Source organism: Paenibacillus sp. J22TS3 (genome assembly GCF_018403205.1).
In the GTDB taxonomy this organism is placed as follows: Bacteria; Bacillota; Bacilli; order Paenibacillales; family Paenibacillaceae; genus Fontibacillus; species Fontibacillus tuaregi.
In genome coordinates, this window is sequence record NZ_BOSF01000001.1 from 346,030 (window position 1) to 402,541 (window position 56,512).

Sequence of the window (56,512 nt, forward strand, 5' to 3'; positions counted from 1 at the left end):
CGGATTACGCTTGCCGACAAAACGCACTTCAAGTGTCTTAGCCTTGGCCTGCTGCAGACATTGGGTTGCCAATACGTGCTCAACTTCGCTTGTTCCGATACCAAAAGCGAGTGCACCAAACGCACCATGTGTGGAAGTATGACTGTCACCGCAGACAATCGTCTTGCCCGGGTGGGTCAGACCAAGCTCTGGCCCCATAACGTGGACAACCCCTTGATCGATGGTATCCAGATCAAACAGAGTTACGCCGAAGTCGCGGCAGTTCTGAGACAAGGTATCAATCTGCTGTTTGGAGATTGGGTCGGTAATATTGTAACGGTCTTTGGTTGGAACGTTATGATCCATCGTCGCAAACGTCAGCTCTGGACGGCGTACCTTGCGTCCGCTTAGACGAAGGCCTTCGAAGGCCTGCGGAGAAGTTACTTCATGCACAAGATGAAGATCAATATATAGGATGCTAGGCTTTCCCTCTTCCTGATGAATAACATGATTATCCCAAATTTTCTCATACATAGTTCTCTTCTGACTCATCATAATCACCTCTAATTAGCGAATGTCGCGATCTTTGTGACAAAGGGCCTGGTGTTTAGGAGTGGCTCTTCGTTCGTTGCATTTACTATAGCACTCCATAGAGTATTATCGGAAATACATAAATACAATGAGTTTGATAGGTATGACCTATAACTTGGAGTTTTATAACGAATGAACCTTGCCTTTACGGGCCCCTAACCAGAATTTATTATAAAAAAAGACCACTCTGGCGCTATACCAAAGCAGTCTCTTCCCCTTTAACCTTAGATTATAAAACAAAGTCACTTTCCCTCTTTAACCCTGAGGTTTGTTCCGGCTGAACTCCTCTTGAACAGCCGCAAGCACATCAGCCTCCTGGATCAGCCGTAAACCTGCCAGTGCAAGAGCCTTGGCTCCAATCAGGAGCGCTTCATCTCCTTGACTTGAAGCGGCAGCTTCACGGAATTCGGGAGTGTGTGCGATCAGTTCTTCAGGACCGATTTTGATATAAGCATGGCTCGTCGGAACCACGTGGCTCACATTGCCCGCATCTGTTGAACCTATGCCAGAGCCCTTCTTCGGGGCAACCTCCTCACCCAATACGGCAAGTTCCTTGCCTACAACCTCATCAAGCGGCCGATTAAGGATAAAATCTTTGACCTCATTCTGAAAACGCTCAATCTTCACCGTGCTCCCCGTTGCCAAAGCCGCTGCTTCCGCAATGTTGCGGACCTTCTCAGACACCGCCTCCGTATTCGCCCAGGTGCTTGCCCGGATAAAGAATCGGGCAGAAGCATATTCCGGGATAATATTGGGAGCATCTCCGCCATGGGTAATGATGCCATGAATACGAACCTCAGAAGGCAGCTGCTGACGTAAAGCATTGATGCCCGTAAAGAGTTGAATTACAGCATCAAGGGCATTAACCCCCTGCTCCGGTGCGCCCGAGGCATGTGCTGCTTTCCCATAGAAATGAAAATCCAGAGGGTCTACTGCCAAGGTTGGCGAGGTCAGAGAGGTTGTGCCGGAAGGATGAATCATCAGCGCGGCATCGATTCCCTCGAACAAGCCGTGTTTGACAAAGCTGCCTTTGGCGCTTCCGTTCGGTCCACCTTCTTCAGCCGGAGTGCCGAATACATACACTTCCCCGCCAGTCTCTTCGATGACTTGAGCCAGCCCAACCGCCGCAGCGGTGCTCAGCGTGCCGATGATATTGTGCCCACAAGCGTGGCCAAGCCCCGGAAGGGCGTCGTACTCAGCCAAATAAGCGATATTCGGACCAGGTTTGGAGGAGGCTCTGCGGGCCACAAACCCAGTCTCATGATCGGCCACATTCCGTGTCACTTCAAAGCCGGCTTTCTCCAATATGTTAGTTAAAGCACTGGATGCAAAGATCTCCTGGTTGCCAATCTCGGGGTTAGCATGAATCTGGTGGCTTGTTTCAATATATAGAGCTCGGTGATCATCAATATTTTGCAAAATTTTCTTCTTAAGGGTCTCCACAATCGCTCCCATGTATATTCCTCCCTGATCTTTATAAGAATTAGTCTCGGAAAATTGTTATTTTCCAGCTCTCTTTCCGTCCTCCACCAGCTTGTTTAAGGTGGCCTGTAGTTCTTCGGCGGATAGATCCACCACCACATTGGCCCCTTTAGAATCTTTCTTAACCTCATCTTCCACATCAGCCTCATGATAGAGATCAACAATAGTTTTGAAGGTGGCATTATCTTTGTCCTTCGCTTGTGCCGCGAACACATTAATATACGGCTTCGATTGCTCGCTCTTAGGATCGTCTTGGAAAATAGCGCCATCCAGCTTCAATCCTGCGTCCGTCGCCACGCCACTGTTGATTACAGATGCTGCCACATCATCCAGTACCCGCGGAGTCTGCTGAGCAGTTACAGGAACGATCTCAATCTTTTTCGGATTGCTCTCAATCTGTTCGGGGGTTACGAACAATCCCACATCCTTGGGCAGGGTAATCAGTCCGGCCGCTTGAAGCACTTTCAAGGCCCGCCCTTGATTGGAAGGATCATCCGGAATCGCAATTTTCGCCCCGTCCGGTATTTCCGGCACATTTGCGTATTTTTTGGAATAAAGGGCCATTGGAGCAATGACCGTTGCGCCAACTGGAACGATATCCTGGTTGTTCTCGGCATTAAACTTGCTGAGGAACGCCAGATGCTGGAACGCGTTCAGATCCACCTCGCCATTAGCCAGGGCCTGATTGGGCAGAATATAATCCGAGAAAGAGATCAACTCAATTTCGATGTTCTTCTCCTTCGCTTTCTTCTTCAGGGTCTGCCAGAATGGATCCTCCGAACCGGACACTCCGATCTTGACATGAATCGTATTCTTGGCTTGAACAGCACTTGAACTATTAGCCGAACTGCAGGCGGACAGAATAAACAACATCACAACTACAACCAAACTTAACTGAAATCTTTTCTTCATATTAAGTTCCTCTCCCCAATCCCATTTCTATGAATAGTTAAACCGGATCTTAGCGGCGCAAGAACTTGCGGGACAGATAGTTCCCCGCATACTGTGCGGCCTGTACAAGAACAATCAGGATAATGATTGTGACAACCATAACCGAAGTATTAAAACGCTGATATCCGTAGGTCATAGCCAGCGAGCCCAAGCCGCCACCGCCTACCATGCCGGCCACCGCTGAGAAATCAATAAGTGCAATGGAGATAAAAGTGAGCCCCAGGATTAGCGGACCTAACGACTCCCGGATCAGCACCCCAAATATAATTTGAAGAGGTGAGGCTCCTAGTGCCTTCGCAGCTTCAATCATCCCTGGATCAATCGAGACCAGGTTGTTCTCTACCACTCTGCCAATAGCAAAAGCGGCAATGATCGTCATGGGGAAAATGGCCGCCCATGTACCAATGGTTGACCCTATTACAAACCGGGTCAGCGGACTTATCGTAACCAGAAAAATAATAAACGGCACCGGCCGGACCACATTAATAACAAAATTAAGCAGGACAAACAGTATCCTATTCTCGTACAGACTCCCCTTCCTGGTCAGGAACAATAGTAGTCCCAAAGCCAATCCTAGTATGGAAGCAAATATCAAGGTGACAGCCACCATTAATACCGTTTCGCCTAGAGCATCCACCACTTTTGGCCAAAACGCGCCCCAATCAATGGTCACTTCCATCCACCTCCAGAGCTTCCACAACTGATCTTAGTTCCTCTACCACCTGATGGATCTTAGAGTCCTCGCCAATGAACTCAACGATGAGGCTTCCAAATAATGACCCTTGCAGCTCATTAATGCTGCCGTACACAATGTTGAAATCCAAATCGTACTTACGGGATATTCTGGACAGCACAGGCTCACTTGTAATGCCATCTTTGAAAATCAGCCGATACAACCTGCCCGGATGCTTCTGTCTGACTTTCTCCAGCAGAGATGATGGCAGCTGGTCCTGGATTACAGAACGAATAAAGTTCTTGGTGGTCGCCTCTTGGGGATTGGCGAATATATCAAAGATCGGGCCTTCCTCAATGACTCTACCCCTCTCCATAACCGCCACCCTGTGGCAAATGCTGCGGATGACATTCATCTCGTGGGTGATCAAAAGAATCGTAATGCCGTACTCTTCATTCACTTTTTTCAGAAGCTTCAGAATTTCCCCCGTTGTCTCGGGGTCCAGAGCTGAAGTCGCCTCATCACAGATCAGGATATCCGGTGAGGTAGCCAGCGCTCTGGCAATGCCTACCCTCTGCTTCTGACCTCCTGACAGCTGTTCGGGATAGTACTCCGCCTTGTCCTCAAGTCCAACGAAACGAAGCAGCTCTTTGACCCTCGCGTCCACCTGCTCCTTCGGCGTCTTGGCCAGCTTGAGCGGATACGCAAGATTGCCATAGACCGTGCGTGAATTGAAGAGGTTAAAAGTCTGAAATACCATACCAATCCGCCTTCTCATATCCTGCAGCTCTTTAGGCGAGACCGTTGTTATGTCCCGGTTATGTACAATAATTCTGCCGCTTGTAGGGCGTTCCAGCAGATTCACCAGTCTGAGCAGAGTGCTTTTCCCTGCCCCGCTAAAACCAATAACGCCAAAGATCTCGCCCTGTCCTACCGATAAAGATACATTCTCAACCGCATAAAACGGTTTACGGTTTAACGTAAACACCTTGCTGACTTCTTCAAATTGGATCAAATAATCGTTCCCCCTTATGGTGCAAATTAAACTAATCAGGTAAATATACTTGGTATTTAAGTTACACATTAGGTCACATTCACCTTGAAGTCAATTCATAGGAAAATAGATATTTTCTATTAAATCGCGTAGTTTATCAGGAAAATCTATGTAACCGTTTAGAACTAAACCTATATAAGGTATAATACTCATAGGTATTGCTTATAACTTAATCATAAATGAGGGATAACATGGAATTCAGACAGCTACAATATACCCTGCAAATTGCGGAAGAGCGGAATTTCTCGCGTGCTGCAGACAAGCTCCACATCGCCCAGCCTTCGCTCAGCCAACAGCTGTCCAAGCTGGAGAAAGAGCTGGGTGTCCTGCTTTTTCAGCGGAATACCAGTACGGTTGAGCTTACCCATGCCGGAGAGAGCTTTATTGCTCACGCCCGAAAAATTGTTGATGCCGTCGAACAGCTCCGTCAGGAAATGGATGACATCTCACAGCTCCGTAAAGGGCGGGTCGTTGTCGGCAGTATGCCAATCACCGGTTCACACCTGCTTCCCTATGTACTGCCCGCCTTCAAGGAGGCTTATCCGGATATTCAAATTTCCCTGCTTGAGGACACCTCCCTTAATTTGGAGAAGCTGACGGCTGGAGGAGGAACCGATCTAAGCCTGCTTTCTCTGCCGCTTCAGGAGGATTCGCTTACTTACGAGCCGATCGGGGAAGAGCGGATTGATCTTGCTGTACCGCCGAATCATCCGCTTGCCTCTCTGGCCTCCCTTGACAGCAGCCGCCAAATGGAGCTATTGAAGGACGAATCTTTTATCGTGCTCAAAAAAGGACAGGGGCTCCGCACGCTAACGATTGACATGTGCCGTCAAGCCGGTTTTGAACCGAATGTGGTGTTTGAGAGCAACAATATTGAGACCATCCAATCCCTGGTCGCCGCAGGCATGGGAATTACGTTTGTGCCCCGGTTCATTGCCCGCGCCAAGCGCAGCGAGTTGATTCCAGTCTATATTCCAATTGACAACCCGGTACCGAGCCGGACCCTCGTGATCGCTTACCGGAGGGGACGCTACCTGTCCAAGGCAGCGGAAGCGTTCATTGAGACCTTCAAGCAAGTGCTGGACGAAAGAATGACCCCCGGCGACTAGCACCGGGAGTCATTCATAAAGCTGTATTCAAGGCAGCCGCCAGGCTCCCCTTTTAACTTACAACTACAGTTCATATAAACCCGGCCGCCGGTCTTCAAATACAGGAATTCGGCTCCGAACCTCATCCACAAGGGCAAAGTCAATTCCGGCTGTAACAATCTCTTCGCCTTCACTACCTTCGGCAATGATCTCCCCCCAAGGATCAATGATCATGGAGTGGCCGAAGAAAGCATCCTTGCCGCTGACACCGACCCGGTTGCAGGCAATGACATACATCTGGTTCTCAATCGCTCTGGCCGTGAGCAGCGTGCGCCAGTGATGAAGTCTGGGATGCGGCCATTCCGCAGGCACGAACAGTGCCTTGGCGCCCCCAAGCGCCAGGGATCTGGCCAACTCCGGAAACCGGATATCGTAACAGATGGAAGCCCCTGCCGCCACACCTTCCAGATCAAAGATCACCCTTTGATCTCCTGCTGCCAGGTACTTTTCCTCCTCCATCAGACGAAACAGGTGGATTTTGGAGTACTCACCAGACTGCTCGCCCTCCCGGTTGTAGGTATACATCGTGTTCCGGACTTCACTGCCGGTCTTCTGGGCAACAGATCCTCCGATAATATTCACTTGATGTCTGCGTGCAAAACCTGACAGCCATTCCCGGCTCTCCAGGCCCTGCAGATCGGCCAGTTCATCAATCTGGGTTAGAGCGTAACCCGAATTCCACATCTCAGGCAGCACCAGAACGTCCGGCTTCGTCTCGGCCTGCATGGCTTGCTCCATCCACTGCTCCAGCCGGTACCTATTCACCTTGGGTTCCCCAAGGACGATATCAGATTGAATTAAAGCTATATTAAGCTTAACCGCTTGCATCTCCTCTGCGGACATCTGAATCCCCCTTTCCTTGTTGTATTTAATCATAGCCTTATCTGCTTAGGAAAAGCAACGGGGCTTAGTGAATTCATTCTATACAGCTGGGTTAAATCGTGTTAAATTAAATGGAATAAACTAAGGACCAAAATGTGTGCGAAACTTCTAATCTGTACGCAAGAGTGAAAGTGGTGACTACTGTGAACAATCCTAAACCTTCCATTACAATACAACCTGCGGATGTGATGGGCCGCCTGCCCAAGCAGTTCTTCGCAACCCTTGTGCAAAATGTGAACCGTGAGATAGCCGGTGGACATGACGTGATCAATCTTGGCCAGGGCAATCCAGACCGCCCCACACCGGATCATATCGTCAAAGCCGCACAGGAAGCCGTGGCCAAGCCGCTGTATCATAAATACTCCCCCTTTACAGGCCATTCCTTCCTAAAAGAAGCTGTAGCCCAGCGCTATCTGGAGGATTATGGGGTCACGGTTGACCCGGAGAAAGAAGTGGCCATTCTGTTCGGCGGCAAAACAGGGCTTGTGCAAATCAGCCAGATCCTTCTCAACCCGGGCGATTTGTGCCTGGTGCCTGATCCGGGATACCCGGATTATTGGTCGGGCGTGGCGCTTGCCGGAGCCGAAATGTCCTTTCTTCCACTGCGGGAGGAGAATAACTTTCTTCCCGATTATAGCTCTGTCTCCAGTCAAGATAAGCAGCGGGCCAAGCTGATGTTCCTGAACTACCCGAACAACCCAACCTCGGCAACCGCGCCCCTCTCCTTCTATGAGGATACGGTGCGTTTCGCCGCGGAGAACAATATCGTAGTTGCCAGTGACTTTGCCTATGGGGCGATCGGATTTGATGGACACCGTCCGGTCAGCTTCCTGGAGACCCCAGGTGCCAAGGAAGTTGGCATTGAATACTACACTTTGTCCAAAACCTATAATATGGCAGGATGGCGGGTGGCTTTTGCGCTGGGTAACGAGAAGATCATTTCCCTCATTAACCAGCTCCAGGATCATATCTATGTCAGCCTCTTTGGCGCAGTTCAGGAGGCGGCCAAGGTGGCGCTGACGTCAAGCCAACAGCCTGTCGCCGACCTGGTGGCTGTCTACGAGTCACGGCGCAACGCTCTCTTTGCTGCGCTGGAGGAGATCGGCTGGCAGGCCCGCAAACCGGGCGGCTCCTTCTTCGCCTGGCTGCCTGTGCCGAAAGGCTATGACTCCGCCGGCTTTGCGGAGCTGCTGCTTGAGAAGGCCAAGGTGGCTGTGGCGCCGGGCATTGGATTCGGCAAGCACGGCGAAGGGTTTGTCCGGGTTGGACTGCTCAGCAGTGAAGACCGGCTGCAGGAAGCCGTTCACCGGATAGGCAGACTATCGCTGTTCTAAGCGATTTCACCTTTGCAATGCCACTTTTCCCATGTTATTCTTAACGATAATAGATCAAACGTGATGACGGGACCAGTACGAAAGACCAAGCGGCGCTGTCAGAGAGTAAATTCCTGTTGGCTGTGAGAATTTACCGCCGCTCTATCGGAATCCTATCCCCGAACGGCCGGCACGAACATGCCGGACAGCCGCCCCTGTTACGGGCTGTAAGTTGGGTGAACCTCAGTTCACCAATAAAGGTGGTACCGCGGAAGTCAGAACTTTCGTCCTTTGCGCTGCAAAGGCGGAAGTTTTTTTATTTATAACCATACGAGAGCAAACCGCTGATCTGGCCCATATCGAACTAAACTTTGTAGGAGTGAAATGTCATGCAACAACGTGTCGTCGTAAAAATAGGCAGCAGCTCGCTGACCTCCCCCGAAGGCGGCCTTAACCGGGATGCCGTTCATTTCTTCGCTTCGGAGCTTTCCGGGCTGCGTGAATCCGGCTTTCAGGTACTTCTGGTCACCTCCGGTGCTGTAGCCGCCGGCTTCCGGGAAATCGGTTATCCCGAACGGCCGAAGCTGCTTCACGAGAAGCAGGCTGCCGCTGCCATCGGTCAGGCTCTCCTGATGCAGTCCTACCGGGAGGCTTTTCAAATCCATGGAGTCCAGGCTGCCCAGGTTCTGCTTACCCGAACAGACTTCTTGAACCGCAAACGGATGGGTAATGCCAGCATGGCCGTGGAAGAGCTCCTGAAGCAAGGCGTGATTCCTATCATTAATGAGAATGATACCGTATCCGTCGATGAGCTCAAGTTCGGTGACAACGATACACTCTCTGCCCTTGTGGCGAACCTGCTTAAGGCCGATCATCTGATCATCCTGACTGATACGGAAGGGCTGTACACCAATGACCCCCGGATTGACCCGTCAGCTACACGGATTGAGAAAGTTAGTGAATTTACGGACGAATTGTACAAAATTGCGGGCGGCTCCGGTTCCAAGGTCGGAACCGGGGGCATGCGGTCCAAGATTGATGCAGCCAAAATTGCCACCCGCGGCGGCGTGCCTGTATTTATCGGCAAGGGCGGCCTGCCCGGCGAGCTGCTTCGGGCCGTTCAAGGAGACGGGCGCGGCACTTACTTCGAGACACGGGCCTCTTCCCTCCCGATGAAGAAGCAGTGGCTCGGCTTCCTCTCCACCCCGCATGGCACCCTGATTGTTGATGAAGGCGCCGAGACGGCTTTGATCCATGGAGGGCGGAGTCTGCTGCCGGTAGGTGTTAAAACTGCAGAAGGTGCTTTCCACAATGGGGATGTGGTGGAGGTCGTGAATGAACAGCAGGAAGTGCTCGGACGCGGCATCGTTAATTATGATAAAGATCATCTCCAGGAAGTGCTTGGCCTCCCCAGCCACGAAGTGATGAAGAAGATGGATGGAATTCACCGGCTTGAGGTCATTCACCGGGATGAATGGATATCGCTCAAATAATTTGAAGGAGGCAATAAGGATGAGTGAAGTAAAAACCAAAGCGGAGCTGGCCGGATCGGCAGCTGTGATTCTGAATCAATTGACAACAGAGCAGAAGAACGAAGCTCTGCTCACTGTAGCCGAAGCGCTGATTACTGGAGCTTCCGCCATTATTGAAGCGAACCATGAAGATCTTGAGCGGGGCAGGAAGAATGGCACGCCTGAATCCCTGCTCGACCGCCTTGCATTGGATAATGGCCGGATTGCCGGGATCGCCGAAGGACTGCGCCAGATCGTACACCTTCCTGACCCTGTTGGGGAAACACTGGAGACCCTGGAGAGGCCCAACGGACTTCGCATCGTTAAGAAACGGGTGCCTCTTGGAGTTATCGGAATTATCTATGAAGCTAGACCAAATGTTACTGTGGACGCCGTAGGTCTCTGCCTGAAGACAGGCAATTCCGTCGTGCTGCGCGGCGGTTCAGCGGCCCTCTCCTCCAACCGCAAAATTGTGGAGCTTATTCATCTTGCGCTGTCTGGCACGTCCATTCCACCGGAGGCTGTACAGCTGATTGAAGACGCGGACCGCTCTTCCGTTGATGAGATGCTGAAGCTGAATGGTTATCTGGACGTGGTCATCCCGCGGGGCGGCAGCTCCTTGATCCAAAATGTTGTTCAGAACGCCACGGTTCCTGTCATTGAGACAGGAGCGGGCATCTGCCATACGTATCTGGATGCCACCGCAGACCCGCAAATGTCCAAGGAAATCTCCCTGAACGCCAAAGTCCAGCGTCCTTCCGTCTGCAATTCGATGGAGACTCTCCTCGTTCATGAGTCCTTCGCATCGGTTTACTTAAGCGAGCTTGCCGAAGCCTTTAAGGAGGCCAAGGTCGAGCTGCGCGGATGCCCGCTCACCCTGCAGCTTGTGCCTTGGGCCAAAGCTGCCACCGAGCAGGACTACGCAACCGAATATAATGACTACGTTCTGAACGTGAAGGTGGTTCCTCATCTTGATGACGCCCTGGCGCATATTGCCAAATTCGGAACCAAACACTCGGAATGCATTGTAACGGACAACGACGAGAATGCGGTTCGTTTCTTAAATGAAGTGGATGCTGCTGCCGTATACCATAATGCTTCAACCCGGTTTACCGACGGATTCGAATTCGGCTTCGGCGCCGAAATCGGCATCAGCACCCAGAAGCTGCACGCCCGCGGACCCATGGGCCTGCCTGCCCTCACATCCAGCAAATATATCATCCATGGCAGCGGTCAAATACGGCAATAAAGGAGGACAACCCACGTGACAGAAATGACTTCAAATACAGCCCTCACAAGCTCTAAGCTGAATATATGTTTTTACGGCGCGGGCTCAATGGCCGAAGCTATCGTCCGCGGCCTGATCAACAAATCGGTGGCCCGGCCTGAGCAAATTTCGATGCTTAACCGCAGCGACAAAGGGCGGCTTGATTTCTTAAATACAACTTATGGGGTTCAAGTTACATCGGATCAACAGGAGAAACAGGTAAGGCTCCAGCATGCCGATATCCTGGTGCTGGCGATGAAACCCAAGGATGCTGCTGAAGCGCTTAAAGCTCTTGGACCGCTTCTTCATGAGGATCAGCTCATTATCTCGGTCATTGCCGGTCTGTCCATCAAGACGATTCAGTCCCTGCTTGGCCGCAAGCAGCCCATTGCACGGACCATGCCGAACACGTCCAGCTCGATTGGACTTGGCGCGACCGGGATTTCCTTCTCCTCCGAAGCGGGAACTGAACTGCGCGAGCAGGTCATCTCGATCTTTGAGGCTGTGGGCATAGTCAGCGTAATCCCCGAGGAGCAAATGGACATTCTTACCGGGATTTCCGGCAGCGGCCCCGCTTACATCTACTATATGATGGAGGCGATGATCGCCGCGGGAACCGAGGGCGGACTCACCCCTGAGCAGGCCCGCGAGCTTACCGTTCAGACGGTGCTTGGCGCGGCAAGCATGATGCTTCAGACCGGCGAAGATCCTGCACTGCTGCGCAAAGCCATCACCTCACCGAATGGCTCGACCCAGGCTGCTCTTGAAATTTTTGCGGCCGCAGGCTTCACGGATATTGTCAAAGCCGCCGTCCACCGCTGCGCGGAGCGCTCGCAGGAAATGGGCGCGGCTGTAGAGGAGGCGCTGTCATGAGCTTTTGCACAGCAACGTATAGGATTCATGATGCCAAAGCAGATTTCCGCAAAAAAGCCGAATCCATTGCCGTCGGCATGACCGTTGGCAGCTGGACCGAGCTGCCGCAAATCCAGCAGGAGAATATGCGCAAGCATCTGGGCCATGTTGTTCGGATTGAGGAGCATGAAGACGCTCTGTACGGCCGTTATGCCGATGTTACCATTGCTTATCCGGATATCAACTTCAGCCGCGACCTTCCTGCCCTGCTGATTACCGCGTTCGGCAAAATCTCCATGGACGGACAGATCAAGCTGCTCGATCTGGATTTCTCCAAGGAATTCTTGTCCGGCTTCCCCGGACCAAAATTCGGGATCGAGGGAATCCGCCAATTGCTGGGCGCACCTGAACGCCCGCTGCTGATGAGTATCTTCAAATCCGTTGTCGGTTACGACTTGGACGGCTTGAAGCAGCAGTTCCTGGCCCAGGCTTTGGGGGGAGTGGACTTGATCAAGGACGATGAAATCCTGTTTGAGAATCCACTTACCCCGATTCAGCTCCGGGCGGCGGAATGCCGCAAGGCCGCCGAGGAGGCGGAACGCACAACAGGCAAGAAGCTGCTGTACGCCGTAAACCTGACCGGACCTACCTCACAGCTGCGCAGCCAAGCCTTGAAGGCGATAGATTCGGGAGCAACCGCCCTGCTCTTCAGTCCATTGGCTTATGGGCTTGATGTTCTGCAGGAGCTGAGCAGCGATCCGGACATCAACGTGCCCATCGCGGCACACCCCTCCCTTGCGGGAGCTTTCTACCCGTCCGCGAATTACGGGATCTCCGCCTCCCTGCTGCTGGGCAAGCTGATGCGCACGGCCGGGGCTGATCTGGTCCTGTTCCCTTCCCCTTATGGCTCAGTTGTGATGCCAAGGGAAGAGAATCTGGCCATCCGCCAGGAATTGGTGCGGACCGATCTTCCTCTGCGGACCAGCTTCCCTGTGCCTTCAGCTGGAATTCACCCCGGCCTTGTGCCTCAGCTGCTAGCCGATTTCGGCAGCGATGTGGTAGTGAATGCCGGCGGCGGAATCCATGGGCACCCAGGCGGCGCATCTGCTGGAGGGCATGCCTTCCTCCAGGCCATAGAAGCCAGCCTTCAAGGCATTCCGCTTGAGGAGGCCGCACATACGAATCCGGAGCTGCAAGCCGCTCTGAACATCTGGGGAGGACCGAAATGAGTCACAGCTTGAAACCCGTCGTATTCTGCGACTTTGACGGAACCATCACCGTCAGCGACAATATCGTTGCCATCATGAAACATTTCAAGCCGGAAGGCTATGAACCTATCATGGAACGGATTCTGTCCGGTGAGGTTTCCATTCATGAAGGTGTTGGCGCTATGTTTGCCCTAATGCCTTCAACCAGCCGGCAGGAGATCACCGACTTTGTGTTAGGCCAAGCCGGAATTAGGGAAGGCTTCGCTGAATTTTTGCAGCATTTGCGGGATAGAGACATCCCATTCTATGTCACCAGCGGAGGCATCGATTTTTTTGTAGAGCCCCTGCTCGCTCCTTTCAACATTCCATCCGATCACATTTTCTGCAATGGCTCGGATTTCAGTGGGAGCAACATCCGAATCACCTGGCCTCATCCATGCGATGAACACTGTGCCAATGACTGCGGCATGTGCAAGACCACAGTGATGCGAAGCTTCCCAGCGGACCAATACGAACGGATTCTGATCGGTGACAGTCTTACGGACTTCGAGGCCGCCAAACTGGCGGACCGGATCTATTCCCGTTCCCATCTGACGGAGAAATGTATTGAATTAGGCGTTCCTCATACACCATTTGAGACCTTTGTCCAAATTACAGAAGATTTTATTCGCAGGGAAGGAGCAAACCCATCATGAGCTTTACCAATATTCCATTGGAACAGAAGCTTGGTGTGCTGGATGAGCTGCGCAAGGTCAAGGAGCAGTTCGCCGCCCGGGGCTGGTTCCCCGGAACGAGCGGCAACCTGTCCATCCGCATTGGCGACTTCACCCCAGAGGCGTTTTATTTCGCGGTAACCTCAAGCGGGAAGGACAAATCGGTGCATACACCGGAGGATTTCCTGTTTGTCGACGCCCAGGGCCGACCTTGTGAGATAACCCAGTTGAAACCAAGTGCGGAGACCTTGATCCATGCGGAGATCTACCGCCTAACTGGCTGCGGGGCGATTTTCCACGTGCATACAATCTTCAACAATATTATAAGTGAAGTTTATGGAGACCAAGGCGCAATTCCCGCTCAGGGCATCGAGTTGATCAAAGGCCTTGGCATATGGGAGGAGAATGCCCGGATCGACATTCCGGTTGTCCCTAACTATGCCGAAATCCCAAGGATCGCCGAGCTTATCCCGGGAGCACTGAAACCGGAGATTCCAGGCATTGTGCTGCGCAACCATGGAATTTACGCATGGGGCAAGAATGCTTTTGAAGCCAAACGCCACTTGGAATCGTTTGAGTTCATTTTTGAACATATTTATCACACCCTGGCCCTCCGAAAGTCATAGGACCTTCAGCGAATGGGATTTTATGTATAGTTATGTTACGATAGCAGAACAAGGAAAGAGGAGGCACAACGGTGCCCCCTCTTTTTTAACCTTCACATCCAGCAGAAAGGAATGAATCCTGATGAACTTCTTCCATCCCTTCACTCTGCTCGTTCTGCTTCTTTTTACCGGTGTAATTATATATATTCTCAGAGCCTCATTGTCCAAGAAAAAATAAAGTCGCCTGGGAGCATACCCACAAAATGCCCATTAAGATAATTCCAATCATATCGTAGTGAATCCGGGTATTCCGGCGGAAGACAATATGGGCCATGATCTCAAGCCCAAGCAGGATAAAGTAGATAGGCCACCATGCCTTGGCCGCTGCAAGCCCATGCATTCCCCTATATTCCGCGTATAAAATGACGATTCCCAGAATCAACAGCGACACGCCCATGGATACTGATCCTACCCGCCAGTGCCGGGCTCCCGTTCGGACCATCTCCCGGGAACCCGGCTTTTGCATACAAGCGTTCTGACTAGAATCGGTCATCATCCAAATTCCTTCTTTCCATCTGAAATGCTGAAGGTTTCTTCTTACCTCCGGCAAGCAGCCGAATCCCCCCGCCGATAAGTACTACAGAGACAATGAACGGCCGCAAGTACTTCTCAATGCGGTAATTAATACGAAGCTCAGGAAAGTGTACATCCAGGTAAGGAACAATCAGGTTCATGCTGATATAGTAGATACCGAGCGCAAGCAGAAGCAGTCCGAGCAAGTGCTTATGGCTGCCGATCCGGTCAACCAGCGGCTTGTCGATCAAAGGCTCTCTGCCATAACGGCTGATCGTTTGAAGTCCGTCGAAGAAGCTGTAGAACCAGATGAGCGGCAGCAGGAACAAGAACAAGGAGAGCCGCATGACATCAATTATATAAAAGGTGCCGAGGAAAAGAACCATAAGCTGCACCCCTCTTTTTAGCAGTCCGAGATACATGTGGCCCGCTCCCGGAATCATGGACAGCAGGGTCGCAAGCACTTTGCTGCGGCGGCCGCTCTCTCTGCCCATTTCCCATTCGTCAAATAGCGTCCGGTCTTGAACCAAGTCACCGGCCTGCTTGCGGTGGATGCACTGTACAGCATCGAACATACAGTACAGCCATATTACTGGCAGAACGCCCAGGAACAGCAGGAACACCGAATCATGCGTAATCCCCGCCAGGAAGATGAGCATGGTGATTGTGCCAAAGAAGGCTACTAGAAACGACAATCCTCTTTGCATCAAGCCCATATGCAAATGACCCAGTCCCGGTAAGAACGATAGTAAGATTGTGAAGAACCGGTCAGATTCAAGGCGGCGGTTGGAGACTGGCGGGGGCCCGTAGACACTCTCATAACCTTCACCCGGGTAATCTTTTAACAGAACAATAAACAAATCAAACATGCTGAGACCCCAGACCAGGGCGGCAAACACGATGCCTGCGATAAATATGTCCCCACTGTTGCTGACCAGAGCCAACATGAAGCCTCCCAGCAGCGACCCGAAGAACAGCAGCATATAAATGACACAGCGGGCCTTTTTTCCCCAATAATAGTGCCCAAGTCCAGGCAAGAAATTCATAAAAAAAGCGGTAATCCGATTGCGGTAGACTGGCATGATATCCTTCCTTTCCATTCTTTATTCCGATCTCTTATTCCATTGATCCAACCAGCCTGTCGCTTGGTCCAGCCATTTCTCGCTGAGCGGTTTGTCATGGTGAGTCCATACCTTCCCAGTGCTGCTGGATAAATGATCAAACACTCCCGAGGTCAGCATTAGAAATGTAATGGAGGCGGCTGCGGCGTAATGGGTAACCGGATGTTTGAGCCAGTTCCATTTACTGCTTAGTAATTTGCTTTGACCGCCAACAGCCTTAGATTTCTGCGGCAGCTGTTTCATTACCTGATCACTGAAAGCGTCCGGGTCTTCTAGAGCAGGAAGACGTTGTTCGAGCTTTTCAAAAGCGTTCATGTACTCCAGCAAAAAGGCTCCATCTTCTAACAAAAGCCGGTCTATCTCATTCTGCTCCTCAGGCTTAAGCTCACCCTGTATGTACTGTTTCAACATTTCCTGATGCTCGCGCTTCCTCTCACTCATAACCACTCCTCCTCCTTCCAGTGTGTTCTCATCCACTGTCTTGCCCTATATAATCTGGATTCCACCGTTTTGATGGCGATACCTTCTTCTTCGGCAATTTGTTCATAGCTCTTCTCATTCAAATAAAAGGCGGTAACTATCGCCTGGTGTGAATCCGGCAGCTCGCGTATTTTTCCTGCTACAATCCGCGTCTTCTCTTTTCGAACGAGGGAACTCAGCGTATCCTCCTCCTGAGACGGCAGCTGCTTCAGCAGCTCTTCGCTTTCCCACTCATCCTCCTTGCGCCTGGCCCTTCTTCGCTTGAAATCGATGGCTTTGTTCACACAGATTCGGGTAATCCATGTCTTGAATCCCTGGTCACGGTATTCGGGGAGAGATTTATAGACTTGGAGGAAGGTCTCCTGGGCCGCATCCTCCGCCTCCTTGGCATCATGAAGAACCGAGTAGGCCATTCTGTATATATAAGGCCCGTATTCATTCACAAGCTGTCTGAATGCTTCCGTATTTCCGTTTCGTATCTCGCTGATCAGCTGCTCTTCTCCAATAACTCTCCCCTCCTTCCTTCAAATAGACGCACCCAACTAGGGTTACCCCTGCATTTCTGTCATAAGAATTATAAATTAGTTTATATAAAATAACTCATGATGCTTACCCTTTAGGGGCGCTGCGATGCCGAGTGTTCTTTAAGGCCGCTGTTGTCTCCGAAATGCTTGAACTAGATATCCAGGTAGGGGCATTTCAGTTACAAAGGCGGACGCTCCGCTTCTTCAGAATCACTCGGGATCGAAGCTAAGATCGGTTAATTCTAAAGTTCATTTTATATAGATGAAAAATTAAAAAAAAGACAGCCCCTGATGAATTCAGAGGCCATCTCTTTCGAATTATATCATGTGAATGCTCAATTTTAGAATTGAATCTTTATTGTACCACCAAATGTACCTGACCAGGTAAGTTGATAGGCTCCATAAGGAAGATTGGAGACTACCCCTCCATCAAGAGAAATGACTTCAACTGAACCTGACAGTGTTGGTCTAAAATGCTGGGTGAATACGGCCACGCCTGTGTTCACATTCTTAAGAACCAGATCACCGCCATGGAGATTGGCGATCTTGCCTGAGGTGTACAGATTCCCTTGGCCCGTGGCCGTATTGGAAAGTGTAGCAGCCGCAGCTACCATAGGGATCATGGCAAATACAAGCACACAAAGCAGCATAATGAAAGAAACTTTCTTGTTCAGCTTCACATAAATTCATCCTTTCGACTAATAAATTAGGGTTAGTCGTGACAAAGAGGAAGTGAACGCCGGCCAGCTATTCAGTGCTTGTACCCTAATCAAAAAATACCATATCTTCTATTACATAACAATATTACTTTTAAAAAAAATTTTGCATTTAAACAAAAAAGCTGACCCACCGGCACTATGTCCAGCAGATCAGCTTATTCTTGCTATTATGAATTATTTGTTCCCCCGGAATCGCTGGGTGTATGCCTTAACATCCTGGGCATTCTTCACGCGGTTCCTGCTCCATTCCAGGAGAATCCGGTCAATATACCGGAAATGTACTTTACCGGCGAATACCGCTTCCTTCAAAGCAAGACGGATGAGCTCATCCGGATACCCGTCTTGATCCAGCCAGCCGGAGATGGTCTCGCATTCCATCGGCGAGAGCGGTCTGGCAAACTCCTTCTCGAACACAACAAACAAATTGCGCTGTTGGTCCTCAAGGGCCCCTGTCTCCTCTTCCACGGCATTCCGTTCTTTCTGCCGCTGAGCTGCCGTATCCTCGGCCAGACATACGCTTAGCTTGTGGTACATCCCCGTCAAATTATAGCGCTCTGCGCGCACTCCTTGAGGGTCAGTGACTTCATCAATGCTCAGCCACCCTTCCTTCATCAGCCTGCGCATGGCGCTGGCTACTACAGAAGGTGTCGCACCCATACGCTGTTCAATTTCCTCCATTGTCGGGAAATCCTTCATCTCCAGCTGCCGGAAAGCCAGCAGCTGGATGAGCAGCATCGCTTCCGTATCGCTAAGTTTCAGCTTCTGGTAATGTGCCAGCAGAGCATAGGGAACACTGGCTGAGCCCTTCTCGAGTCCATAAGCGATTCCGTTAGCCCAAACTTTCCAACCTTCGCCCATCCCCATTAAACTATCACCTCTTCAATCAGGAACAACGTAAGGCTGTGTGAATTCATTATGGATATAACCGGTAGAGAGTCCGTGGGAAAGGAATGGTCTCACGAACATGATCCAAACCACAGATCCAGGCCACGGTGCGCTCAAGTCCAAGCCCGAAGCCGGAATGCGGAACCGTTCCGTATTTGCGCAGATCAAGATACCACTGATAGGTCTCCGCCGACAATCCGTGTTCTTCAAAGCGCTGCTGCATCAGCTCTGGATCATCAATCCGCTGCGAACCGCCGATAATCTCTCCGTAACCTTCAGGCGCGATCATATCCGCGCACAGCACCACATCCGGACGGTTCGGATCCGGCTTCATGTAGAATGCTTTAATGTCTTTAGGGTAGTGAGTGATGAAGACCGGCTTGTCGTAACGCTCAGCAATCGCTGTCTCATGTGGAGCCCCGAAATCCTCTCCCCAAGGAATATCAAATTCCTTCGTGTGCAGGAACTCAATCGCCTCATCATAAGTAATCCGCGGGAACGGAGCTTTGATGTTCTCCAGCTTGGACACATCGCGGCCAACCGCTTCGAGTTCAGGACGGCAGTTCTTAACCACAGACTGCACAACATGAGTAATAAAATTCTCTTGAACCTTCAGGCTTTCCTCATGATCGGTGAATGCCATCTCCGGTTCAATCATCCAGAATTCAATCAGATGCCGGCGGGTTTTGGATTTCTCCGCACGGAACGTTGGACCGAAGGAATATACCTTCCCGAGCGCCATCGCAGCGGCTTCCATATATAACTGACCGCTTTGAGTCAGGTAAGCATCCTCGTCAAAATATTTGGTATGGAACAGATTCGTAGTTCCCTCAGCAGAGGTAGGAGTCAGAATTGGCGGGTCCACCAACGTAAATCCGTTCTCATCAAAGAACTGCTGAACCGCACGGATGATCTCTGCGCGGATTACCATAATTGCGCGCTGCTTCGAAGAACGCAGCCACAAATGACGGTGATCCATCAGGAAGTCCACACCGTGCTCCTTCGGAGTTATCGGGTAGTTCTCCGTAATATGAATGACCTCGATGTCTGACACGGTCATTTCATATCCCGACGCACTGCGCGGTTCCTCACGGATTACCCCTTCCACATAGAGAGAGCTTTCCTGGGTCAGGCTTTTCGCCTTATCCCAGATCTCTTCGGACACCTCGCTCTTAACCACGACGCCTTGAATGTAGCCGGTACCGTCGCGAAGCTGCAGGAACTGAATTTTACCGCTGGAGCGCTTGTTGTTAACCCAAGCTCCGATTCTTACTGTCTCTCCGACATGTTCGCCTACGTGACGAATCACTGTTTTGACCGCCATGTTATCTCTCTCCTCTGACGCTTTTAATTTTGCCCTTTCGCTTCCTGAACGATCCGATTCGTATCGCGGGCGATCACAAGCTCTTCATTCGTTGGAACGACCAGGACTTCAACCTTGGAGTTGCTTGAAGAAATGCGGCGCGGTTCACCGGAACGGATCTTGTTCAGTTCAGGGTCAAGCTCTACACCTAGATAGGTTAAGTTCTCACATACTTTTTGCCGTACAATCGCAGAATTTTCCCCAACTCCCGCTGTAAATACGATAACATCCACACCGTTCATGGCAGCCGCATAAGAACCGATATACTTGCGCAGACGATATTCATACATCTCAAACGCCAGAGTGGCATTAGGCTCACCAGCCTCCATACCATCCGTAATATCACGCATATCACTGCTCACCCCTGAAATTGCGAGCAGACCGCTGTGCTTGTTCAGCATGGAGTTGACTTCACTGATGGACAGCTCTTCCTTGTTCATGACAAAGGTAACCACAGCCGGGTCCAAATCACCGCTGCGCGTGCCCATCATCAACCCTTCAAGCGGTGTGAGACCCATGGAGGTATCTACGGAAATTCCGCCTTGAACCGCGGTCAGACTTGCTCCATTTCCGATGTGACAAGTGATGATCTTCAGATCTTCAATCGGCCGGTTCAGGAATGAAGCAGCTGCCTTGCTTACAAATTGGTGGGATGTACCGTGAGCACCGTAACGGCGCACATGATGCTTCTTGTACAGCACTCTTGGAATCGGGTACAGGTATACTTTCTCCTCCATTGTCTGATGGAAGGCTGTATCAAATGCAACCACCTGTGGAACGCCCGGCATGTTCTTCTCGGCCGCATTGATCCCCATGATTGCCGGAGGATTATGAAGCGGAGCAAGGTCGAACAGGCGGCGGATTTCCGCTTTTGCCTCAGGTGTCACCAGGGCTGAACCTTTAAAGGTCTCACCGCCATGAACCACCCGGTGACCAACAGCCTGAATCTCATCTACGGAATTCAGAACACCGTGCTCTTTGTCTGTCAGCTTCTCCAGCACCTTGCGAATCGCTGTGGTGTGCTCAAGAATTTCGCTGACTTCGGTCACTTCTTCCTTATCAGTCGGTTTGTGGGTAAGGATGGAAGAATCCATACCAATGCGCTCAACCAATCCTTTGGCCAGCACACTTTCATTTTCCATATCATACAGTTGGTATTTTAAAGAGGAACTACCCGCGTTAATTACGAGAACTTTCATATCCGGTCACCATCCTTATCGTATTTGAAAAAGCCTTCGCCCGTTTTAACTCCCAGATTACCGGCACGGACCATTTTCTTCAGTACGATGGAAGGGCGGTATTTCAGCTCGCCGAACTCACGGAACATACGCTCAAGCGCGGCCAGCACGGAATCCAGACCGAAACGGTCGGCCATTTCCAGCGGCCCGTATTGGAACTGATAGCCTACACGCATGGAATCATCGATATCTTCAGCAGAAGCCACACCTTCGCCCAGAACATGCAGAGCTTCGTTAATCAAGATGCAAATAATACGGGAAGTGACAAAGCCAGGAGACTCATAAACCATAATCCCCCGCTTCTCTACTACTTCCTCCACGAAACGCTTGGTGTTGTTAAAGGTGTCATCAGAAGTCTTCAGACCACGGATAATTTCTACAAGATCGATCCGGGATACCGGATAAATGAAGTGCATGCCGATGACGCGCTCCGGATACATCGTGCTTCCGGCAATCTCCGTCAGGCTTAGAGTGGAAGTATTGCTCGCCAGAATAATGTTGCTTGGGCACACCTGATCCAGCTGGGTGAATACCTCTTTCTTCGCATTCAAATCTTCCGAAATCGTCTCAATGACCATGTCACAGGTTCCGAGTTCGGCAAAATGCGTTACTTTTGTAATTCTGGAAAGAATCAATTTCTTCTCAGCTTGGGTGATCGCCCATTTCTCCAGCTGTTTATCTAAGCTTGTCTCAATCATGCTGTAAGCATGGTTCAGCTTGTCCGGGGTCTCTTCTACCAGCAGAACATCCAATCCCTTGGCTGCAAGCATTTCGCAAATACCTTGGCCCATAGTTCCGCCGCCGATAACGCCTATTTTTTTAAAATACATGGTGTCTCGTCTCCATCCTTTGGATTAATCTCTCTACATCTTATTATACCCTTGATGTCGAATAATACATCTTTTTATACCCAACATATAATAATATCTTAGCACGAATAAAAAGTAAAAAAAAATTACCAACCTGAAAAAATCAGGCTGGTAATAGGGCGCTGTCACGAAATTGACAACGAAATTCATCTCCTGAGAGACGCTCCTCACTCATAAGAATGTCAAGAGATTTGTCGAATACTGCCGCATGTTCAATTAATGCCGCTTTGGTTCTTGCCGCAAGCTCATCAAGAATGCTGCTGTTCTCCTTCATGAGCACTTCTTTGGTCACCATGTCCATATTCACAATTCCCAAACTGGTAAGGCCCGAAGTCATCATGGTGTGTACAAGCTTGAGCGCCTGCTCAAAGTCATTGCTTGAGCCTGTGCTTCTTCCGCCGTAATAGATCTCTTCCGCAGCAGCTCCAGCCAAGGCAACCATAATCCGCCCTTCCAAATAAGATTTCGTGTAAAGATACTGCTCCTCCTGTGGATTATGACGGACGTAACCAAGCGCTTGTCCCCGTGGGCTTAAAGCCACTTGATTTACACTGCCCGGCGCCACAATTTCCGCAAGAATGGCATGACCAAGCTCATGCACAGCAACTCTGCGCTTCTCCTCATAAGTGGACTGGCGGTCGTTCTTCTCGCCGAGCATTACTTTATCTACTCCCATAGAAAGGTGGCGCTGTTCAATCACGGACAGATTCTCACGCATGGCATAGATGGCCCCTTCATTCATCACACTTTCGAGCTGGGCACCCGAGAAGCCATACGTCTCGTCAGCTACTTTGTCCAGGCTAACATTGGCATGCAGCGGCTTGTTCTTGGCGTGAAGCTCCAAAATGTGCTTGCGGCCTTTCTTGTCAGGCAGATCAACCTGAATATGACGGTCGAAACGGCCAGGACGAAGCAGCGCGCTATCCAGCATCTCTTTCCGGTTGGTTGCGGCGATTAGAAGAATCCGCGGCGTATCCGAGTTATAGATTCCGTCCATCTCGGTCAGGAGCTGATTCAGCGTCTGATCATACTCGCGCTGTTGGCCGCCTTCACGCTTGCCACCAATCACATCAATCTCATCAATAAATATAATCGCGTTCTCTTTCTTCTCTTGAGCCGCGCGGGTCCGTGCCTCCTTAAACAGGTCACGAATGCGTCCGGCACCCACGCCGACGTACATTTCCACGAACTCCGAGCCTGAAGCCGCCACGAATACAGATTTCGTATAATGCGCTGCCGCTTTGGCCATCAGCGTCTTACCGGTCCCTGGAGGTCCAGTCAGCAGAATCCCTTTAAGCGGGCGAATGCCGAATTTTTGAATTTCCTCATGTCTGACCATGAAATCAAGCGCCTCGCGAAGCTCCTGCTTTGCACTGTCCTGCCCGCCGATTTCTTCAAAGGTCAGCTTAGCTGGTCCCGCCTTCTTGCGCTTCTTCTCCTGGGAGGCACCTACTGTGATGCCGCCTCTCATCTGAACCACAGCATAGAGAGAACCGACCATGGCTAATCCAATGATAACCGGGATAATATTAAGACCGATGTAAGCCATAAACACGAGCAGCACAAGCACAAATCCGATGACGATTTCTTTAATATACTTAGACATTATTCCATACCCCCAGTTGGCCCGGTACCCTTGGAAGAACAATAAACTTGCTGGCTTTGCCGTCGGTTAATGTTACATAAATATTATCACTATCCATCGCGCTGTTCACGGTAAGATTCGGGCTGCCTTCCTTCAGCTTCTCCAGCGTTGCTGGAATTTCCGTATACTTTTTATTATCCATCGCTTCAGCTACCGGGAAGAGCGCCTTCGACCACCATTCGTCCAGCGTCTTGCTTGAATGATCAACCACCGTTAATTTCAGCTTCCGGCTTCCGAGCAGGGACTTACCATCAACAGTTAAGTGCTGAACCAAACCACTTAAATCCGTTTTGGGATCCAAATCGAGTTTCAAATCCACCTGCTTTTGGGTAATATCAAACTGAACATTCTTCACACCATCATACTGGGTGACCAATTTCTTAAGCGGAGCTTGTACCGCAAACTGGCTATACGCGAACCAGCCACCAAACAGGACAACCGCAGATATAGCGACAGTAGTAACCAAAGGAACGATACGCAGCTTCTTCAATAGAAGATCCTCCTTATAAAAAATCAACGGATTTCTCCGTCTTTTTGTATACTCAATTATATATCTCAAAAGTACAAGTATTAGTATATCACAGAATATATACTTTTTCTAAGCGAATGTCTGAAAATCTTTGAAATTGTTGGGATATTTCTCACAACGTTCAATAAATAGCCGCAAACCAAACAAGACCTTCCATTCTCATGATGGAAGGTCTTGTTTATTAGAACCTAGGTTTAGAGCTTTATTTTAAAATATACCAATAGCAACCCTCTTAACGATTAGGCAGGGTAAACGTATCCTGTAGAGCCTGCCCATCCGAGAATTTATAGAATCTGTAGTTATAATGATCCTTCTCTTTGTAGAACAATTGATATACATATTCCTTTGCCGTGTCATCCGGGTCTTTGTCATAGATTCCAGGCACGAGCCTAACAATAGTTGCATCTGGCAGCTCAGCTTTCACCTTATTGCGCACCTGCTCCAGAGTAACTCCGTTCTTGGCCAGCTCCTGATGATCCACTTTGCCGTCAACCACCCAAACCACGATATCCTGATTAGAAGTGCTCTTGCCCTCGATGACCCAGCATACGGTATCCCAGACCGACTTGCTTGCATGCTCTACCGAGGCCAGTCCCGCCTGCTGCTTCGCCACAATAATTGCCGCATCCTTCTCTGCCCAGTAATCACTCATGGTATATACATAATAACGCTGTATCCCGAACAGAACTACAAGCACAATGAGAATGGAGAGCAGAATCCATTTCGTCTTTTTCTTCAAGCCTTCACTTCCTTTCTGGCCAGAAGTCTCCGCTTAACGGGAGAGCAGTCCTTCAAAACATGCTTGAGCTTCCCGGCGAATCCGCTCTTCATCCATTGTGATGCAGCTTCCATTCTTCACGACTTGCGCCCCGTTCACCCACACGTGCTTAACATCCTTCGGCCCTGCAGAGTAGACCATGTGGGAAATGAAATCTGTATATGGAACAAAATGCGCTTGATCTGTATCCAAAGCAATGAAATCTGCTTTCATGCCAGCGGCAAGACGGCCAGTGTTCTGAAGATAGACGGACTGTGCGCCATAAATGGTGCCCATCTTGAGCGCCTCATCCGCAGGCACCGCAGTCGGATCACCTGATACGCCTTTATGAATCAACGCGGCGAGCCTCACCTCTTCAAACATATCCAAGTTATTATTGCTGGCTGCTCCATCGGTACCCAAAGAAACGACCACACCAGCCTTCTGAAGATCCATTACACGCGCTACACCGCTTGCCAGCTTAAGATTGCTTCCCGGGTTATGGGAGACGGCCACCTTGTTTCTGGCCAGGATTTCAATCTCTTCGTCGGTAAGATGAACGCCATGGGCTACAATGGATGGACGGGAGAAAAATCCAAGTTTCTCCAAATGGATGGCAGGACGTGTCCCATAATCGTTGATGTTCTGCTGAACTTCCGCAGCCGTCTCCGACATATGCGTATGCAGCGGCAGGTCCAGATCATGTGCCGCCTGGACAAACTTCTCAATAAATGCCGGAGGACATGTGTAAGGGGAGTGCGGCGACATCATGGTAGTGATTCTGCCATCGGCCTGTCCATGCCAGTCTTTGGCGAACTGTACCGCCTCCTCCAGCTTCATCTGCTGCACGTCTTCTGGACACAGCCCTATAGCTCCGCGCATGAGCACCGCGCGCATTCCGGATTCCTGCACCACCTTGGCCACCTGGTCCATGTGGTCGTACATGTCCAGGAAGGTCGTGGTTCCGCCTTTGAGCATCTCCAATACAGACAGGGATGTTCCCCAGTATACATCGTTAGATGTAAACTTGGCCTCCATAGGCCACATCTTCTCTTGAAGCCACGTTTGGAGTTCCATATCATCACCATAACCCCTCAGCAGGGACATTGCCGCATGGCCATGGGTGTTGATCAATCCTGGAGAAAAAAGCAGGCCGCTTCCGTCAAAAGCTTCTGTCTCCTCTTCACCTTCCGGGCAACTCTCTCCAACATATTTAATTACATCATCCTCGATCAGCATATATCCCTTGATCACGGATTGCCCCGGCTCCAATACCACAAAGGTTCCGTTCTTGATCAACCATTTACGACTCATTCCACTCGTCTTCCTTTCCATCCTCCAAATAATAAGCCAAGCTGAGCAGATCGGTAGTGAAATCCGCCGCATGCAGACGTACCCCGGCAGGCACCTTCAGAATAGTCGGGGCGAAGTTAAGTATGGCTTCTATTCCGGCGCTGATCAGCTGATCAGCAACCCGCTGCGCCTCAATATCGGGTACTGTAATAATCCCAATCCGGATATTCAGCCTCTTGACCGTCTCTCCCAATTCCTCAATCGGCTGCACTGTCAATGAGTTGATTTTTTGGCCAATCTTGTGCTCGGAAGCATCAAAGAGGGCCACAATCTTCATGTTATCTTTCAAATACGTATTGTAGTTCGACAAGGCTTGGCCCAGATTACCTGCCCCAACAAGGGCCACGTTAATCTGCTGATCCAAATTCAGGATTTGGCGGATCTTCTCAATCAGATATGAAACATCATAGCCGATTCCCTTACGGCCAAAGTCACCGAAATATGCCAAATCCTTGCGGATTTGTGCCGGATTCAGATCCAGCTTTTGTCCAAGCTCCTGTGAAGAAACGGTCGCAACCTCCCGCAGGCTAAGCTCATTCAGAAAGCGCAGATATACAGGCAATCTGCGCACAACCGCGTCCGATATTTTCTCCGATTTCATCTCTATTTCCCCCTAAATCTAATGAGTCCGGTCAATCGCCGGTGCCTAGCCATTCTGATATTCGGGACACCATTTGCTGTGTGGGCATATGCTCCATCTTTGGCCCCGGCAAAGAATACAGGAAGTACTTCCCATAGTAGGACTCAAGAATCCGCGTATCATAAACAATCACAATTCCGCGGTCCTGTGAGGAGCGGACCAGCCGTCCGAAGCCCTGCTTGAACCGGATCACCGCCTGCGGAACGGACAGCTTCATGAACGGATTCTTCTTCTGCCGCTGAAGCCGCTCACTCTTTGCCTCCACCAGCGGATGATTCGGCGGCTGGAAGGGCAGCCGGACGATCGCCAGGCTTGTCAGCGCATCTCCCGGGATATCCACCCCTTCCCAGAAGCTGCTTGTTCCCAGCAGTACGGAGGCCTGCTGACCTTGGAATCTGCGGGTTAGCTTGGTGCGATTGCCGCTGTCCACGCCTTGTCCGATCACAGTAATGCCTTGCGCGCCAAGCGCCTCCTTCAACGGATCGTAGACCTGGCGCAGCATCCGGTACGAGGTAAACAGGACCAACATACGGCCCTGTGTCGCTACCGCCGCATCAGCGAGCGAGCTCACCAATGTGCTGACAAAGTAGTCATCACCAACACTCCCCTTAACACTAGGGAAGTCTCTTGGAATGACAAGCAGTGCCTGCTCCCGGTATTTAAACGGGGAAGGAAGCATGGAAGTAAGCAGCCGATGCTGATCCGAAGCTTCCTGAAGTCCCAGCTGTTCAATCATGTACTGGAATGATTTGTCCACGGACAGCGTTGCCGAGGTCATAATAACACTTTTCTTTTTGTCAAAGAAATATTCCTTCAGCTGTTGGCTAACTTCAACTGGCACCGCGTAAATCTGCAGAGAACGGCTGCGGTAATGTCCGTTGCCTTCGATCCAATACACGGTCTCTTCGTTGTCCAGCTTCATGAATGAGCGGATATTGTCCCGCTCGGCCACCAAGTCCTTAAATAGACCGCTGATGTCCGTAAGCAAGCTCTCTGACCCATAGCTGTCATCATCATCCTTCAGCTCATTCATCATCCGCTCACCCTTGCGGATGACGCCCCCCATCGTCAGATAGATTTGATTCTCAAGCTCGCTCAGCTCTTCCCAGTTCTTCGGCTTGTTATTCGGCAGGAGCCTAAGCACGAACTGGCCGGGTTCACCGGGAGCTGCATCACTTCGTTCAGGCATCAAGCTGAACAGCTGGTCGCTGAGACGGTCCCAGTTCTCTTTGATCTCCAGCAGTTCCGGATACAAGTTATCAATCACGTTAACCCATTCCAGTGCTTTCTCCGAACCGCTGCTTTGAAGCTGGATGCGGAGATTAGGAAGCTGCCCTGTACGGCTGTCTTTATACAGCCGGGTAAGGGTATGAAGAACGGTGAAATACTTCATATTCATACCAAGGTGCTTGCCAGCCACATCTTCCAGATGATGTGCCTCATCAATCACCAGCCGCTCGTAGGATGGCAGCAGCTGATGCCCGGCCTTCACATCCGTAAACAGTTTGGAATGATTGGTGATCACCACGTCGGCCACTCCAGCTTCATGTTTGGCCTTGTGATAGTAGCATTTACGGAACCAAGGGCAGGAACGGCCCAGACATGAGTCTGATTCACTGGCAACTGTCTCCCAGAAGTCCGCCCCCCGGTTGCCTTGATTCAGCTCTTCATCGTCGCCGATTTCGGTCTGGGTAAGCCAGACGATCATCTGAGCCGCGATCAAGACGTCTTCCTTGGGCGATACAAAGTCTCTTTTATTTATTTTATGTTCAAATTTACGCAGACACAAATAATGCTGTCTGCCCTTGAAGATCGCTGCACGGAATGGAAACGGTACAACCTCGGACAATAACGGAATATCCCGCTCACGTAATTGCTCCTGAAGATTTATGGTATGCGTGCTGACCATAACTTTCTCTTCGGCCTTCACACTATGATAAATCGCAGGAAGCAGGTATCCAAGGGATTTCCCCGTTCCAGTGCCAGCTTCCACAAGCAAATGCTTGTCCTCGTCGAACGCCCGCATTACCTCGTCCAGCATCATATTCTGCGCTTCTCGCTCTTCGAACTGCGGGAGCTTCGCCTTCAGATTCGCACGGACCTGACTCAGGAACTGTTCAAAGGAAACGTCTTCGAGCGGATTGTCCGCCTCCTCGCTCCTCGCCGGCTTGATGTCGATCCAGTCCTCGGTCTTCAAGGCAAACTGCCGGTAGTAGGAATAACCGTCCGCCATGGGCGCGGCAGCTTCCTTCTCCCTCTCCTGCAGTGCAGCATCAAAGAACCACCCCAGATCGCTGTCTTCTCCTGCGAACAGGTCAGAGAGACGCTGCAGCGACAGAAGAGGCAGCTCTTCGATCTCCTCCAGACATTTCAGGAAGATCAGTGCGGTCGCCAGCGCGTCCGAATCGGCCTGGTGTGGTCTATCATGCGTAACCCCGAACTCGCCGGATACAAATCCAAGCTGGTAGGAGGTAAGTGAAGGGAACATAATTTTCAGAAAATCCATTGTATCCAGAATTCGTCCCGTAAATGGCAAATAACCTGTTTTATCCAAAGCGCTCTGTAAGAAATTAAAGTCAAAAGCAACATTATGTCCAACCAGGATTACATCGTCCAGAAGGGGAACCATCTCCATCATAACCTCATCGAGGTCCGGCGCGTCCTTCACATCCTCCTCCGTTATTCCCGTTAACTGAGTAATGAACGGCGGAATCGGAACTCCCGGCTTCACATATGACGAATACACCTGAGTTATCGTTGAATCGTGATCTATAATGGCAAGCCCAACTTGAATAATCTCATCAGAGGACTGGTTACCTGTCGTTTCAAAATCGAGAACGGCATATTTCATTGTATACTCATTACCTTTCGTTCCAGTCTCCTTAACAGCATAACAAAAAAAGCCCGATTTGAAAATTAATCATGCAAACAAATATTCGCACAAGATCATCTTGGCATCACAAAAAAACGATGCGCTTTCCCGAAGGGATTACGCATCGTCTCACAATTGTGCACCCATCTACATTAAGGCCGCAAGTTGACTTCCGAACTGCAGGGAACCTTGCTTTTGCTTGCATACTTCAAGATTGGAGAGCGGCTCGGTAAATGTAGGATCAATATGATGGGCAAGTAAAAAATAATCCCGCGCTCTCTCCATCTGGTTCAGCTTGGCTTCAATGCAGCCCAGAGCATTGTAGATAATCGAGCGCAGCCGTTTGTTCTCCGTAAGGGGCAGCACCCATTGAAAGTGGCGCCCGGCCTCCCTGACTTCATTCATATACAAATAAGACATGGCTAAATAAATCCGGGCAAGAAGGCTGTCTTTGAACTCCTCTGTGGTGAGCTTGAACTGTTCGACTGCATGAGAATACATCATCAGCTTGTAATAGCCCTGCCCTTTGATAAATGAGCCTGACTTCATCTCAGGAAGCTCAGCCGACTCCATGGAATCTGGCAATCCCCAGCTTTTGCGCACATCACTCATTTTCTCTTCAAAAGAAAGCCATTCTTCAATAATGCCATCACTCATGTGCTTGAGCATCTGCCACTTTTTGCTGAGCTCCTGCTTCTGAGTTCCTTTTGCGACCGGGTACACCTGGGCAATTTCCTCTAACATATCATTCATTTCCGCAAAAACATGCTGAAACATCATCTGCATCCCACCTTACACGAAAATGAAATCAAGCGGCGGCCTATGTTCATTTTTTGTCCGGGAGCCTGATTTCATTCTTGCAAGCACCATTTAAATAATGGTTTGCTTCGTGTTATCGGATTGTAGCATGCACCTCATGCCGGGCGGTTTCCACCGGCCGGTTGTTCTCATCAACAAACACAACCGTAGGTTTATGTGTCAGGAGCTCCTCCTGGGACATTTGAGCATAAGAAATAATAATTACCGTGTCGCCCGGCTGAACCAGTCTGGCCGCAGCACCGTTAAGACAGATCACCCCGCTGCCGCGCGGACCGGGGATCACGTAGGTTTCCAATCTTGCGCCGTTGTTATTATTTACAATCTGCACTTTTTCATTCTCAAGAAGATCAGCCCGCTCCATCAGGCTCTCATCAATGGTGATGCTGCCCACATAGTTCAGATTCGCTTCTGTTACTGTTGCGCGGTGGATCTTGGATTTCATCATCGTTCTATACATGGATAACCACTCCTTCAGGTGAGAGCAGAATATTGTCAATCAGACGGGTCTTGCCAAATTTTACAGCCAAAGCAATAATAATCTCGCCTTTGATCTGGGTGGCTGGCACAGATTCGTCCACAGGGGTCAGTGCCGGGAATTGAAGAATATCCACATAATCGATCTCGGCGAGTGGCTTATAGTTGATGTTTTCCGTAATTTTTGCACGGATCTCGGAAAGTGAAACAGATCTGTCGCTGCGGATGCGTGCCTCCGCCTCACGGAGCGACTTGGACAGGATAAGGGCCTGCTCCCGCTCTTCAGCTCCAAGATAAACATTTCGGGAGCTTAAAGCCAATCCATCAGATTCCCGGATAATCGGACAAGGAATAATCTCGACGTCAAAATTCAGATCATCGACCATTTGCCGGATCACAGCAACCTGCTGGGCATCCTTCAGGCCGAAATAGGTCCGGGTTGGGTTGATCATATGCAGCAGCTTGCCAACGACCGTTGTGACACCGTCGAAATGTCCCGGGCGGGAAGCACCGCATAGACCGCTTGTAAGCTCGGACACTACAATCTTTGTTTTGGTCGGATTAGGATACATTTCCTGCACGCTCGGCAGGAATACTACATCAACCCCTTCACGCTTCGCCAGGGCCAGATCCCTTTCTTCATCCCTTGGATAACGATCCAGGTCTTCTCCCGGGCCGAATTGGATCGGGTTCACAAATATACTAAGCACAACTAGATCATTATGTTCACGTGCCTGCTTCAGCAGGCTGGCATGACCATCGTGCAGGAACCCCATCGTTGGCACAAAGCCCACCGATAGCTCCCTGCCTTCCTTAGCCGCGCTGAAGCGCTCCTTTTTTAAGTACGTTCTTAGCTCATCCACCTGATGAATCACCATCATGACCGGGTATCCACCTTTCTTTTTCCGTACAATGACTCCACTACATGGTCATCCGCTTGGAATACGTGCTTCTCGGCCGGAAATTGCCCCGATTTGACCTCCTGAACATACTGCCCAATTCCCCGGCGAATTTCAGCGCCAATATCTGCAAAAGTCTTCACGAACCGCTTCTCACGATAGTCAGAGTCATATTTAAGCACATCATGATACACAAGCACCTGTCCGTCGCAGCCTCTTCCCGCGCCAATGCCGATCGTAGGAATGGAAAGCTGTCTGGAGATTTCTGCCGCTACTTCCTCCGTAACCAACTCCAGCACCACGCCAAAAGCCCCGGCACGCTCCAGCGCCTTGGCATCTTCGAGCAATCTGCGTGCATCCTGTTCATCCTTGCCCTGAACACGATATCCGCCAATCTGGTTGACCGATTGCGGGGTCAGTCCGATATGTCCAAGCACCGGCACACCGGATTTCACAATGCTCTCCACAGCCAGACAGATCTCCACGCCACCCTCCATCTTCACAGCATGGGCGTGGCCTTCCTGCATAATTCGTCTTACATTCTTCAGGGTCTCGTCGATACCGCCGTGATAAGTCATAAACGGCATATCCGTCACAATGAACGTATGCTCAGCCCCCCGTCTTACCGCACGGGAATGATACACCATGTCATCAAGAGTAACTGGAACCGTCGAGTCATAGCCAAGCACCACGTTGCCCAGGGAATCTCCCACGAGCAGCATATCCACACCCGCTTCTTCCGCCAGTTTGGCGGAAGGGTAATCGTAGGCGGTGATCATGGTGAGCTTCTCGCCGTCCTGTTTCATTTTTTTCATTTTTACAATGTTAAGCACGGACCTTCATCTCCTTTGGGTTTCCCAAAATTAGAAGCTTTGCGCGCACAACAAAAAGAACCTTTCAGCTGTGCACCAAAAAGTCCGAAAAGTCCATAGATCTTAAGAAGAGTCACTTGCGTTCGTCCCTTCTGTCTCGGTCCCTTCGGCTCAGAGCAGAATCCAACGTAACCTTAGATTCACTTGCTTGTTGTACTTCCTTAGAGTGCAGTTTGGATGACTCCAATACCACCTCGTATGGACAGTATAACAGATAACGTCAATTTTTTCATCCGCCAAGTTGTACATCGCCTGAGAATATCAAGGTTTTCCTGCCATCCTGGTCCAGAATCAGCGCTCCGCTCATATCAATCCCGGTGGCATATCCGGTTACAGGTCCTTGAGGCGTGTTCAGCGTAACCTCCTGGTTGATCGTTACAGATAGAGCTTCCCATAAATGGGCAATGGGTCCGAAGCCCTCCTCCAAATAAAGCTTGTACAGCTTCTCGAGCTCTGACATCACCGCCCCGATGAGCGACTCACGATCTATCGGCTGTCCGCTCTCCAGCCGCAGGGAAGAGACCTTGTCCCGCAGTTCCTCCGGGTAATCCTCTGCCGTCATGTTGGCATCGATGCCAATCCCGGCGATGCAGTACCGGATTCGTTCGTCTTCTGCGACGGATTCCAGCAGGATGCCGCATATTTTGCGTCCATGCACAAGGAGGTCGTTCGGCCATTTAATGCCGGAGTCCACGCCGGTCACTGACCGGATCGCTCTGCATACCGCCACAGCCGTAAGCAGCGTAAGCTGGGGGGCACAGGATAGCGGGAGGCCTGGTCTCAGGAGCAGGCTCATCCAGATGCCCTTGCCAGGCGGGGAGAACCACTTGCGCCCGAACCGTCCACGGCCCACAGTCTGTTCCTCCGCTATGACCAGGGTGCCTTCCTGTGCCCCTTCTTCAGCAAGCCTGCGCACATCCTCTTGAGTGGACGTGGTAACATCCAACACTTTGAGCTGCCTGCCCAGGACATCAGTCCGCATGGTGCCCATCAATGTGACCGCATTGAGACGACTTGGTTTCTGCACCAGCCGGTAGCCTCTTCTGGATATGGCATCGAATTCATATCCGGCCTCCCGCAGCTTGTTGATCTGCTTCCAGACCGCAGCACGGCTGATTGATAAACGCCGGCTGATTTCTTCCCCGGACAGGTACTCCCCCGGGTTCTCCATAAATATATCAAGCACCGTGTTAGGCTTCATCTTCGTTCACCATCCGTTTCACTTCTTCAATCAGTTCAGCATGCTCGTTGGCGACATCACCCACGGCTGCGGCAAGCAGCAGTTTTTTCATTAAAGTGCTGAGCCACGGCCCTCCCGGTCTCCCGGCCGCCTTCAGAACATCCGTACCGGAGAGCGCAAGCTCTTTGACCTGATGCAGCGGCACACTCGTATGCCACCTGCGAATTTGCTCAAGATCCCCCGTCATATTCGGATTTGTCTGCTGCTCCGATCCCGGAACAACTAATCGGTCAGCCTCTGAAGCCTGGGTTAAGGCCGCGGACCTGTCGATCCATAAACCGGCAATCTCCTTGCCGTAAGCGAGCTGCAGCGCAATCCAGCTTCGGCGCATGAATTCTATGCTCTCAGCAGTATCAAGGTGCCTTGAATGGTGTACAATCGACGACCACTCCCGGTCGAAGCGGACCAGTCCGGCTGCAGCACCGGCATCCCGGTTGGAGAACGTCCAGAGTTTCAACAAATCCAGAACCTCATCTTCGGGGACATGAAGCGCCTGTATTAGGAGTGACAGTCTTAACCATAAGGGTTCTGCAGGCAGGGAGGAGAGATGCTTAAGCCGCTTCTCATCCAGATGAGTCAGATCGGCCGGAATCTTGGCCTGCTCAAGCAGCCTGCTCCGTCTCAGAAGCTCGAGCCCCCGGATGGGGTCTGGCCCGGCAAGCATTTTCTCCAGTTCGGTACGGATTCTTTCGCTCGCTATGTATTCCATCTTGTCCCGGCTTCGCATTATGGCTCTCCAGGTGCTGGGAACGAGTCTGAAGCCGAAGACGGAAGCGAACCGGACCGCCCGGATCATCCGCAGCGCATCTTCGTCAAACCGCTTGTCCGCGTCTCCCACACAGCGGATCACCTTAAGCTCAATATCCCTACGTCCTTGGAAAGGGTCCGTTAAGTTTCCTTCCAGATCCATGGCCATGGCGTTCATGGTGAAGTCCCTTCGTTCCAAATCCTCCCGGATTGCGTCAACGAACTGCACGGACACGGGACGCCGGTGATCCTCATACTCGGTCTCCTTGCGAAAGGTTGTGACCTCGAATGCCTGCTTGCCGATAAGTACAGTCACGGTCCCGTGCTTAAGCCCCGTCGGCACGCTCCGGTCAAACAGCTGGATGACGTCCTCAGGCCTGGCTGACGTGGCAATATCCATGTCGTGGACCGGCCTGCCCATGATCTCGTCACGGACACATCCGCCCACCCAATAAGCCTCATAACCCGCCTGGGTTAATTTCGTTAACACCTGCACACCAGCGGACATCATTGCAGGCTCCACCTGTGTCCACATCTTCATAGCTTCAACCCTCTCCTCGCAAACAAGACTCCGGGGAGAGGAAGCTCCTCTCACCCGGAGTTCATTAGCTGCATACCGGCTTTAAGCTTGGAACTTGCCTCCCAAGCACCCGGTAGTAGATTTGCTCATATTCATCCGTGATACGGTCGCTGCTGAACTGGCATCTTGCCCGGTCCAGACAAGCCTTAGACATTTCGCCAGCCATCTTTTCGTCGGTCAGCAGCTTGACGGCATAATCAGCCATCGCTTTTGTATCCCCGGTCGGAGCCAGAAATCCGGTGACTCCATGCGCCACCAGTTCAGGAATTCCCCCTGCTTGTGAACCAATCGTTGGCACGCCGCAGGCCATGGCCTCCAGAGCAACCAGCCCGAAGCTCTCTTTCTCTGAAGGCAGCAGCAGGACATCAGCCATTGAAATGATCTGGGCGATCTGATCCTGTTTACCGAGGAAATGCACACGGTCCTCCAGACCAAGCTCCTTGATCTTGCACTGAACCTTCGGCAGGTCCGGACCCTCGCCCACAAACAGCAGGCGCGCCGGAATTTGTGCACTCACCTGTGAGAAGATATCAACCACATCATGCACACGTTTAACCGGCCGGAAATTCGAGATATGCATCAAAATCTTCTCATTCGGAAAAGCAAAATCACTGCGCAGCGAATCTATGTCACGCGGATAGTAAATCCGTTTATCTACAAAGTTATAGGTTAAATCAATATCGCGGGTGATCTCCAGAACCTCCCGTGTTTCTCTCATCAGGTCCTCAGATACCGAAGTCACCGCATCACTCTCGTTAATTGCCAGTCTGATGAGGTCCTTAAGCGACTCATCCTGGGCTAATACCGTAATATCTGTTCCGTGCAGCGTGGTCACTACTTTAAGGCTGTCTCCGACCATCTGTTTGGCCAGGAAGGCGCATACCGCATGGGGTACAGCATAATGAACATGGAGAATATCCAGCTTCTCCCGCTTGGCAACCTGGGCCATTTTGGTCGCAAGCGACAAGTCATAAGGCGGATACCGGAATACGTAATAATCGTTCACTTCTACTTCATGATAGAATATATTTTTCTGAAAAGCTCCGAGCCGGAACGGGACACTATGGGATATAAAATGAACCTCATGGCCCTTCTCAGCAAGCAGCTTGCCAAGTTCGGTAGCCACAACCCCTGATCCGCCAAGTGTCGGGTAACAGGTGATGCCGATTTTGAGAGATTGGCTCATGTCAGGGGCACCTTCTTTCTTATAGAATGATAACCATCGATTTGTCACTTCCATACATCGTATGATTCATTGGGTTAAAATAGATGAACTTTATATGGGGTCTTGACCGCGAACCCTTCCGCATAAGGAATCAGCTTCCGTTGTCCAAGCAGCGCGTCCCTCGCTTTTACCCGCTCCACATAACCCTGCGTCAGCGGAGTCGCGACCCCATCCTTGGCAGGTGTGAATTGGGATTCATAACACATCAGAGATTTCATCTTGATCTCATAGTGATCACTCACATCCACAATAAGATCCGGTGTTCTCCAGTCATTAATGAAATAGAAATACAAGTCCTCCACCAGCACCGCGGGCTTGTCCGGCATCCAATTTCGAAGCTTGGCATTAAACACCGCTTCTTCTACAAGCTTGCTGCATGCAACATGATCAGGGTGCCGATCCTCCCAATAGGGGGCGAATACAACCCGGGGAGCATATTCCCGGATCACCGAGGTGACCGCAGCCACATGCTCTGGTGTCATATAAAGGCCGCGATCGGGCAGGCCAAGATTGGTGCGGACCTCAAGCCCAAGCACGTTGGACGCCTTGTCCGCCTCCTGCTTACGCAGTTCCACATTCCCGTTGGATGACAATTCGGCTTCAGTCAGATCACAGATCCCAACTTTGTAGCCTGCCTGAACGTGTTTGGCGATGGTTGCGGCCATGCCAATCTCCGCATCGTCCGCATGAGCCCCAAAGATAAGGATATCGAGCCCCTTACTCATTTATCTAACCTTGGGCGGTGTAGTTCAACCAGCTCACGCCAGCTCAAATCTCCGCGGTCCATAGCTCGTACCATAATTTCTGCGGAAGCTACATTGGTCGCAACAGGAATGCCGTGAACGTCACACAGGCGAAGAAGCGCGCTAATATCCGGTTCATGAGGCTGCGCCATCAGCGGATCACGCAGGAAAATGACCAGATCCATTTGATTCTGGGCAATCAAAGCTCCAATCTGCTGGTCTCCACCAAGCGGTCCGGACAGGAAGCGGTGAATCTTCAGCTTGGTATTCTCCATAATACGCTGGCCTGTTGTGCCGGTGGAGTACAAGGTCTTCCCATGAAACACATGTTCATATGCAATAACAAAGTTAACGATCTCTTCTTTTTTACGGTCGTGGGCAATAAAAGCAATGTTCAGCATGTCTGAGACTCCCCCTGCTAATCGATAAAATGTTCAAAGCCGTATACAAGTCCTTTATACTCCATAACCTTCTTCACAGCCAGATTCACGCCGGGCATATAGCCTGCACGTTCGTAAGAATCATGACGGATCTTCAAGGTCTGGCCAAATCCTCCGAAAATAACCTCCTGCTGGGCGAACACACCCGGCAGGCGCACGCTGTGAATGCGGAAGCCATTGTAATAACCGCCCCTTGCCCCCTCAATAGTCTCTTCCTCTTTCGGGTTGCCTTGACGGAATTCTTCCCTGTTCTGGGCAATTAATTCAGCGGTCTTCACTGCGGTTCCGGATGGGGCATCCAGCTTCTGATCCCCATGATACTCAATAATCTCCAGATGAGGGAAGTGCTTGGCAGCCTGGGCAGCGAATTTCATCATCAGGATGGCCCCAATGGAGAAATTCGGGGCGATCAGTCCGCCAACGCCTTTGCTCTGGCACAGCTTGTCCAGATCCTCAATTTGTTCCGGAGTAAAGCCCGTCGTCCCGACCACAGGCGATACCCCAAGGCGGATCGCAAGCTCCGTATTGGAATAAGCAAATTGAGGAGTTGTAAAGTCAACCAGCACCTGAGCTTTACTCTCCACCAAGGCCAGCTCAAGATCGGATTGAACTTTAATCCCGCAAGCAGGGAGCCCGACCAGCTCACCTGCATCTGTCCCTTCACCTGAACGGTTGATGGCGGCTGCCAATTCTAGATCGGCATCCTCCAAAACCATCTTTACGACTTCCTTTCCCATTCGGCCGGCTGCGCCAGCCACCGCCACTCTAATCTTCGTCGTCATATTCATGCTCCTCACTGTCCACTAGGATGATGATTGGTTGATCTTGGATTCGATACGTAATTCCCATTCTTTTAATGATTGAACCGAAGGATCACCTTCGAGCAGATTGATTGCCTCCCTCAAAGCAGAGAGGGCAAGCGGATGTTCACCAAGTTCGCTATACGCTGCTGCAAGTCCTGTAAAGGCTTGGGAAGACAAGGGATCCTTCATCACGGCCTGCTCAAGCAGAATGGCGGCTTCTCTTATTCCGCTCATCTCCACATTAGGGGCTTCCAGTATCCGGAGTGCCCTCTGGGTCATCTCCATTCCCTGCAAACGTTCCATATGCAGGTTATATTCATCCATGCCGGGAGTAAGCTTCACAGCCTGCTCCGCATGATAAAGTGCCTTATCAAGTCTGCCGCTACGAGCGCAGGTCACCGAGCAGCGGTAATGAATATCCGCATCAAGAGGGCTGAAATTCAGCGCATGATCGAACCATCTTATGGCCTGTTCAAAATCATTCTCCAAGATGCTTTTATAGGCTTCAGCCAGACAGTCTTCCGCTTTCATCATAGGGCTTCCCCCTTCTCTTAGGCTGCTGTTCTTACAGCATATGATAGAAGGGCTCAGTCGGTGTCTATTTTCGTCCAGCGGTCCGCGTCTCTGGTATTGAATTTATGCATCACCTTGTTATGGGCCTCTGTCAGATCAATTCCAAGCGAATTGGCAAAGCAGGCCGTAATAAACAAAATATCCCCCAGTTCCAGCTCAATCGAGTTCTCTGCTTCGGTTGCTTTCTTGGGCTTCTCACCATAAGTATGATTCACTTCTCTAGCCAGCTCGCCAACCTCCTCGCTCATCCTGGCAAGCAATGCAAGCGGGCTGAAATAGCCTTCCTTGAACTGGGATATGTAACGATCCACTTCGCGTTGAATCTCGGCGAGGGATTTCTCTTCCATTTAAATAATGCCCCCCTTCGGGTCTGAAGGTTTTACCCCTATGTTATCCTAAAGAAGTTTTGAAAACAAATCCTTTTTTAATCCTTACCTAAAAAGGTATACTAAACATTGGAGCTTACAGACTCCACTATTATCCAACAAGCGAGGGATTGCATGCTTACCACCAGACTGGCCCGTTTAACCAAAACCATCCTACCGATCCTGCTCGGTACGGCCATTTATGCCTTTGGGCTGCTTTATTTTATCATCCCTAATAAACTGATGGAGGGTGGAGTGACAGGGATTACGATCCTGCTCAAATACGCCTTCTCGATTTCACCTTCCCTATCCACCCTGGTCTTGAACATTCCGCTGTTCCTGTTAGGCTGGAAAGTGCTGGGGAGCCGGCAAATTGTATATAGCGGGATCGGAATCGGATCGCTTACCTTCTTTCTTTGGCTGTTTGAGCAACTGATCCGCAAAGGCTGGATCATCCCGTTCCAGACCGAGCATGATTACATATTAATTGCACTGTATGCCGGCGTCACACTCGGCGCTGGTCTTGGACTTGTGTTCCGGTTTGGCGGGACAACAGGCGGTTCGGATATTATTGCACGAATCTGCAACCGCAAATATGGCTGGAGTATGGGCCAGGTCATTTTGGCGTTAGATGTGATTATCATCGGGGCTTCCCTGCTGTATATCAAGAAAGAACAGATTTTATATACACTGGTCGCCGTCTTCATCGCCTCCAAAGTTATTGATTTTATTCAGGAGGGCGCTTATTCAGCCAAAGCCTTTACCATTATCAGCGATTACGCCCCTGATATTGCGGACCTAATTACAAAGGAAATGGAACGCGGGGTTACTTTGATTCCAGCCGTGGGAGCTTACTCTAAGCAAGCCAAGCATATGGCCTATTGTGTTGTAGGAAGGCAGGAAATCCGGAGATTGACCCAAATTGCCAAATCGGTGGATCCTCGGGCTTTTATTATTATCAATGATGTGCACGATGTGCATGGAGAAGGATTTAAAGAAGATGTGAATTAAGATTTATTTAAAATGAACTTATGAAGGTTACCCTTCAGGGGCGCTGCGAGGCCGAGTGTTCTTTAAGGCCCCTGTTGTCTCCGAAATCCTTGAACTAGATATCCAAGTAGGGGCATTTCGGAGACAAAGGCGGACGCTCCGCTTCTTCAGAATCACTCGTCTCTCCGCTGTGATCGGTAAATTCTAAAGTTCATTTTATATAGTCAAAAAAAGGAAGAACCGTCCGTTATTACGTGCGGTTCTTCCTCTTACTATAATTAAAATCTCCATCCGCCTCTGTCTTTGCTGCCAGAGACCGGTCTGACCTCCTGATATGCATTATAATGCCGCATTCCGGTATAGGTTAGTGCCAGGGCAATCCAGCCGCCGATCAGCAGACTCCACTTCCAGGGATTCGAGCTGCCGGCAAGAGGCAGCAGAACCGGCTCGGATCTTTTTTTGCCAAACAGATCATGGATCACACCCTCCCCGCTGTCAAGAACGCTCTTCAGCTCTGAGGCATCCAAATCTTTCTTCATACTCACGCTCTCCAAATAGGATAACCACGAGTCTGCCTTCGCAATGATCGAATTATCCAGCTGAATGGCCGCCGCTGGCCGGATCGTCTCATAATGGGACTTAAGCGTGTGAACAGCATTCTGCAAACTCTTGGCATCCGCATCACTGCGGGCTTTGGCAAGCTGGCTGAGATCGTCAGTAAACAGCTTATAGTACTGGTGCCACAGCGGCTGCTGCTTGTGAATCAGACTGTCAACCGCCAGGCGGAGACGGGAAGAAGTATTCCTCCACTCTTCTGGTGAAGATTGGCTGCGAACCAAGGCCTCTCTTGTATCCATAACCGTCTCAGACAGCGCGTGAATCCCCTCCACTGAGGACAAGCCTTTGAAAGATATGGTCTCCACCAACCGCACAATCCGATCCATCTCCACTTGGGCCTTCTCCCCGTTCCCATCCTGCATATAACGGTACAGCGCCTCCGACGCGCTATCCAGCTCATTCAGCTGCGCGGTGTGCTTGGCATCATGATGGGCACGAACCGTCTGCAGCGGAAGCAGCAGCATAATCAGCACAATACATCCTGTACTCAAGCACATCCATCCCCACCGGTTTACACTCACGGACATCCCCTCCTGTAATCCATACATATGAAGGGCTGTCCTGAGCTAGAACAAATCAGATGAACCTAAGATCTTCTTGCTTGACGCAAAGCAAACCAGCCCGCTGCCACGCTAAGTAATGTAAGCAGGACGGTGAAATTCCGGACAGCAGGCAGGTCATCCATAAGCTGGACAGGCAGCCAAGGGAACACCTCGTATGTATAGTCCACCATGTCGTTAAGGAGGGTCCACAAGCCAGCGCCTAATAGAATTACGGTTCCAAATTTAAAAAAGCGGACGTAGAGCAAGGCTTCAACGGCCATTGCTGTATGCGAAGCCACCAGCATCCAATCCTGCCAGCCGATCACATTCCCCTGATAAGCCCCGGCAAAAATGATGCTGACCGCCCATACGCCATATTTTACACTGGTCACCACGGCTAGTGCTTCCAGAATCACTCGCACGCCGCGGTAGTTCGCAAGCAGCTTGGGCCACATGAGGAAAGTTAAGGACAAGGTAAAAAACAGGCTCGCTGTTGGACTGTCCGGTACAAAGATCACCTGCCAGAGCGGATTGTTGGCAATCGTGTACTCGATCTGATTCCCATACCAGTAATACCCATAAATCGTGCCCAGCAAATTAAAAACAAACAAAAGCCACAAAAATCCCCGGCTGGTCAGGAATTCCCTGCTCCACCAATAAGATATGCTCATGAAGATTCCCCCTCTGTCTTATCTGAATATAACGGTTTGTCCTGGGAATATCCAGCAAAAAGCCTGATCGCATATGCGATCAGGCTTCACAGGTTCATTTCAGCTTACTTGGCTTCCGACTTTTGCTTGGAGAGCCATTCGGCCAAGTGGTCAATATCTTGATCACTTAAGCCTGCGCCTTTAGCCGTATCATACATTTTCGGCATGTTGCCCTCAGGCCCTTGTTTACCTTCTTTGATAATGGTCAGAATGGCTGCCTTATCAAGCTTATCCCCTACACCGCGAAGCGACGGGCCGCTTGCTCCCTTAAGATCAGCCGCATGACAGGAAATACAAGTCGCCTTCTTGAAGGATTCCATCCCTGGATCATCCTTATCCACAATGGCTACTTCCTTAGCCTTGACGGCGTTGGATGGAGCAGGAAGTCCCTTCTCCCTTGCCTCCCTTGCTTTCTCAATCCGGCGCTCTTCCTCCGGTTTGATTCCTGTCGCTGCAAGTTCATGCTTATAGTGTGTCCAGGCGAAGTTGGTCAGGTAGACCATCGCAGCCAAGGACAACAGCATCAGAGAGGATGCGATCGGTCTGCGGTAGAAACGGCGCTCCTTACCCCGGTCGAGGAATGGGGCCAGCAGCAAACCGCCAAAAGCAACACCTGGAACACCAAGTGTTCCAAGAACAATGTAATCTCCTGAAGCGTATGGATACTTCAGATATTGATATAAGAACAAGAAATACCAGTCCGGCATCGGTATAACCGAAGCGGTTGGGTTAGCCGGGAATCCCAGTGGGGCAGGCTCAGAAATGGTAAGTACCAGGAAGCCTACAAGGACCACTACACCAACCATCCACTCTTTTAATAGGAAGTTTGGAATAAATGCTTCCGACTTCCCCGGGTAAGCCGTGTAATCGGGAGGAGTAATAAATCCGTTCCCTTTACGTACCCTTGAATCGCCGACAAATACGACTTTTTCGTTCGATTTGCCTCCGTGACCCATATATATGCCTCCCTTCTCTTAAGAATATCTTATAGCGGTCCGGAAATTCCCTGTCTGCGGATCATAATGAAATGTCCTACCAGAAGGATGAGCAACACGGCCGGAAGGAAGAACACATGAATGGCGAAGAATCGCGTCAGCGTCTGCGCACCTACAATCGTACCGCCTTGCAGCAGTTCTTTGATAATGGGTCCAAGGACAGGAACTGAGTTCGCAATTTCCAGTGTAACTTTGGTTGCAAAATAGGATTTGTTATCCCATGGAAGCAGGTAACCTGTAAGGCCAAGGCCGATCATAACAAAAAAGATCAGCATTCCCACAACCCAGTTCATCTCGCGAGGCGCCTTATAGGAACCTGTAAAGAATACGCGCAAGGTATGTAAGAACATCATAACAATAACCAGACTTGCTCCCCAGTGGTGCATCCCGCGGACAATTTGTCCAAATGCCACCTTAGTCTGAAGAAACTCAACGCTTGCATATGCGTTAATAATATCTGGCACATAATACATCGTCAGGAACATTCCCGACAGAATCTGGATGACTGTTATAAAGAACGTCAAACCGCCGAAACAGTATACAAATGCGGAAAAATGGTGAGCCGGGTTCACGTGTTCAGGCACCTCGTGGTCCGCCACATCTCTCCAAATCGGCGTGATATCAAGACGTTCGTCAACCCAGTTGTAGACACTCTTCAACATCTGACTCTACGCCTCCTTATTTAACTCGAGTATTAGGAACGATATCGCCTAGGTAAACCCAATCCTTCTCAATCTTAACCTTGTACTCATCCAGCGGCTTAGGCGCAACGGCAAGGTTCTTGCCTTCCTTGTTATATTGGGCGCCGTGACAAGGGCAGTGATACTCATTAGGGAACGCCTTATCGTTATTCCAGCCAACCGTACATCCCAAGTGCTTACAGATCGGTGAAAGCGCATAAATATTTCCGCTCTCGTCTTTGCGGATCCAAGCTGTTAGCGAAGCTGTGCTTGCATACCAGCCATCCTGCTGCTGCAGCTCGAAAGAAAATTCCTGCGGTTCCGCTGTTACCTTGCTAAGTTCCACTACTTTTACAAAGTTCCCTTCTGTCTTCTTGTGCAGAACTGGATCCACAGCGAAGCGAAGCATCGGCAGAACTACTCCCCCCGCCATATAGGCGGTAGCTCCTCCCAGCGTATAAGTGAGAAACTGTCTGCGAGACATTTCCTTTTTCCGATTGGGTGGTCTGTGCGATGATTCATGCTGGTCGTGCTGATTGCTCATACTGTCTTCAACCCCCTTTTCCGAACCAATTCTCTCCATTTCAATGATTAAAATCACACGAATTACTAGGACATTATTATAATATATTAGGCTTCCTAGAGCGTCAAGAATTTACAGGGTATGTTCGTTAACAGTATGGTCACAATCTTGTTAAATTGTCGATTTTTCGTCACATTTAAACCTGTTTATCCGGGAACCACATCGCTTGAATTTCCCGCATCACAGACGTGGAAGATGACTCCTCCGTTGAACCGGGAAATCGGCCCGGAGTAACTACTAAATCGCTTTCATAGAGCATCGAGGAATCCAGCTCCACATCCGCAGAGATCACAATTACATATTTGAAACCTGCGGACTTGACATTAGCGCATACTTCGTTTATCTGCTGCACGATCTCCTGTCTGCCGTACTGGAACGCAGGGTACGTAACCACCCTTCCTTTGAACGGAATTTCCACCCAGTCCATGACATCTCTTAGACGCTCCAGTGCATATACCGTTTCATGAGGCGGCTCCTTCCCGCTGAGGCCGGTTACTGGAATCAGACAAGTGTCCAAATATGGCTTAAGCTCCTCCCACTGCTCCGGGTGAATTTCGCTGAATTTCATTATGTACATCCCCTTTCTTTGAATCTTATTATACATGCAAAGGCGACTGGGGATATCCTGCGATATAAAAAATAGAAGAAATGCGCAAGGCATTTCTTCTATTGTTCCAAGGTTCTTAATTCTTCAGTTAGGAGGCGGAACGCTTCCTCATCGCCTTTCGCCAAGGCTGAATCAATTTCACTATGAAGTTTCTCTGTCCGATATTTCTTTAATGCTTCGTCCCACACCATTTCAGCTGCCAGACCCAGCATAACTTCGTAAGTCACTTTCATTTGATCCATAGGATGCACCTCCAGCCAATGTTAAGAGCTCCTATACTCCCGTCCTTTCAGCACATAACTATCTGTAGTCAGCTTCATTCTCTGCAGATCCGCCTCGGTCAATTCGCGGACTACTCTAGCAGGTGAACCAAGCGAGAGAGTATAGGGTGGAATTTTGCGGTTCTCCGGAATTAGCGAGCCGGCTCCTATTAAAGCATATTCGCCGATCTCGGCTCCGTTTAGACAAATTGCCCCCATCCCGATTAATGTGCCTTTACCTATCGTACAGCCATGAACGATCGCTGCGTGTCCGACAGATACATCATCGCTTATAATCAGGGGCTGCCCAGTGTTCACATGGGCGATTACACCATCCTGCAGATTGCTGCGCTCCCCAATGATGATTGGTGCCAAATCACCTCTTAGCACCGCATTGAACCATATGCTTGAATCCTTGCCAATCCGGACATCACCGGCGAGCTTCGCCCCCTCAGCCACATATACAGAAGGATCCACAAAAGGGGTCTTCCCCATATAAGAAATATACATTCGCCTGCCACACTCCTCTTCCTGGAATGAACTTGAATTGGAGTGATCTTAGCAAGCCTTTCCATCCTTGTCAAACCTGACGAGCATTTTTACCTTCTAGACCTTTTTGCAGCTCATGCACCGCCAATTTACCAAATGCCGTAACCCTGGCATACCGTTCACGCTCTTCATTCTCACCGATGGAGATCATGCCGAAATGAAGCATCATCTTGAGTATTCGCTCTTCGAAGATGGAAGCTGGCGTATCATAATAATACGGCTTGATCAGTCTATCCATGCTTGTCCTCAGCGAGCTTACGGTAACCCACTCCTTGGAGCAGCGGCAAATCCAGTACACCAGAGAAAGCAAATTAGGAATTGCTGCTTTGTATGTTTTTAACCAAAAGCGTATCAAATGTATCAGGGGTTCCCTTTTTTCCTCCAAAACACTTAATTCGCCTAGCGATGCCAATCTCAGCTGGTAATTCCTCTCTTCAATGAACCTTCGTGAATAAGCATAATCATAGAGAAAGGATAAGCGGTCAGGGTAGGACTTAAACGTCCTTCCGTAACCAAATCTCCAGCCTCCCTTGCCAACAAGAGGCTCACTCACATGTAAGGTGTCCATCAATTGCGTTTGATTTCTACGGTACATGATACCTTCCTGGTTCAAAGGGATCTCGTTCTTTGACACATAGAATAGAAAGAGGTATAAATCTTCAGCAGCCAAGGTATGCTCTTCCCGGACGGCCACAGGCTCACCAGCAGGATTCACTTCCGATTCAAGTCTTTGTCCTACCACCTCGCGGAACCGGTTCTTCAGATCCTCCGGCACCTCGAACAGAAATTTAGTATTCTGTGAGGAACCGTTGAACAGCCAGCCGCTCTGCCTGAACCTTGCGATCACATCTCTGGGATTCTCTTTCTCTTTGGCATCATCGGTGAAACGGGAGTTCTGGGCGCAAGCGACTAATTCTTCCAGACTGTAATGCTGACGGGAATCAAAGAGCAGTGAATTCAAGAAGCGAAAGTCCTCGACACTCAGCTGGTTCACATAGTCGCGGGCAAATTCTTTCCGGCCCACCTGATGTAATATGGATTGAATCAGCTCATTCTTGGAATTCCCGTTACAGCTGCATTGATAGTGATTGGCAATTTTGCTAAGCTGTCCGATATCCGCAAATGTAAGCATTTCCGCCAGATTCATAGTTTCATCCCTCACCGTTTTACTACCATTATGGGAAGGTTTACAGCTTTTATTCGGACTTTAACAAAAAAAATAACCCGCATCGCGGATTATTTGTTCGAATATAAAAAATCTCCTGAATCATTTCACACTCTTGCATCTATTTGTAATTCTTAAGTTCAACTTCTATAGTACCTACTCCTGTAAATGCTTCAGACAGTTGTAAAGTCTCGGCTCCCAAGCTTGCTCATTCTTCTCCAGGATGGTTAACGAGAGATTCCCAATTCTCTCCGTGAACTTGTCCTGATAAAGAGCCCTGTATAGCTGGGCCAGCAGCCCTCCATGGGACACCACAAGCACATTCTTGTTCGAATAGCGTTCGCCAAGCTCAGTCAGAAATGCAAGCGCTCTTGCTTGAACTTCCTGATCCTTCTCCTGCCCGAGATCCTTGAGTTTCCAATCCAATCCCCACAGCGTCTCCCGTTCGGCTGCCGTTAATCCTTCGACCTGTCCAAAAGCCCGCTCCATTAAGCGGGAATCGGGATCATATACAGGAATGTCTAAAGAAGCAGCAATAATCTCTCCGGTCTCTTGAGCCCGCAGCAGTCCGCTTGTGATCACAAAATCCCAGGAGTAAGGCTCATTCTTCAAGCGTTCAGCCAGCAGCGCCGCCTGCTTCCTGCCCTCCTCGTTAAGCGGGATATCGCTCTGTCCCTGAATTTTCCCTAATGCATTCCAGTCCGTTAAGCCGTGACGAATCAATCCAACCAGCATGAAGTAAAAGCCTCCTTAAGTCTAACAGCTCTGAGTGTAGATAAGTTGAATTATTCATTTACAAGGTAAGACCGTCAAGTGAAATGTTCCTTCCGATTGTTTCAGATTCAATTTCACACTCTGGCCTTTTCGTAATTCTTAAGATCAACTTATATAAATGAAAATGAATAAAAGCGGCAGAACCCCGCTCTGCTTATGGCAGATGCAGCGTTTGCCGCTGAGAACATTTACCTGCGAATTCGTCTTAAGCCCCTCCATGAGAACAAGGCCAGCCCCATGCCAAGAATCGACAACAGCATCCAATACTCCGGATAGGCCGGACTCATCTTCACGATGAGCGGATCAATGATACCGCGCGATACATCCGGCAGATTATAGGAATTATCTGCATTAACCACCGTATCCGTACCGGCAATGGCAATAGGCAGAAGCCCGGAGTTATGGCTGGCCGCTTCATTGATATCAGGTCCGCCTGGCATCATGAAATAAATCAGACTGCTTATAAACACAGCCATAAACCCAGCAATCCACAAGGCAAAGCGGCGGTTCAAGATACGGGAAGCCTTGCGGGCTTCAGGCTCCGATGGAGCAAGCCAAGGGGACTCGGCGTAAATGCGGTCCATCACATTACGGTTAACCCTCTCCCCAACGCTATGATCAACCTCAATATTCATCTTATGTACTATGTCCCGAGCCTCAGTCCATACTTCATATTCAGCTGCACACGTATCACAACCCAGCACGTGCCACTCCAGGCTTTTACGCCGGGGGTCGTCCTCGGACATGTCCCACATGATATCCATATACTCCTGGGCTTCTTGACAATTCATCTGCTTTTCATCCCTTCAGCATGCTCATAAACTGGTTCATAATAGTAGGGCTCAAGCTGATTCTTCACACTGCTTCTGGCACGGAAGAGCAGGGACTTGACCGCACTGACGCTTTGTCCTAGAATGGTCGAGATCTCCTGATAATCCAATTGGTCATACTCCCTTAGAATCAACGCCGAGCGCTGCTTCTCCGGCAGATTGTTGATCGCCTCCCTCACCATGCCAACCCGCTCATTCCGCAGGATGGCTTGTTCCGGCACAATCTCCGGAGACGCAACGGGCACATACCCGGTCTCATCTAAGGATACGTTACCTGTCTTCTGCTTGCGAAGCTCGCTAAGCACCGTATTCCGGGCAATGGTATACAGCCACGTAGAGAAGGAAGCATCCACTTCGCGAAATGAGTGCAGGCTCCTGAAAGCTTTGTAGAACGTCTCCGAGCACAAATCTTCAGCAAGCAGCTCCAGCTGAGCACTCTTTAACATATGATATATAAATGCCATAATTTTACGTTGATATCTGCGCATGAGTTCTGAATACAGCTCTGTGTTGCCTTCTTTAATCTCTCGAATCATCTGGGAATCCGTCATTAGAATGCGATCCTCCTCGCCCATCCATGTGCATCTTCCCCGTTCGATTCTGCCTATTATTACCGAACAGGATACAAAAAGTTTCGGTGAAACCGAAAAATTTATTAAAAATGATGAAAGAAATATCAATAATTGGGTGTTCACTGCGAACCCTGCAATATTATACCATAGAAGGATGCATTACAAAAATTTCTTACCCCTAACCATAATTAACCATAAAAATAGGAGAAGGACTCTTTCCGAAGAAAAAGTCCTTCTCCTATAAGGTATGCCCGGATGTTTCAATATTCCTCTGCAATCCAGTATAAAAAACTAAACCCTGTGCCACAGCCCTTAGGCTTGGCCCGTCAGCCTTTCTTTAGTGCTTGTCTCATTGCCGCTCAATCGCTTGAGAAACGTAGCCCGCCAGTTCACCGAAAGTTCCTCAACCTCCAGAATCCTCTGAGCTGCTTCCATGTTATGTTTGTCATGATGCATAATCTGGTTCGCATAAGCGACCGTTATTCCTTTAGGATGCGGGAATCTTCTGTATAACCCCTTGCTCCTTGAAACGGCTCCTTCTTCAAGCACCCGGAAGTAAAAGCCAGTGTAACACGATTTCTGCATCAGCATCGGCATTTCCGGCAGGCCATATTTGGCCGATAACTTAAAGCAAGGCTGTCTTGGCTGGCTTATTTGAACAACAGCCTCTCCGAGTTTAAAAATGTCCCCAATACACACGTCTGACTCCAGCAGCCCCTGGATAGTGAGATTCTCACCAAATGCTCCATAAACCAAGCTCCTCTGCAGCTGTTTCTCCCAATACCGGTAATGTTCAAATGGATACACACATACCGCCTTTTCCTTGCCGCCATGATGCTTCAGATCCGCTTGGCCATCGCCCTCAAGGTTCAAATAGTTAAGATACAGGGGTTTATCCGTCGGCTGCTTGTTAATGCCGCTGGAGATCACTTTATCCTGGTACATCATATTCTGCGGCATCCCGGTATTAATAGACAAAATTTCCGCGTACCCCTTCATAGACCTCACCCCGTCTCCATATGATGCTGATAAGATCGGTACTCCCAATCTTTTTGCATTGCATCCAGCAGAGAGTACAGCAATATAACACTCCGGTTAAGCAGCTTATGCTTTCCTGTTAATTGATGGGGCTGCTGAATATACATGTCCTCCACCAGCTCGTGGGAACAGTATTTCATGATCTGATGGACGCTGTCTTCACTGAATTCCAGATGGAACTGCAGGCCGACCACATGATCCTCATAGACATAAGCCTGATTAGCACAAGCTCTGCTGTATGCCATATGAACCGCTTGTTCAGGTAGTTGAAATGTTTCCCCATGCCAATGAAATGGAATGAATTCCTCCGGGAAGCTCCTGAAATAATCCGACAATCGGGCCATTTCTGTCAGGCGAACGGGATGCCATCCAATTTCTTTGTCAGCGTTAAGCTCAACCTTTCCGCCGATGACTTCAGCGATAAGCTGAGCTCCGAGACAGATTCCCAGAACATGCTTCCTGTTGTGGACTGCGCCGCTTATAAATCTCTTCTCATCAACCAGCCAAGGATACTCACTCTCATCGTTCACCCCCATCGGACCACCCAGAACAATGAGCAGATCAAAATCCGAATATTCCGGAAACAGTGTCTCATTGTATAAATGGGTTCCTGTTACGCTGTGACCCCTCTCTTCAGCCCACTTTGCAATGTTCCCAAGAGACTCAAACGGCACATGCTGCAAATAGTGTATCCTCATGCTCTCACCCCAGTTGATTAAGTCTATATTTCTGAATTTAGTATGCTTTTCTTCTGATCATACCTTTGAACAATCATTTTTTCAAAAACTGTGGTTTTTCCCTATCATTCGTTGTAATCTGGATTTATCCCTATCTACTGTTATGTCCGGAGGTTATTGTTATGGAACTCAGACAACTGGAATACTTTCTAGCCGTATGCCAGGAGCTGCATTTCACCAGAGCTGCAGAGCAGCTGGGTATTGCCCAGCCCTCACTAAGTCAGCAAATTCGCCTGCTCGAGCATGAGATCGGCACTCCCCTATTTGACCGGATTGGTAAAAAGACCATGCTTACCGAGGCAGGCAGGACACTCCAGCACCACTGCTACAACGTCTTTCATGAGCTGGCCGAGGCCCGAGCATCGATCAGCGAGCTTCAAGGCCTCGGGAGAGGCACACTCAAGATCGGCGCACTACTATCTGTGGTCAATTACTTGCTGTCAGGAGCCGCTATCGCCTTCAATCAACGTTATCCCAAGATTGAATTGTCCGTCTTAGGCCTCAGAACCGGTGATATTATCCAAGGAATTATGAAGAATGAACTTGATATGGGGATTGTATATTTGCCCACAACCCATCAAGAGCTGGTAACCGTTCCTCTTCAGCAGGAAGAACTGGTTTTTGCTGTTCCCGCAGCTTTTACCTTCATGGAGGAGATGACCGGAACGGATTCCGTTTGCCTCGATTGGCTTGAGCGCTTTCCCAGCGTCCTTCTTCCGGAGAGCTACCATCTCAGACAGTTTATTGACAGTAAGTGCCGCCCACTCGGCTTCACACCGAAGCCTGTGATTGAAATGACTACGCTTGAGTCCATCGTTCAAATGGTGGCCAAAGGCGTGGGCGTAACCATTTTGCCCAAAACCTATCTTGCCCAGGTCTCAGATGCAAACATCACCGTGTTTCCGATAAATCAGCCCTCCATGGTTACAGAAATCGGCATCGTATACCGGAAGAACAAGCATCTATGCGCTGCAACCCGGGTCTTTATGGAACAGCTGCTCTCAACGGTTGCCCATCAGTAGAGATAGTAAGGAACTGGACAATTCGTTACGTAAAAAACAACGAAGAGATGCCATGAAATGGCACCTCAACGAGTGGAAGCATCTTTAATTCTTGACATCCTCCAGACTCGCTCCGAAATTAATGTGATACACTTGACCTTCAATAACCAACGCGGGCACGGACTTCACTCCGGCAGCCTCCGCCTCGGAGATCCGGCCCTGGTCCTGCCCCAGATGAACAACCTCTGGGTCCACCTTGGTTTTGTCTAAATACTCAATTATAAGGCGCTCCGCATCAACACATACCGGACAGCCTGCATGGTAAAAAACCGCTTGTGCCATCTCTTCACTCTCCTGACCCATTAATTGTTCTATCTATATAAGTTGAACAACTCTTTAATTAGTTCAACTCTATACATTCACATTATAAAAGCGGCTGAACTGCCGCATCAATTACAGATATGTTCTAGTTATCATAGGCGCAGCCAATGATTGTACAGCGGCCCCTTTAATCAAGCCTCCAAAATTACACATGAAAGCGTTTAAAAAAATGTGTTGACAGAATGAAAACGTATACATATAATAAAAGTACAGTATGGTTTCTCTCCACTCCTATCCAATATAATTTGCTCAGGTTCGAGCAAGACCACTTTCAATGAAAGTGGTCTTTTTTTTGCTTGCTGACTGGGGTGATCCATCTTGGCTGCATCTAACTAACCTTGGTGTATAATTTCAGGCGTATAGTTGACTATTATAAAAAAAGCCTGCTGCTCCGCCGATAAAGGCAGCCCAACAGGCTTTCATATTCATTGATACACTGTATATCCTAACGTTAAAAGGTGCTCCTTAGCTCTCTCCATATCCATTTCCTGCCGGAAGGAAAGGCGCATAACACCAGGCACATCCTCACGGCTCTCAATGATTTGCATATTACCCAGGTTGATCTGCCGTACCCCCAGCTCAGTAGCAATATGACCAATAACTCCCGGAGTATCGGGTACATCGATATACAGATCATACAAAGAGCTGATCGCTCCCTTACGGCGTTCCGGCAGCTCACTCCGGAAACGATTGGCTTTGTCGAAGGCCTCTTCAATGCCCTCTCCATCACCTGACTTTAACAGTTCAATGAAGTGTTCCATATTGGCATTCCAGTCACCTAGAAGCTCAAGCAGAACGTTCCGGTTGCTAAGCAGGATATCCCGCCAGATGACAGGATCGCTGGACGCGATGCGGGTGATATCCCTGAATCCTCCTGCCGCCAACTGGCGGTACAGCGTATTGCCTGCATTGTAGTCACTAACCTGGTTCACGAGAGCAACGGCAATAATATGAGGCAGATGGCTGATAGCCCCGACTATTTCATCATGCAGCTCTGGCTCCACGCGTACAACACGTGCTTTTGTATGCAAAAGCAGTTCCTCCAAGCGCTGATATGCTTCCTCAGGAACTCCGGCAGACGGTGTCAGCACATAGTAGGCATTCTCAAATAGCAGTGTGGATGCCGCGGCAACTCCGGATCTCTCTGATCCAGCCATCGGATGACCGCCAATGAAATAAACACCGGGCAGCTTAATCGCCTCAGCGCTGGACGCAATGGAAGCTTTCGTGCTGCCCACATCAGTTATGATACAACCCGGTTTCAAGTTCAGGCTGCTGATTTTGTGCAAATACGGCTCAAGCTGGCTGACGGGTACGCACAGAAAGATGAAATCCGCATCAGCTACAGCTTCCTCCATGGACAGGGTCGCGGTGTCGACAACATCACGCTCTATAATCTGATGCAGAATATCCTCCCGGTGGCTGTGTCCAACAACCGTAATGCCCGGTTTTCCTTTGAAGCTGAGTGCCAGCGAGCCGCCAATCAGTCCAACTCCAAAAATAGCGATTTTAATAGTCATGGGTCTCCACTCAACTTACTCTAATTTGTCTTGTATCCCTTATTCTGCAGTTACATGCTGTTCCTGTCGGGCAAGAACCTGTTCCAACGCTTCGATAAATTTCTTATTCTCATCTGGAGTACCCACGGAAACCCGGATGTACTCCGGATATTTGCCGAACCCGGCACGAACGATAACACCCAGCTTCAACAGGGACTGAAATACTTCAGCACCCGAAGTTTGAACATGAACCAGAATAAAGTTCCCGTGAGCCGGGAAATAGCTTAATCCCAACCGATCAAACTCAGCGCTTAAGTATTCAATTCCCTCTCTGTTCTTCGTCCGGCACCCTTCGATAAACTCGTGGTCGGTAATTGCAGCTTTAGCTGCTGCTTGACCAAGACGGGACGTATTGAAAGGTTCACGCACTTGATTAATAAGTTTAATAACTCCAGCAGGTCCGATAGCATAGCCGATGCGAAGTGAAGCAAGCCCATATATTTTTGAGAATGTGCGAAGTATCAATAAGTTCGGGTATTTCTTCATTAAATTTAGACTGTCCGGATAACACGGATCGGTAACAAATTCAGCATAGGCTTCATCCAGCACAACGAGCACATGCTGCGGCACACGGTTCAGGAAGCTCACAATCGCTTCTTCCGTAACGATCGTACCTGTGGGATTGTTCGGATTACAGATCCAGATGATCTTTGTTCTTTCCGATACGGAATTCAGCATCGCATCAAGATCATGCACTCCGTCGGACAATGGAATTTCAATGCTGACCGCACTCTCAATATCCGCATTGCTTTTGTATACGGAGAAAGTCTGATCCGCCATGATATTCTCATCCCCTGGAAGGAGGAACGCGCGTGTAATCAACGCGATGACTTCATCAGATCCGCAGCCAAAAACAATCTGGTCACGGTTCACCCCGTGGTGACCTGCCAGCACCTCAGTCAGTTCTGCTGCGCTGCCGTCAGGGTAGATGCTGATCTGTGACAGAGCCTGTGCGATTGCTTCCTTGGCCTTAGGTGAAGCACCGTAAGGATTTTCGTTGGAAGCCAGCTTGATGACTTCAGAGAGACCCAGCTCTCTCTTCACTTCTTCGATTGACTTACCTGGCTGGTATACAGGCAATTTCACAATCTGTGGTTTGGGCTGCATAGGTTATCCCTTCCTTTCATCTCATCAATCATGGAGCATAACGCTCACCTAATCTTTCAATTGTGCCACAAATTCACGGATTTGCAACAGCCCTTGCTCTCTTTGCTCTGAATCTTGGAGGAGAGGAATGGTCTCTTCAATCTTACGGACGATGGCACTTCCAACTACAACCCCGTCACATATAGCCGAGAATCTCTCTACCTGCTCACGGCTGGATATGCCAAAACCGATGGCAACCGGAAGACTGCTCTGCGACTTCACCTGCTCGATGAATTGTTCAACCCCTTCATGGAAGGAGCTTCGTTCCCCGGTAACACCAAGTGAAGAGACGCAGTAGATAAAACCACGCGCATTCGCCAAAATCCGTGAGATCCGCTCGTTGGATGTCGGGGCCACCAAAGGCACCAAATGAATTCCGGCCTCCTGGGCAAGCTTGGCAACCTCTGAGGATTCCTCAATGGGAAGATCAGGAATTATAATGCCGCTGATCCCGTTCTCACCCAGCTTTTTGAAGAACGTCTCCAAGCCCACTTGAAGCACCGGGTTAAAATAGGTAAACAGCACAAAAGGCATACGCACCCCGCGTGCTCTAGCCTTCTGGGCCACATCCAGACAGGTTCCGATCGTTACCGAGCTGGCAAGGGCCCGTTCGGAGGCCCGCTGGATAACAGGACCGTCGGCAAGCGGGTCTGAATAAGGTACTCCAAGCTCAAGAATGTCCGCTCCGGCAGCCTCAACCTGAACGATTAACTCTACCGTGGTGTCCAGATCAGGATCACCTACCGTGAGGAAAGGGATAAGCGCGGTTTGACCCGTTTTTTTGAGATCGGCAAATTTCTGATCAATTAAGTTCATGATTCTGCGCCTCCCAAATATCCCATGATCGACTCTACATCCTTATCGCCCCGGCCGGACAGGCATATCACAATGATATGATCGGAAGGAAGCAACGGCGCTTCCTTAACTACCTGGGCTACCGCATGAGCCGATTCCAAGGCCGGGATAATCCCTTCCGTTTTGCTCAGAAGCTGTAGAGCATCCAAAGCCTCCTGATCCGTGATCGGCGCATAACGGGCGCGCTCGATGTCTTTCAGGTAGGAGTGCTCAGGACCAATTCCCGGGTAATCCAGTCCGGCTGAGATGGAATGCGCTGGAAGCACTTGCCCAAATGCATCTTGGAGCAGGTAGCTCATTGAACCCTGGAACACACCTTTGCTTCCCTTAGTCATGGTTGCCG

The 56,512-nt window shown here is 49.9% G+C and carries 62 protein-coding genes and 1 other annotated feature (2 of these 63 running past the window's edge); of the genes, 10 read left to right on the forward strand and 52 right to left on the reverse strand.

What is annotated here, in order from left to right; translation table 11 throughout:
* From leuC to KJS63_RS01565, 5 genes are all read right to left on the reverse strand, one after another.
* Window positions 1-531: the 5' end (the start) of a 3-isopropylmalate dehydratase large subunit gene (gene leuC / locus KJS63_RS01545; RefSeq protein ID WP_068617233.1), read on the reverse strand. 894 nt of this gene lie to the left of the window's left edge; the window shows 531 of its 1,425 coding nt (coding positions 1-531); its start codon is at window positions 529-531; the stop codon falls past the left edge of the window.
* A 294-nt stretch (window positions 532-825) separates the two neighbouring features.
* Window positions 826-2,025, reverse strand: coding sequence for a M20 family metallopeptidase (locus tag KJS63_RS01550; RefSeq protein WP_213617669.1), 1,200 nt, complete (start codon window positions 2,023-2,025; stop codon window positions 826-828).
* A 45-nt stretch (window positions 2,026-2,070) separates the two neighbouring features.
* On the reverse strand, window positions 2,071-2,964 hold the full coding sequence (locus tag KJS63_RS01555) for a MetQ/NlpA family ABC transporter substrate-binding protein (protein ID WP_213617670.1): 894 nt from the start codon (window positions 2,962-2,964) through the stop codon (window positions 2,071-2,073).
* Window positions 2,965-3,013: 49 nt separating this feature from the next.
* Window positions 3,014-3,682: a methionine ABC transporter permease gene (locus KJS63_RS01560; RefSeq protein WP_374706237.1), complete on the reverse strand. Its 669-nt coding sequence runs from the start codon at window positions 3,680-3,682 to the stop codon at window positions 3,014-3,016.
* The gene (locus KJS63_RS01565) at window positions 3,666-4,691 is read right to left on the reverse strand and encodes a methionine ABC transporter ATP-binding protein (RefSeq protein ID WP_213617672.1); all 1,026 of its coding nucleotides are present in this window, start codon (window positions 4,689-4,691) and stop codon (window positions 3,666-3,668) included. The genes KJS63_RS01560 and KJS63_RS01565 overlap by 17 nt, the downstream gene beginning before the upstream one ends.
* Before the next feature lie 230 nt (window positions 4,692-4,921).
* On the opposite strand from KJS63_RS01565, the gene KJS63_RS01570 reads away from it, so the two are divergent.
* Complete coding sequence (locus tag KJS63_RS01570) at window positions 4,922-5,839, forward strand: LysR family transcriptional regulator (protein ID WP_213617673.1); 918 nt, start codon at window positions 4,922-4,924, stop codon at window positions 5,837-5,839.
* Between the two features lie 63 nt (window positions 5,840-5,902).
* On the opposite strand, the gene KJS63_RS01575 is transcribed toward KJS63_RS01570, so the two are convergent.
* Window positions 5,903-6,754 (reverse strand): carbon-nitrogen family hydrolase, encoded by an 852-nt coding sequence (locus KJS63_RS01575; RefSeq protein WP_374706238.1) that lies wholly within the window; start codon window positions 6,752-6,754, stop codon window positions 5,903-5,905.
* A gap of 149 nt (window positions 6,755-6,903) precedes the next feature.
* On the opposite strand from KJS63_RS01575, the gene KJS63_RS01580 reads away from it, so the two are divergent.
* The 7 genes from KJS63_RS01580 to mtnB all read left to right on the forward strand — a co-directional run bounded on the left by KJS63_RS01580 (window position 6,904) and on the right by mtnB (window position 14,250).
* Entirely contained in the window at window positions 6,904-8,094 is a 1,191-nt protein-coding gene (locus KJS63_RS01580; protein ID WP_280520769.1) for a pyridoxal phosphate-dependent aminotransferase, read from the forward strand.
* Between the two features lie 54 nt (window positions 8,095-8,148).
* Window positions 8,149-8,368 (forward strand) — a binding site (T-box leader).
* A gap of 94 nt (window positions 8,369-8,462) precedes the next feature.
* Complete coding sequence (gene proB / locus KJS63_RS01585; RefSeq protein ID WP_068617226.1) at window positions 8,463-9,566, forward strand: glutamate 5-kinase; 1,104 nt, start codon at window positions 8,463-8,465, stop codon at window positions 9,564-9,566.
* Between the two features lie 19 nt (window positions 9,567-9,585).
* Window positions 9,586-10,833: a glutamate-5-semialdehyde dehydrogenase gene (locus tag KJS63_RS01590; protein WP_213617674.1), complete on the forward strand. Its 1,248-nt coding sequence runs from the start codon at window positions 9,586-9,588 to the stop codon at window positions 10,831-10,833.
* 24 nt (window positions 10,834-10,857) lie between these two features.
* Window positions 10,858-11,724, forward strand: coding sequence for a pyrroline-5-carboxylate reductase (gene proC, locus KJS63_RS01595; protein ID WP_213618297.1), 867 nt, complete (start codon window positions 10,858-10,860; stop codon window positions 11,722-11,724).
* A complete protein-coding gene (locus KJS63_RS01600) occupies window positions 11,721-12,932 on the forward strand; it encodes a 2,3-diketo-5-methylthiopentyl-1-phosphate enolase (RefSeq protein WP_213617675.1) in 1,212 nt (403 codons plus the stop codon). Before proC ends, KJS63_RS01600 begins: the two co-directional genes overlap by 4 nt.
* The gene (locus KJS63_RS01605) at window positions 12,929-13,606 is read left to right on the forward strand and encodes a 2-hydroxy-3-keto-5-methylthiopentenyl-1-phosphate phosphatase (protein WP_213617676.1); all 678 of its coding nucleotides are present in this window, start codon (window positions 12,929-12,931) and stop codon (window positions 13,604-13,606) included. The genes KJS63_RS01600 and KJS63_RS01605 overlap by 4 nt, the downstream gene beginning before the upstream one ends.
* On the forward strand, window positions 13,603-14,250 hold the full coding sequence (gene mtnB / locus KJS63_RS01610; RefSeq protein WP_068617216.1) for a methylthioribulose 1-phosphate dehydratase: 648 nt from the start codon (window positions 13,603-13,605) through the stop codon (window positions 14,248-14,250). Before KJS63_RS01605 ends, mtnB begins: the two co-directional genes overlap by 4 nt.
* 196 nt (window positions 14,251-14,446) lie before the next feature.
* Here mtnB and KJS63_RS01615 read toward each other — a convergent pair whose 3' ends face one another.
* The 27 genes from KJS63_RS01615 to KJS63_RS01745 form a co-directional block, all read right to left on the reverse strand.
* On the reverse strand, window positions 14,447-14,785 hold the full coding sequence (locus tag KJS63_RS01615; protein ID WP_213617677.1) for a hypothetical protein: 339 nt from the start codon (window positions 14,783-14,785) through the stop codon (window positions 14,447-14,449).
* Window positions 14,769-15,884 carry a hypothetical protein gene (locus KJS63_RS01620; RefSeq protein WP_213617678.1) on the reverse strand — a complete coding sequence of 372 codons (1,116 nt, stop codon included), beginning with the start codon at window positions 15,882-15,884 and terminating at the stop codon, window positions 14,769-14,771. The genes KJS63_RS01615 and KJS63_RS01620 overlap by 17 nt, the downstream gene beginning before the upstream one ends.
* Before the next feature lie 21 nt (window positions 15,885-15,905).
* Window positions 15,906-16,364 (reverse strand): anti-sigma factor family protein, encoded by a 459-nt coding sequence (locus KJS63_RS01625; RefSeq protein WP_213617679.1) that lies wholly within the window; start codon window positions 16,362-16,364, stop codon window positions 15,906-15,908.
* On the reverse strand, window positions 16,361-16,846 hold the full coding sequence (locus KJS63_RS01630) for an RNA polymerase sigma factor (protein ID WP_244862463.1): 486 nt from the start codon (window positions 16,844-16,846) through the stop codon (window positions 16,361-16,363). Before KJS63_RS01630 ends, KJS63_RS01625 begins: the two co-directional genes overlap by 4 nt.
* Window positions 16,847-17,268: 422 nt before the next feature.
* Complete coding sequence (locus tag KJS63_RS01635) at window positions 17,269-17,607, reverse strand: hypothetical protein (RefSeq protein ID WP_213617680.1); 339 nt, start codon at window positions 17,605-17,607, stop codon at window positions 17,269-17,271.
* A gap of 213 nt (window positions 17,608-17,820) precedes the next feature.
* Complete coding sequence (locus KJS63_RS01640; RefSeq protein ID WP_213617682.1) at window positions 17,821-18,510, reverse strand: DnaD domain-containing protein; 690 nt, start codon at window positions 18,508-18,510, stop codon at window positions 17,821-17,823.
* Between the two features lie 49 nt (window positions 18,511-18,559).
* Window positions 18,560-19,855, reverse strand: a complete 1,296-nt coding sequence (gene asnS, locus KJS63_RS01645; protein WP_213617683.1) for an asparagine--tRNA ligase — start codon at window positions 19,853-19,855, stop codon at window positions 18,560-18,562.
* A gap of 23 nt (window positions 19,856-19,878) precedes the next feature.
* The gene (locus tag KJS63_RS01650; RefSeq protein WP_068617208.1) at window positions 19,879-21,093 is read right to left on the reverse strand and encodes an acetate/propionate family kinase; all 1,215 of its coding nucleotides are present in this window, start codon (window positions 21,091-21,093) and stop codon (window positions 19,879-19,881) included.
* Window positions 21,090-21,962, reverse strand: coding sequence for a 3-hydroxyacyl-CoA dehydrogenase family protein (locus KJS63_RS01655; RefSeq protein ID WP_068617206.1), 873 nt, complete (start codon window positions 21,960-21,962; stop codon window positions 21,090-21,092). The genes KJS63_RS01650 and KJS63_RS01655 overlap by 4 nt, the downstream gene beginning before the upstream one ends.
* A gap of 142 nt (window positions 21,963-22,104) precedes the next feature.
* Window positions 22,105-23,607 carry an AAA family ATPase gene (locus KJS63_RS01660; protein WP_213617684.1) on the reverse strand — a complete coding sequence of 501 codons (1,503 nt, stop codon included), beginning with the start codon at window positions 23,605-23,607 and terminating at the stop codon, window positions 22,105-22,107.
* Window positions 23,600-24,136 carry a hypothetical protein gene (locus KJS63_RS01665; RefSeq protein ID WP_213617685.1) on the reverse strand — a complete coding sequence of 179 codons (537 nt, stop codon included), beginning with the start codon at window positions 24,134-24,136 and terminating at the stop codon, window positions 23,600-23,602. The genes KJS63_RS01660 and KJS63_RS01665 overlap by 8 nt, the downstream gene beginning before the upstream one ends.
* A gap of 271 nt (window positions 24,137-24,407) precedes the next feature.
* Window positions 24,408-24,914, reverse strand: coding sequence for a cell wall elongation regulator TseB-like domain-containing protein (locus KJS63_RS01670; RefSeq protein ID WP_213617686.1), 507 nt, complete (start codon window positions 24,912-24,914; stop codon window positions 24,408-24,410).
* A gap of 33 nt (window positions 24,915-24,947) precedes the next feature.
* Complete coding sequence (locus tag KJS63_RS01675) at window positions 24,948-26,246, reverse strand: amidohydrolase (RefSeq protein ID WP_213617687.1); 1,299 nt, start codon at window positions 26,244-26,246, stop codon at window positions 24,948-24,950.
* On the reverse strand, window positions 26,236-26,886 hold the full coding sequence (locus KJS63_RS01680) for a redox-sensing transcriptional repressor Rex (RefSeq protein WP_068617197.1): 651 nt from the start codon (window positions 26,884-26,886) through the stop codon (window positions 26,236-26,238). The genes KJS63_RS01675 and KJS63_RS01680 overlap by 11 nt, the downstream gene beginning before the upstream one ends.
* Before the next feature lie 31 nt (window positions 26,887-26,917).
* Window positions 26,918-29,776 (reverse strand): ATP-dependent DNA helicase DinG, encoded by a 2,859-nt coding sequence (gene dinG / locus KJS63_RS01685; protein WP_213617689.1) that lies wholly within the window; start codon window positions 29,774-29,776, stop codon window positions 26,918-26,920.
* 168 nt (window positions 29,777-29,944) lie between these two features.
* Window positions 29,945-30,577, reverse strand: coding sequence for a hypothetical protein (locus KJS63_RS01690; protein WP_306432870.1), 633 nt, complete (start codon window positions 30,575-30,577; stop codon window positions 29,945-29,947).
* 112 nt (window positions 30,578-30,689) lie between these two features.
* Window positions 30,690-31,073: an aspartate 1-decarboxylase gene (panD, locus tag KJS63_RS01695; RefSeq protein WP_213617690.1), complete on the reverse strand. Its 384-nt coding sequence runs from the start codon at window positions 31,071-31,073 to the stop codon at window positions 30,690-30,692.
* Complete coding sequence (gene panC / locus KJS63_RS01700) at window positions 31,066-31,971, reverse strand: pantoate--beta-alanine ligase (RefSeq protein WP_213617691.1); 906 nt, start codon at window positions 31,969-31,971, stop codon at window positions 31,066-31,068. The genes panD and panC overlap by 8 nt, the downstream gene beginning before the upstream one ends.
* On the reverse strand, window positions 31,968-32,804 hold the full coding sequence (panB, locus tag KJS63_RS01705; protein WP_213618299.1) for a 3-methyl-2-oxobutanoate hydroxymethyltransferase: 837 nt from the start codon (window positions 32,802-32,804) through the stop codon (window positions 31,968-31,970). The genes panC and panB overlap by 4 nt, the downstream gene beginning before the upstream one ends.
* Window positions 32,805-33,090: 286 nt before the next feature.
* Complete coding sequence (locus KJS63_RS01710; protein WP_213617692.1) at window positions 33,091-34,062, reverse strand: biotin--[acetyl-CoA-carboxylase] ligase; 972 nt, start codon at window positions 34,060-34,062, stop codon at window positions 33,091-33,093.
* A complete protein-coding gene (locus KJS63_RS01715; RefSeq protein WP_213617694.1) occupies window positions 34,052-35,389 on the reverse strand; it encodes a CCA tRNA nucleotidyltransferase in 1,338 nt (445 codons plus the stop codon). Before KJS63_RS01715 ends, KJS63_RS01710 begins: the two co-directional genes overlap by 11 nt.
* 64 nt (window positions 35,390-35,453) lie before the next feature.
* Window positions 35,454-36,614, reverse strand: a complete 1,161-nt coding sequence (gene bshA / locus KJS63_RS01720; protein WP_213617695.1) for an N-acetyl-alpha-D-glucosaminyl L-malate synthase BshA — start codon at window positions 36,612-36,614, stop codon at window positions 35,454-35,456.
* Between the two features lie 74 nt (window positions 36,615-36,688).
* Window positions 36,689-37,378, reverse strand: a complete 690-nt coding sequence (gene bshB1 / locus KJS63_RS01725; RefSeq protein WP_068617179.1) for a bacillithiol biosynthesis deacetylase BshB1 — start codon at window positions 37,376-37,378, stop codon at window positions 36,689-36,691.
* On the reverse strand, window positions 37,375-37,797 hold the full coding sequence (mgsA, locus tag KJS63_RS01730; protein ID WP_068617177.1) for a methylglyoxal synthase: 423 nt from the start codon (window positions 37,795-37,797) through the stop codon (window positions 37,375-37,377). Before mgsA ends, bshB1 begins: the two co-directional genes overlap by 4 nt.
* Before the next feature lie 17 nt (window positions 37,798-37,814).
* Window positions 37,815-38,618: a 4-hydroxy-tetrahydrodipicolinate reductase gene (dapB, locus tag KJS63_RS01735; RefSeq protein ID WP_068617175.1), complete on the reverse strand. Its 804-nt coding sequence runs from the start codon at window positions 38,616-38,618 to the stop codon at window positions 37,815-37,817.
* 21 nt (window positions 38,619-38,639) lie between these two features.
* A complete protein-coding gene (locus KJS63_RS01740; protein WP_244862464.1) occupies window positions 38,640-39,173 on the reverse strand; it encodes a tetratricopeptide repeat protein in 534 nt (177 codons plus the stop codon).
* 53 nt (window positions 39,174-39,226) lie between these two features.
* The gene (locus KJS63_RS01745) at window positions 39,227-39,559 is read right to left on the reverse strand and encodes a nucleotide pyrophosphohydrolase (protein ID WP_213617696.1); all 333 of its coding nucleotides are present in this window, start codon (window positions 39,557-39,559) and stop codon (window positions 39,227-39,229) included.
* A gap of 153 nt (window positions 39,560-39,712) precedes the next feature.
* Between KJS63_RS01745 and KJS63_RS01750 the strand changes: the two genes are divergently transcribed.
* Window positions 39,713-40,588, forward strand: coding sequence for a YitT family protein (locus KJS63_RS01750; protein WP_213617697.1), 876 nt, complete (start codon window positions 39,713-39,715; stop codon window positions 40,586-40,588).
* Between the two features lie 257 nt (window positions 40,589-40,845).
* On the opposite strand, the gene KJS63_RS01755 is transcribed toward KJS63_RS01750, so the two are convergent.
* The 14 genes from KJS63_RS01755 to KJS63_RS01820 all read right to left on the reverse strand — a co-directional run bounded on the left by KJS63_RS01755 (window position 40,846) and on the right by KJS63_RS01820 (window position 51,188).
* Complete coding sequence (locus KJS63_RS01755; RefSeq protein WP_213617698.1) at window positions 40,846-41,706, reverse strand: sporulation protein YpjB; 861 nt, start codon at window positions 41,704-41,706, stop codon at window positions 40,846-40,848.
* A gap of 65 nt (window positions 41,707-41,771) precedes the next feature.
* Window positions 41,772-42,398 carry a DUF1405 domain-containing protein gene (locus KJS63_RS01760; RefSeq protein WP_213617699.1) on the reverse strand — a complete coding sequence of 209 codons (627 nt, stop codon included), beginning with the start codon at window positions 42,396-42,398 and terminating at the stop codon, window positions 41,772-41,774.
* Window positions 42,399-42,502: 104 nt separating this feature from the next.
* Window positions 42,503-43,393 (reverse strand): menaquinol-cytochrome c reductase cytochrome b/c subunit, encoded by an 891-nt coding sequence (locus KJS63_RS01765; protein ID WP_068617162.1) that lies wholly within the window; start codon window positions 43,391-43,393, stop codon window positions 42,503-42,505.
* 29 nt (window positions 43,394-43,422) lie between these two features.
* Window positions 43,423-44,094: a menaquinol-cytochrome c reductase cytochrome b subunit gene (qcrB, locus tag KJS63_RS01770; protein WP_068617160.1), complete on the reverse strand. Its 672-nt coding sequence runs from the start codon at window positions 44,092-44,094 to the stop codon at window positions 43,423-43,425.
* 16 nt (window positions 44,095-44,110) lie between these two features.
* A complete protein-coding gene (locus KJS63_RS01775; protein ID WP_068617158.1) occupies window positions 44,111-44,656 on the reverse strand; it encodes a Rieske (2Fe-2S) protein in 546 nt (181 codons plus the stop codon).
* A gap of 175 nt (window positions 44,657-44,831) precedes the next feature.
* Entirely contained in the window at window positions 44,832-45,263 is a 432-nt protein-coding gene (locus KJS63_RS01780) for a DUF2487 family protein (protein ID WP_213617700.1), read from the reverse strand.
* 98 nt (window positions 45,264-45,361) lie between these two features.
* Entirely contained in the window at window positions 45,362-45,544 is a 183-nt protein-coding gene (locus tag KJS63_RS01785) for an IDEAL domain-containing protein (RefSeq protein ID WP_068617154.1), read from the reverse strand.
* Window positions 45,545-45,565: 21 nt separating this feature from the next.
* On the reverse strand, window positions 45,566-46,072 hold the full coding sequence (locus tag KJS63_RS01790) for a gamma carbonic anhydrase family protein (protein WP_068617152.1): 507 nt from the start codon (window positions 46,070-46,072) through the stop codon (window positions 45,566-45,568).
* Between the two features lie 70 nt (window positions 46,073-46,142).
* Window positions 46,143-47,258 carry a hypothetical protein gene (locus tag KJS63_RS01795; protein WP_213617701.1) on the reverse strand — a complete coding sequence of 372 codons (1,116 nt, stop codon included), beginning with the start codon at window positions 47,256-47,258 and terminating at the stop codon, window positions 46,143-46,145.
* A 174-nt stretch (window positions 47,259-47,432) separates the two neighbouring features.
* A complete protein-coding gene (locus KJS63_RS01800; RefSeq protein ID WP_213617702.1) occupies window positions 47,433-48,011 on the reverse strand; it encodes a histidine phosphatase family protein in 579 nt (192 codons plus the stop codon).
* Between the two features lie 227 nt (window positions 48,012-48,238).
* Window positions 48,239-48,841 (reverse strand): anti-sigma factor, encoded by a 603-nt coding sequence (locus KJS63_RS01805; RefSeq protein ID WP_213617703.1) that lies wholly within the window; start codon window positions 48,839-48,841, stop codon window positions 48,239-48,241.
* Window positions 48,838-49,431 carry an RNA polymerase sigma factor gene (locus KJS63_RS01810; protein WP_213617705.1) on the reverse strand — a complete coding sequence of 198 codons (594 nt, stop codon included), beginning with the start codon at window positions 49,429-49,431 and terminating at the stop codon, window positions 48,838-48,840. The genes KJS63_RS01805 and KJS63_RS01810 overlap by 4 nt, the downstream gene beginning before the upstream one ends.
* A 333-nt stretch (window positions 49,432-49,764) precedes the next feature.
* A complete protein-coding gene (locus KJS63_RS01815) occupies window positions 49,765-50,451 on the reverse strand; it encodes an MOSC domain-containing protein (RefSeq protein ID WP_213617706.1) in 687 nt (228 codons plus the stop codon).
* A gap of 5 nt (window positions 50,452-50,456) precedes the next feature.
* Entirely contained in the window at window positions 50,457-51,188 is a 732-nt protein-coding gene (locus KJS63_RS01820; RefSeq protein ID WP_213617707.1) for a type 1 glutamine amidotransferase, read from the reverse strand.
* A 161-nt stretch (window positions 51,189-51,349) separates the two neighbouring features.
* Between KJS63_RS01820 and KJS63_RS01825 the strand changes: the two genes are divergently transcribed.
* Window positions 51,350-52,249, forward strand: coding sequence for a LysR family transcriptional regulator (locus tag KJS63_RS01825; protein ID WP_213617709.1), 900 nt, complete (start codon window positions 51,350-51,352; stop codon window positions 52,247-52,249).
* Between the two features lie 84 nt (window positions 52,250-52,333).
* Here the strand turns inward: KJS63_RS01825 and KJS63_RS01830 are convergent, their stop codons facing one another.
* The 5 genes from KJS63_RS01830 to trpB all read right to left on the reverse strand — a co-directional run.
* Window positions 52,334-52,570 carry a glutaredoxin family protein gene (locus KJS63_RS01830; protein WP_213617710.1) on the reverse strand — a complete coding sequence of 79 codons (237 nt, stop codon included), beginning with the start codon at window positions 52,568-52,570 and terminating at the stop codon, window positions 52,334-52,336.
* Window positions 52,571-53,034: 464 nt separating this feature from the next.
* A complete protein-coding gene (locus KJS63_RS01835; protein ID WP_213617712.1) occupies window positions 53,035-54,129 on the reverse strand; it encodes a prephenate dehydrogenase in 1,095 nt (364 codons plus the stop codon).
* A gap of 39 nt (window positions 54,130-54,168) precedes the next feature.
* On the reverse strand, window positions 54,169-55,275 hold the full coding sequence (hisC, locus tag KJS63_RS01840) for a histidinol-phosphate transaminase (protein WP_213617713.1): 1,107 nt from the start codon (window positions 55,273-55,275) through the stop codon (window positions 54,169-54,171).
* Between the two features lie 48 nt (window positions 55,276-55,323).
* Complete coding sequence (gene trpA, locus KJS63_RS01845) at window positions 55,324-56,130, reverse strand: tryptophan synthase subunit alpha (protein WP_213617715.1); 807 nt, start codon at window positions 56,128-56,130, stop codon at window positions 55,324-55,326.
* On the reverse strand, window positions 56,127-56,512 hold the final stretch of the coding sequence (trpB, locus tag KJS63_RS01850; protein WP_213617717.1) for a tryptophan synthase subunit beta. 811 nt of this gene lie beyond the right edge of the window; the window shows 386 of its 1,197 coding nt (coding positions 812-1,197); the start codon falls outside the window, past its right edge — the gene reads right to left on this strand; the stop codon is at window positions 56,127-56,129. Before trpB ends, trpA begins: the two co-directional genes overlap by 4 nt.

Excerpts from the sequence above, each read along its gene's own strand:
- KJS63_RS01550 (WP_213617669.1), bottom strand. The coding sequence starts at position 2,025 with ATGGGAGCGATTGTGGAGACCCTTAAGAAGAAAATTTTGCAAAATATT.
- KJS63_RS01555 (WP_213617670.1), bottom strand. The coding sequence starts at position 2,964 with ATGAAGAAAAGATTTCAGTTAAGTTTGGTTGTAGTTGTGATGTTGTTT.
- KJS63_RS01560 (WP_374706237.1), bottom strand. The coding sequence starts at position 3,682 with ATGGAAGTGACCATTGATTGGGGCGCGTTTTGGCCAAAAGTGGTGGAT.
- KJS63_RS01570 (WP_213617673.1), top strand. The coding sequence starts at position 4,922 with ATGGAATTCAGACAGCTACAATATACCCTGCAAATTGCGGAAGAGCGG.
- KJS63_RS01575 (WP_374706238.1), bottom strand. The coding sequence starts at position 6,754 with ATGATTAAATACAACAAGGAAAGGGGGATTCAGATGTCCGCAGAGGAG.
- proB (WP_068617226.1), top strand. The coding sequence starts at position 8,463 with ATGCAACAACGTGTCGTCGTAAAAATAGGCAGCAGCTCGCTGACCTCC.
- KJS63_RS01590 (WP_213617674.1), top strand. The coding sequence starts at position 9,586 with ATGAGTGAAGTAAAAACCAAAGCGGAGCTGGCCGGATCGGCAGCTGTG.
- proC (WP_213618297.1), top strand. The coding sequence starts at position 10,858 with ATGACTTCAAATACAGCCCTCACAAGCTCTAAGCTGAATATATGTTTT.
- KJS63_RS01600 (WP_213617675.1), top strand. The coding sequence starts at position 11,721 with ATGAGCTTTTGCACAGCAACGTATAGGATTCATGATGCCAAAGCAGAT.
- KJS63_RS01605 (WP_213617676.1), top strand. The coding sequence starts at position 12,929 with ATGAGTCACAGCTTGAAACCCGTCGTATTCTGCGACTTTGACGGAACC.
- mtnB (WP_068617216.1), top strand. The coding sequence starts at position 13,603 with ATGAGCTTTACCAATATTCCATTGGAACAGAAGCTTGGTGTGCTGGAT.
- KJS63_RS01615 (WP_213617677.1), bottom strand. The coding sequence starts at position 14,785 with ATGATGACCGATTCTAGTCAGAACGCTTGTATGCAAAAGCCGGGTTCC.
- KJS63_RS01620 (WP_213617678.1), bottom strand. The coding sequence starts at position 15,884 with ATGCCAGTCTACCGCAATCGGATTACCGCTTTTTTTATGAATTTCTTG.
- KJS63_RS01625 (WP_213617679.1), bottom strand. The coding sequence starts at position 16,364 with ATGAGTGAGAGGAAGCGCGAGCATCAGGAAATGTTGAAACAGTACATA.
- KJS63_RS01640 (WP_213617682.1), bottom strand. The coding sequence starts at position 18,510 with ATGGGGATGGGCGAAGGTTGGAAAGTTTGGGCTAACGGAATCGCTTAT.
- asnS (WP_213617683.1), bottom strand. The coding sequence starts at position 19,855 with ATGGCGGTCAAAACAGTGATTCGTCACGTAGGCGAACATGTCGGAGAG.
- KJS63_RS01650 (WP_068617208.1), bottom strand. The coding sequence starts at position 21,093 with ATGAAAGTTCTCGTAATTAACGCGGGTAGTTCCTCTTTAAAATACCAA.
- KJS63_RS01655 (WP_068617206.1), bottom strand. The coding sequence starts at position 21,962 with ATGTATTTTAAAAAAATAGGCGTTATCGGCGGCGGAACTATGGGCCAA.
- KJS63_RS01660 (WP_213617684.1), bottom strand. The coding sequence starts at position 23,607 with ATGTCTAAGTATATTAAAGAAATCGTCATCGGATTTGTGCTTGTGCTG.
- KJS63_RS01675 (WP_213617687.1), bottom strand. The coding sequence starts at position 26,246 with ATGAGTCGTAAATGGTTGATCAAGAACGGAACCTTTGTGGTATTGGAG.
- KJS63_RS01680 (WP_068617197.1), bottom strand. The coding sequence starts at position 26,886 with ATGAAATCGGAGAAAATATCGGACGCGGTTGTGCGCAGATTGCCTGTA.
- dinG (WP_213617689.1), bottom strand. The coding sequence starts at position 29,776 with ATGAAATATGCCGTTCTCGATTTTGAAACGACAGGTAACCAGTCCTCT.
- KJS63_RS01690 (WP_306432870.1), bottom strand. The coding sequence starts at position 30,577 with ATGATGTTTCAGCATGTTTTTGCGGAAATGAATGATATGTTAGAGGAA.
- panD (WP_213617690.1), bottom strand. The coding sequence starts at position 31,073 with ATGTATAGAACGATGATGAAATCCAAGATCCACCGCGCAACAGTAACA.
- panC (WP_213617691.1), bottom strand. The coding sequence starts at position 31,971 with ATGATGGTGATTCATCAGGTGGATGAGCTAAGAACGTACTTAAAAAAG.
- panB (WP_213618299.1), bottom strand. The coding sequence starts at position 32,804 with ATGAAAAAAATGAAACAGGACGGCGAGAAGCTCACCATGATCACCGCC.
- KJS63_RS01710 (WP_213617692.1), bottom strand. The coding sequence starts at position 34,062 with ATGAAGCCTAACACGGTGCTTGATATATTTATGGAGAACCCGGGGGAG.
- KJS63_RS01715 (WP_213617694.1), bottom strand. The coding sequence starts at position 35,389 with ATGAAGATGTGGACACAGGTGGAGCCTGCAATGATGTCCGCTGGTGTG.
- bshA (WP_213617695.1), bottom strand. The coding sequence starts at position 36,614 with ATGAGCCAATCTCTCAAAATCGGCATCACCTGTTACCCGACACTTGGC.
- bshB1 (WP_068617179.1), bottom strand. The coding sequence starts at position 37,378 with ATGAGTAAGGGGCTCGATATCCTTATCTTTGGGGCTCATGCGGACGAT.
- mgsA (WP_068617177.1), bottom strand. The coding sequence starts at position 37,797 with ATGCTGAACATTGCTTTTATTGCCCACGACCGTAAAAAAGAAGAGATC.
- dapB (WP_068617175.1), bottom strand. The coding sequence starts at position 38,618 with ATGACGACGAAGATTAGAGTGGCGGTGGCTGGCGCAGCCGGCCGAATG.
- KJS63_RS01740 (WP_244862464.1), bottom strand. The coding sequence starts at position 39,173 with ATGATGAAAGCGGAAGACTGTCTGGCTGAAGCCTATAAAAGCATCTTG.
- KJS63_RS01745 (WP_213617696.1), bottom strand. The coding sequence starts at position 39,559 with ATGGAAGAGAAATCCCTCGCCGAGATTCAACGCGAAGTGGATCGTTAC.
- KJS63_RS01750 (WP_213617697.1), top strand. The coding sequence starts at position 39,713 with ATGCTTACCACCAGACTGGCCCGTTTAACCAAAACCATCCTACCGATC.
- KJS63_RS01760 (WP_213617699.1), bottom strand. The coding sequence starts at position 42,398 with ATGAGCATATCTTATTGGTGGAGCAGGGAATTCCTGACCAGCCGGGGA.
- KJS63_RS01765 (WP_068617162.1), bottom strand. The coding sequence starts at position 43,393 with ATGGGTCACGGAGGCAAATCGAACGAAAAAGTCGTATTTGTCGGCGAT.
- qcrB (WP_068617160.1), bottom strand. The coding sequence starts at position 44,094 with ATGTTGAAGAGTGTCTACAACTGGGTTGACGAACGTCTTGATATCACG.
- KJS63_RS01775 (WP_068617158.1), bottom strand. The coding sequence starts at position 44,656 with ATGAGCAATCAGCACGACCAGCATGAATCATCGCACAGACCACCCAAT.
- KJS63_RS01780 (WP_213617700.1), bottom strand. The coding sequence starts at position 45,263 with ATGAAATTCAGCGAAATTCACCCGGAGCAGTGGGAGGAGCTTAAGCCA.
- KJS63_RS01785 (WP_068617154.1), bottom strand. The coding sequence starts at position 45,544 with ATGGATCAAATGAAAGTGACTTACGAAGTTATGCTGGGTCTGGCAGCT.
- KJS63_RS01790 (WP_068617152.1), bottom strand. The coding sequence starts at position 46,072 with ATGTATATTTCTTATATGGGGAAGACCCCTTTTGTGGATCCTTCTGTA.
- KJS63_RS01795 (WP_213617701.1), bottom strand. The coding sequence starts at position 47,258 with ATGAATCTGGCGGAAATGCTTACATTTGCGGATATCGGACAGCTTAGC.
- KJS63_RS01800 (WP_213617702.1), bottom strand. The coding sequence starts at position 48,011 with ATGCTGGTTGGATTGATTCGTCACGGCTTAACGGACTGGAATGCATTA.
- KJS63_RS01805 (WP_213617703.1), bottom strand. The coding sequence starts at position 48,841 with ATGAATTGTCAAGAAGCCCAGGAGTATATGGATATCATGTGGGACATG.
- KJS63_RS01810 (WP_213617705.1), bottom strand. The coding sequence starts at position 49,431 with ATGACGGATTCCCAGATGATTCGAGAGATTAAAGAAGGCAACACAGAG.
- KJS63_RS01815 (WP_213617706.1), bottom strand. The coding sequence starts at position 50,451 with ATGAAGGGGTACGCGGAAATTTTGTCTATTAATACCGGGATGCCGCAG.
- KJS63_RS01820 (WP_213617707.1), bottom strand. The coding sequence starts at position 51,188 with ATGAGGATACACTATTTGCAGCATGTGCCGTTTGAGTCTCTTGGGAAC.
- KJS63_RS01825 (WP_213617709.1), top strand. The coding sequence starts at position 51,350 with ATGGAACTCAGACAACTGGAATACTTTCTAGCCGTATGCCAGGAGCTG.
- KJS63_RS01830 (WP_213617710.1), bottom strand. The coding sequence starts at position 52,570 with ATGGCACAAGCGGTTTTTTACCATGCAGGCTGTCCGGTATGTGTTGAT.
- KJS63_RS01835 (WP_213617712.1), bottom strand. The coding sequence starts at position 54,129 with ATGACTATTAAAATCGCTATTTTTGGAGTTGGACTGATTGGCGGCTCG.
- hisC (WP_213617713.1), bottom strand. The coding sequence starts at position 55,275 with ATGCAGCCCAAACCACAGATTGTGAAATTGCCTGTATACCAGCCAGGT.
- trpA (WP_213617715.1), bottom strand. The coding sequence starts at position 56,130 with ATGAACTTAATTGATCAGAAATTTGCCGATCTCAAAAAAACGGGTCAA.